This window comes from Rheinheimera baltica, from assembly GCF_030731985.1.
GTDB classification, from domain to species: domain Bacteria; phylum Pseudomonadota; class Gammaproteobacteria; order Enterobacterales; family Alteromonadaceae; genus Alishewanella; species Alishewanella baltica.
The window spans coordinates 114369-172039 of record NZ_JAPJDY010000009.1 but is presented as its reverse complement, the minus strand read 5'-3'; the positions used below and the strand labels follow the sequence as shown (position 1 = coordinate 172039).

Genomic DNA, 57671 nt, shown 5'->3' with positions numbered 1-57671 from the left:
CGAAGTGCGGCTACCAACCGGTATTGCCAATAATAACAAGCAGGTTCCACATTTAACGCTGGCAGGTAAGTCTACCCTGTTGCACTACGAAGCCAGTAAAGATCAGTCTACCTTGCAGGTGTTTCGTAATTACCAACAGGCGCTTAAGGATGCTGGCTTTAACATTTTATTTAGCTGTGAGCACCAAAGCTGTGGCGATGAACAACGTAAATTATTGTGGCAAGGCAGCCCCGATTGGAATCGTTTTAAAAGTTATTTAAGTAATAGTAACGATAAAGATGATGACTACCGCATGCTAACAGCCCATAAAACAGTAAACAAACAAGACATCTACCTGTCGATATATGTACTAAAAGCGAGTGGCTCAACCAATGTGAATATCGCACACGATATTGTTGAGCTAAGCAGCATGCAAACTAACCGCGTCAGTATTGACACCGCCTACCTGCAAAACGAGCTAAGCCGCAGCGGTAAAGTGGTATTGCATGGCTTACATTTTGCCACCGACAGCGCCAGCTTGTTGGCAGAATCGGATACTGCTTTAGCAGTTATTACCGACTACCTGAAAACCCATCCATCGCAGCAGTTTTATGTGGTGGGCCATACTGATAACAGCGGTAGCCATAGCCACAATATACAACTGTCTAAAGCACGCGCTAACAGCGTGTTGCAGGCTCTAATTAAACAAGGCATTAGTACCGAGCGTTTATTAGCAGAAGGTGTTGGCGCCATGTCACCACAGCAGCACAATGCCAATACCGAGGGTAAAGCAGCTAACCGCCGGGTAGAGCTGGTTTTACGTTAAACGGTACTGTGCCGCTTGGGGCGAAAGTAATCCTGATTACTATAAAATTGCGGCTGCTGGTTGGCCGCATACCATAGCGGCACACCTAACAACGGCAAAGGTGTTAACTGTGATGTATTTAACAAATCATCTTGGGTTATTTGTCTTACTAACTGCTCATCCACATACGCATAAGCCTGGGGTAATGGCCATTGGCAAAAACCGCTTGGTACTTCAACAAACAATGCTTTTGCCGTTAAGCCAATAAAAGGGGCTGTCGCCATTTCATATAGTGCATGGCCAAAAATCATTGGCCGTATGCCTTGCCACCAGTCGTGACGTTTATTAATAAAACTGTGCTGCCATTGATGTTCTCGAAGCAGATTAGCATGTTCATAAGTACTGGGTTGCAAACAAATGACTAAGCCGCATTCATCAAACAACGTGAGCTTATTACGTAACTTGCTACGTTGCTTTAATCCGTGTTCAGTTATTTCGTTGATATGCAGCTTATTGAGTAAACTTTTGGTCTTTGGAAACAAACTCCAGATTAAAGCACCAAAAAAGTCATGCCAATTTTGCCGCCGGGTTGGCACCCGCTTAGTTGCATAAATATATTCTTCATAATAGCGACCATCTGCACTGAGCTCATCGTTATCAACAAAGGTAACAGCGGTATGTTGCGCGCATTGGTTCAACCAGTTTAGATCTGGCCAGTGCTTGAGCTGGCAAACATTAAAACACTGACACAGGTCGTTAAAGATGCTGTTGCTATTTAACACAGTGGCATCCCAGTGCAGTGGTGGCATAAAACGGTTTTTTACATCAGTTTTTTGCATAAGCAGTATTTTCTGTTGCTGTGGCTGAAAGTTCTCAGCATGAATTACTTACAAAAAGCGCGAAAAAGCGCTTGCAATTTTACCATGGCATGGCACATTCAAGGGGTGCGTTTAGACGTACATACTGCCAAATTACCCGCGTAGGTTGAAATCTATAGGGTACAAAATGTGTTTACACTAAATTAATTAATAGAGGTTATCATGTGTTCGATATTCGGGGTGCTTGACATCAAAACTGATGTTAAAGCCTTGCGCCAACAAGCGCTACAGTTATCCAAGTTATTACGTCACCGCGGGCCAGATTGGTCTGGCGTGTGGAATAACGACAATGCCATTTTAGTGCACGAGCGCCTGGCAATTGTAGATACTGAAAATGGAGCCCAACCCCTTATCAATGATAATCGAAATCACATTCTGGCAGTGAATGGTGAAATCTACAATCATAAGGCGCTGGAAAAACAACTTGGCGAGCCTTATCCATTCAAAACAAAGTCAGATTGTGAAGTGATATTACCACTGTATTTGGAGCATGGCGTCGAGTTTATTGACATGCTACAAGGGATGTTTGCATTTATTCTGTATGACGCAGAGCAAAACCGATACCTGATAGCACGCGACCATATTGGTATAATTCCACTGTATTATGGCTATGATGAACATGGTCAATTGTTTGTCGCCTCGGAGCTAAAAGCATTAGTACCGGTTTGTAAACAAATTAAAGAATTCCCGCCAGGCCACTACTTTGATAGTAAAGTTGGTGAGCTACGCAAGTATTATCAACGTGACTGGCAAAGCTTTGATGCAGTAAAAGACAACCCTGCCAGCCTGGAAGAGCTTAAAGCGGCGTTGGAGAATAGCGTAAAAACGCATTTGATGTCAGACGTACCTTACGGGGTATTACTGTCGGGGGGCTTAGACTCGTCGTTAACGTCAGTTATTGCCCAGCAATACGCCAAACGCCGGGTAGAAGATGACGACCAAAGCGAAGCCTGGTGGCCACGGTTACACTCGTTTGCTGTTGGCCTTGCCGGATCACCGGATTTAATTGCCGCGCAAAAAGTCGCTGATGCCATTGGCACAGTGCACCATACGGTGCATTTTACTGTGCAAGAAGGCTTAGATTCATTACGCGATGTGATTTACTTCCTGGAAACTTACGATGTAACCACCATTCGCGCCTCTACCCCTATGTACTTAATGGCGCGTAAAATTAAAGCCATGGGCATTAAAATGGTATTGTCGGGTGAAGGCTCAGACGAACTATTTGGTGGTTATTTGTACTTCCATAAGGCGCCGAATGCGAAAGAGTTTCATGAAGAAACGCTGCGCAAACTTGACCGGCTACATATGTTCGACTGCAACCGTGCTAACAAAGCGATGTCGGCTTGGGGTATTGAAGCCCGGGTACCATTTTTAGACAAAGAATTTATGGACGTGGCCATGCGCTTAAACCCACAAGCCAAAATGTGTGGTGGCGGCAAAATGGAGAAACACTTTTTACGCCAGGCGTTTGATGGTGTGTTGCCTGACGAAATACTGTGGCGGCAAAAAGAGCAGTTTTCAGACGGTGTAGGTTACAGCTGGATTGATAGCTTAAAAGCCCATGCTGAAAAAGAAGTGTCGGATCAGCAAATGGCTACTGCCAGCTTCCGTTTCCCCATCAATACCCCAGATAGCAAAGAAGCTTATTACTATCGGGTCATTTTTGAAGAGCACTTCCCACATGCGGGCGCTATTGCCTGTGTACCTGGCGGTAAGTCAGTAGCCTGCTCTACGCCAGAAGCCTTAGCGTGGGATGAAAAAATGGCACAAATGACCGATCCATCAGGTCGTGCAGTGCGGGACGTTCACACTCAAGCTTACTAAAGCTTAACCTTATACAAAATCAAAGGCCACGCTATTGCGTGGCCTTTTTGCTTTAGATTTTTTAATTACTCAATTTGAGCAGAGCCTAATCGGGTATCTTGTTTTTGCTCTTTGCTACGAAACAGGTTTTTCACATCTTCTAGTATTACGTACAGCGCCGGTATTAGCACTAAGGTAATTACAGTCGCAAACAAAATACCAAAGGCCAGGGATACTGCCATCGGCACCACTATTTTAGCTTGCAAGCTACGCTCTAACACAATGGGTGCCAAACCTACAAAGGTAGTCAGCGATGTCAGTAAGATGGCTCTAAAGCGCTGCGAGCCGGCTTGAGACACTGCATCACGCACTGATAACCCCTCTTCCCTCGCTCGGTTAACAAAATCCACCATAACCAAAGAATCGTTCACGACAACGCCAGCGAGGGCAACTAAGCCAAACACTGACATAATACTCATGCTCAACCCCAGTACCATATGGCCAATTACCGCTCCCACCAAACCAAATGGAATGACACTCATTATTATCAGCGGTTGGCTGTATGATTTTAACGGAATAGCCATTAACCCGTAGATACAAAACAGTGCAAAGATACCCGCTTTAATTAAGTCGGCTTGCGCATCCATTTCATCCTGACTTGCACCGTCTAGCTCACCGGTTACCCCTTCATATTTGTCACTAATTTGCGGAATAAAGTCGCGTTGCATCTCGCCAATAACTTTACCCGGTTCAACTGTCGCCTTGTCTACAGCCGCGGTTACGGTAACAGCACGTTCACCATTAACACGATTTATTGCGCTATAGCTTGGCTGCAAGGTGTAACTGGCAACCTGAGCAAACGGAATTTCACCACCCCCGGCAGTACGGATACGCATATTTTCCAAACTGCCAATAGAGCTTCGCTCATTGCGTGGATAACGCACCATCACTTTTACTTCTTCGCCATCGCGCTGCATACGCTGTGCTTCAGCACCATAAAAACCATATCGAACCTGACGTGCAACATCAGCTAGTGTTAAACCCAACAAATGCGCTTCCGGTTTAAGCTCTAATACAATTTCGTCGTTGCCGCCAAGCAAATTATCTTCAATGTCATACACACCGGCATATTCCGCTAACTTTGCTTTTAGCTCTTCCGTTGCCAGTTTAAGGTTATCCAGGTTTGAACCTCGTAGCTGCAATGCTACATCACTGCCACCACCGCCACCGGTTGCCGCATCAATTTTAAATGCTTTTAAACCCGGAATTTCTGGCATTTCTTCGCGCCAGCGATTGGCAATTTCAAAACCGTCGATTTCACGACCTTCGCTTTTCTCCAGCTCCACCACCATTTGACCGGCCGTGTCACCATTTAAGAAAACTAAACGGTGCTTAACAATATCTTCATCAAACTCAGCATTGAGCTTTTCGTTAGCCCGCATAAGCGCAGCTTCAGCTTCACGCATGGCATTTACGGTTGCCGCATTTGAAGACCCGTCCTGCATCGTCAAGTTTGCATTGATAAAGTCACTTGGGATATTGGGGAAAAACACCCAGCGTACAAAGCCGCCACCCAGTACACCAAACATTAAGATCAACATGGCAAAAAAAGCGGCCATCGTGACATAGCGATAACGAATGCAGCGTTCAACAAACGGCTGGTAGGTATTGTAAATAAAACGATTCATCACATTTGAAACTGATAGGCGAACGCGTTTTAAGCCATTGCTGCAGGCACGGCCCATGCTGTAAAACAGGCCTTTGCGATCCGGATCCCACGGTTTAGTGTCCATATTGACAATGTGTGATGGTAGAATCATTTTTGACTCTACCAATGAGAAAATTAAACACAGCACAACGACCCAGGCAATGGAACCCCAAATAGGCGCCTGTGCCCCACCGACCATAAGCATTGGTGTAAAGGCTGCAATAGTGGTGAGTACACCAAAAGTGGCGGGCATAGCGACCTTTTTCGCACCGGCTATTACGGCCTCAGCTGACTTACCACGTTTTTCAATTTCACTGTAGGCACTTTCCCCGATAATAATGGCATCATCCACCACTATCCCCAACACCAGGATGAAACCAAATAAACTGATCATATTGATAGAAACATTAAACAACGGCAGGGGTAACATCGCCATTGCCCCGAGGAAACACACTGGGATCCCAACCATTACCCAAAAAGCAATACGAAATTCGAGGAATAACGTTAATGCAAGCAATACCAAAAACGCTCCCATTAACAAGTTATTGCTCATCAAGTCTAACCGGCCTTGAAGGTAATAACTTGCATCGCCCCAGTGCGCTATGGACACTGACGATGGCAGGTCTTTTTGCTTTTTCTCGACATACTGTTTAACTTGTTCGGCAATTTTAAGGGTATTGTCATCACCGACAGCGTCAACACGAATAGATATCGAGTTTTTACCATCAAAGGTTGATAAATCTTCGCGCTCTATAAAGCCATCGTTAATCACGGCAATGTCGTTTAACGACAAGCGCGTACCATCAGCAAAGGTCAGCAGCACAATGTTTTCAAAGTCTTGGGCAAAATATGCCTGACCTTTAGTACGCAGTAAAATATTACCACTTTCTGCTTTTATTGAACCGCCTGGCAAATCGACCGAGCTACCACGAATGGCCGTTACCACCTGGTCAAAAGTTAAGCCATACTCTTTAAGCTTGGCTTCAGAAAGTTCAATAGACACTTCATAATCGCGCGCGCCAATAACATCTACTTTGCTTACGCCGGGAAGCTTTTTCACTTCATCACGTACGTCTTTTGCTAACTCTTTTAACGTGCGCTCGCTGGCATCACCATATAGCGATAACCACATAACATTACTTTGAAAACGAACCCGATAAACTACCGGCTTTTCGGTTTGCTCTGGCAAAGAAGAAATGGCTGAAACTTGCGTTTTAATCTCATCCATAACCTCTTGCACGTTATAGTTACTGGCAATTTCAGCCCGAACCGTTGCTAAACCTTCTACAGCAGTAGAACGAATTCGCTTGATACCATTAACCCCACGTAAACTCTCTTCTATTTTATCAATAACACCCGTTTCAACCTCTTGCGGTGCAGCCCCTAAGTAAGGCACACGGATGTTAACTTGCTCCAGCACAATTTCAGGGAAAATTTGTTTTTTAATAGTAAATAAAGATGCTACACCAGCGACCAAAATAATCGCCATTAACAGGTTGGCTGCGACGCTATTGCGCGCGAACCACGCGATAATGCCTTTGTTAGTATCCATACCTTACTCCTTTACCTGAGTGGTAAGCGCTGTGGCCTCCTCTGAAGCGGCGTCGTTGGCAACCTGTTCATCCGTGTCGCCCGAAACACGCACCACAGTTCCAGCCAGTGGGTTAGCAATAGCAGACACGGCTAAGCGGTCACCGTCTAAAAAACCACTGCGTACATAGGCATGACGTTCGTCACTGCGCTCTAAAACAACAGGCCGGAACTGCAGTTGACTATCTTTATCAACCACCAAAACCTGTTGCTGTGCTAATAACAAATAGCGCGGCACTACAATAACATTGGTTGTGGCATCACCCAGAATCTCTGCCTGAACAAAGCGGCCAAAGCGAAGCGGTGTTTTGACTGGCGAATTACGCTGATACGGGTCTTGCACTTGCGCTACCGCATAGATAACGCGGCTGCGTTCATCTAAAACACCCTCTGTACGCACTAATTTCGCAGGCCACTGCACCACTTCACCAGAAACCGTAGCGGTAAGTGTGACATCAGGCTTAACTGAATCGTCTGCAAAATCGGGTAGCTGAATAAAACCTGCATCATTGTCCGTTAATGGTAAGCGAATTTCGGCTACATCAGTGCCATAAATGGTGCCGACACTGCTACCACGGGTAATGAACTGTCCCAGGTTTGCATTTCGGCTTTTCACCAAACCTGCGTATGGGGCTCTGATTTCGGTGCGGGCCAAATCACGGTTTGCACGCTCTAACTCTGCCTCAGCAGAACGAACGGTTGCTAGTGCACTGGCTAATTGCGGGCGGCGTAATCCTAATTCTGGCGCCGTTCCATCAGTAAATGAACGCCATTCTTCTTCTGCTACACGACCACGGGCTTTTTCTTCCTCTAAAGCCGCTTGCGCATTAGCTAAACTCGCCTGTGCTGCCTTTACATTGGTTAAATAGTCAGATTGCTCTACCCGAACCAGTAAATCGCCTTCGTTAAAAAAACCGCCCTCGATAAAATTGTCCGCCACCTCAACAATGCGTCCATTAACCTCAGAACTTAAATTAGTTTCTAAACGCGGTTTTACGGTACCTTGCGACTGAATTTTATAGACCAAATCTTCGGTTTGGATAGTCTCAGCATTAACCAGAACAGACTGACGCTGCTCCTCTTTTTTCTCAGGTGGTTTACGCATACTTATTAGGGCGCTTGATGCCACCACAGCCAACACAATGATGACGACTGGAACTGCAATTTTGATAACTTTTGATGCCATGACAATTTCCATGATGCTATTTACTTTGCGTTATACTAAAACGCTTACCTATTAAAGTAACCTACTGAATGTTACGCTTTGTATCTGTAGAGTTTAGGTTAGGCTGGCAAACCCGGACAGTTGATGCATAAGATCATTGCAGGTTGGCATCATCACCCCCAGTGTTTTCAAGCTTTGAACACAACAAAAAGACAAAAACCGTCTGCATCCCCATCCTGCTGAAAACACATTTAAGTAATATCTTGTTACAACTGCACTTAATAAGTTTCGCTTTATGTATCATTAAAATCAGTTATATCGTTCACTCAAACTATTATTTGCACTGGATAAGAAAATTCCCTATGGTATTTCAACCAGCGGCATGTTCATATTTTCACCATAATAAAACCGCATAATTTCAAAGACACTGACAGACGTATTGAATTTTAACCATTATGTTTAGGGAATAATTATGAGTATTAATAAGCAATATCTAAAAACCAAACCGCTGTGCAAAGTCACTTTTACCCTACCTGCACAGAGGCTGGAGAAAATAGAGAACGTCGCTTTGCTAGGAGAGTTTAACGACTGGGATCCGCAAGCATTACCGATGAAAAAAAGTAAATCGGGTGACTTTACTGCAACGTTAAATTTGGAAAAAAACAAAGAATACCAGTTTCGATACCTGGTCAATGGCGGTACCTGGCTAAATGATGAAGCGGCTGACAGTTACCAACCCTCGCCGGTATCTTACGATAACAACTCTGTCGTTCGACTTTAGATGCTAACGCAATAGAAAAAGGGCGCCGCAGCGCCCTTTTGTTTATCTGCGACCTGTTAGCACTTTTGTAATACTAAACACCCCACTGAATATCCGGCACCAAACGAACATAAAATGGCAAAATCGTCCGCGTTGAGCCCTTGTTTATTTTTATGAAATGCAATAATTGAACCTGCCGAAGCTGTATTAGCATACGTGTCCAAAACCAGTGGCGCCTCTTCGGGCAAAGGATCTCGGCCCAGTATCTTTTTCGCCGCAAAAATATTCATATTGATATTGGCTTGATGCAACCACAATCGTTTTAATTGCTCAGGGGCAACGTGTTGCGCGGCCATCTCACCAAGAATAACATCGGCTACGATTGGCAGTAGCTCTTTGAACACTTTTCGGCCTTGTTGTTTAAAAAAAGGCACCATCGGATCTGCGGGCAAACAATGCTCGGTATAACCCACATCGCATCGTATGTTGTTGGAAAACTCTGTTTTTAATCGCATACCGTTAATTCGCCACGCATTGTCACTGCTGCAGGTGTCTTCGCCTTCAATAATGGTCGCAGTACACACATCGCCAAAGATAAAATGACTGTCGCGGCTACGATAGTTCACCTGAGGTGAAGCAAATTCAGGGTTAACCACCAATACCACTTTGGCGGTACCACCTCGAATGGCATTTACGGCATTACTAATAGCAAACGTTGCAGACGAACAGGCCACATTCATATCGAATGCATAGCCTGCAGCACCCAGTTGTTGTTGTAATTCAATAGATAACGCAGGATACGGCCGTTGTATGTTGGACGCGGCACAAATAATTAAATCGATATCAGCTGCTGTTTTGTTTGCTTGAGCCATGGCTTCATGCGCGGCAACCAACGCCATTTCAACCATTTCTGGCAGTTGATCTTCATTACGTCGTTCAAACACCGGACGCATAATAGCGGGGTCAAGAATACCGTCTTTGTACAACACGTGGCGGGATTTAATGCCAGAGGCTTTTTCAATAAATTCGCAGCTGGAATGCTCCAAGCTTGTGACGTCACCTTTAGCAATCGCGTTGACATTTTCCTGATTAAACTGATCAACATACTGATTGTAGCTGGACACCAGCTCCTCATTTGTAATCGTCTGCGCTGGTGTATATAAGCCAGAACCGCTAATAACCACATTCTTCATCTCTAGGGCCTTGTTCTTGACAGCATTTGTTACCATCTTACATGTGTGGGCAGTATAACTGAATTTAGGTGACGATATAAAACGCTGAAATAACAACTCCAGTATTCAGTACCCGTTTATGCAAGCTGGTATACAGTAACGCCATGTCTGAGCCATAATAGGCTCGCTTTTGCTTTTTTCATGATTTTCAGGACAACACTCTTCTTATGTCGATGACCCGCTTGCTCAATAGTACGTTGCTGCTAACCATGTTAACAGTAAGCGGTATGGCTATTGCACAGGCTAAGTTAACACTGCAAATAAAAGGCGTTAAGGGCCCGTTAAAAGCGAATGTAGACATTTATTTGCAAAAATTTCGTGACACCGAATTTAGCGCCGGAATGCGCTTTTATACTGAACTGGAACAAGAGTCCCGAACAGCGTTAGAAGCATTGGGGTATTACCATAGTAAAATTAGCATAGATGCCTCTCCCGAATCACCACATGCTTTAACAGTAAATATTGAAGCCGGAGAACCCGTTCGTATTGCACAGGCTGATATTCAGTTACTTGGCGAGGCGTCCACCGATGCTGATTTTATACAACTTCTGCAACAACAAGGCCCTGCCAAAGGTCAAGTTTTACATCATGGTCAATACGAGGGTTTTAAGCGTGCCTTGCAAAATCTGGCACTGCGAAAAGGCTATTTTGACGCACAGTTTCGCCTAACCCGAATTGACGTTGCTGCAGAGCTTAATCAGGCATTTGTGCATGTACATTTTGATGCCGGCAGCCGTTATCAATTTGGTGAAGTGCGTTTTGAAGGCAACCAAATTGAAACGGCACGCTTGCAGTCTATGCTTCCATTTTCCACTGGAGACAAGTACCAAGCCAGTAAATTAGGTGAATTAAATCAAGCACTCGCTGCAAGCGCCTGGTTTTCCTCTATTTTGGTTGAGGGAGAAACAGATAATATGACGCAGTTTGCTTTACCTATTAAAGTTACACTGGAACCTGAGCGTCGAAATATCATTGAAACCGGTATTGGCTACTCGACTAATGACGGACCACGATTAAAGTTAAACTGGTTAAAGCCCTGGCTAAATAAGGCAGGACATAGCCTACGTTCGGACTTGTCCGTGTCTGAAAAAGAGCAAAGCATTGAGGCCGGATACAAGTTGCCTCTGGCGTCGGTAGCCACCGATTTTTATCAATTGCAACTCGGGTTTCGACATCGTGATCGTGATGACACTGAAAGTCAGGAATTGAATATGTTGCTTGAGCGTTACTGGTTAATCAGTGATGACTGGTATCGTACAGCATCCATCCGCTGGCTTTATGAAGACTTTATACAAGCTGATCAGCGCGACAACATCAGCCTGATTATGCCTGGGATCAGCTATAGCCGCAGCAGGCGAAAAGGCGGCGCTTTGCCCTACTCAGCTGACAGACTGTCTTTGCGGGTTGAAGTATCGAATGAAGCATGGGGATCTGATGCCAGTTTTGTCCGGCTTCGTGGCCGCGCAGGTTGGATAGGCAATGCGGGTGACAATCATCGCTTTGTCACCCGACTCGATGGTGGTGCCATTTTAATGGAGACGCTGTTAAACCTACCGCCTTCATTGCGCTTTTTTGCCGGCGGAGATAATAGTATCAGAGGCTATGGCTATGAGTCGGTTGCGCCGCGAAATGAAGCAGGCGAACTTACCGGTGGCCGTTACATGTTAACTGGTACGGTAGAATATCAATACCGGTTAACAGGCAATTGGTGGCTTGCCGCGTTTACTGATTATGGTAGCGCCTGGGATGATACACCCGACTGGGTGCGCGGTTTGGGTGCAGGTGTGCTCTGGGCCTCCCCTATTGGCCCGGTTAGACTGGATTTTGGCTTTGGTCTTGATAAACCCAACGGCGAAAGCGCATTTCAACTGCATTTTTCGCTAGGGCCTGAAATATGAGTTGGCAACGCACTACACATCTCACTAGACGCAGCCTGAAATGGATGCACTGGACAGTGGTCCTGCCTATTCTACTGTTGCTTCTGCTAGTTGCCTCATTATTGTTTAGTGCACCGGGCTTGCGACTAAATCTATGGCTGGCCGAGCACCTGGTTGAAGGATTTACCGTAGAAAGTAGCAGCGGAAGTTTGCTTGGCGGGCATGTACTACACAATATACGTTTCCAACAAAATAATATTGAGTTTACCTTGCAGCGCTCTGCATTGCAGATTAACAGCCGCTGTTTGCTTAGCTTGTCTGCTTGTGTAGAAAGGCTATCGCTATCAGGCTTAACATTGACGGTCTTAGCTAATGACAGTACCACTAACGACGGTACCTTCAAAGAGGAAGCCCCAAGCACAGCAGCAACTATCCCCTCGTTATGGTTACCCTTCCCACTCACTATCACACAATTTACGGTTGACGATGCCATCGTTACGACCCCGTCAATGCAGTTAACATGGCAGGGCTTTAATACGGGGCTCGCCGCATGGGGGGATAAAATTCAGCTTAGCCGGCCAACCTTTGAGCAAGTCCGACTAACCTTACCTGAGCAACCAAAAACGCCTGACACTGTGCCATTTCGTTATCAGCCACTGGTGTTACCCGAACTTACTATGCCAATGCGGCTATTTATCGACCACTTTACGGTGCGCGATGCGACATTGGTCCAACAAGGTCGTAAACAACACCTCACGGAACTAAACCTATCGTTACAATGGCAACAACAACAACTACAAATACTGCAACTGGATGCCATTCATACCGACGCAACATTACATGCCAACGCCGCAGTAACGACAACAGGGCCGTATTCACTGCAAGCCGATGTTAGGTTGTTACTGACCAACGCTGATCTCAACGACCAACAGCTTTCACTAACTGCAAACGGTGATCTGGCAACGCTCAATCTTAGCGCCCGTTCCACCGGGCCTGTTGCTGCAACGCTTGATGCAACACTTAACTTATTGCAACCCGACCTACCACATCAATTAAAGGTGTATAGCGAGAAAGTACAATGGCCCATTGTGTCTTCACAGCCAGATATTGTATTGCAAGGCACTGAGTTTGCATTACACGGTGACTTGCAGCGTAGCCTTTTTAGTGGTCATACTGATGCAATTGCTAATAGTGCGCCTAATGTTAACGCTGAATTTGCCGGCACGGCTGGGCTTAATGGTGTTGAAATTGAACAACTGCTTTTAAAGACATTAGACGGGCAAATTACCACCACCGCACATCTTGATTGGCAAAACGGTATTCAATGGCAGGGGCAGGCCACAGTAAAACAGGTAAAACCCGGCGCTTACTGGCCAGAATATTCCGGCTTACTCAATGGCTCGATGCATTTTACCGGCCAGCTCACCGCCGACAATAGTTGGCAAATAGCGTTAAACCAATTGAAGTTAGATGGCACCTTACGTGACTATATATTTAACCTGGATGGCACTTTTTATGCCGAAGATAGCAGCGGCACGGGAGATTATCAGTTCAGCACCCCGGGTTTAACACTGCGACATGCTGACAATGCCGTATCCGTACAGGGGCGCTTGCAACAAGACTGGCAACTGCAAATTAATGTCGATATTCCTGATTTAAAACAGTCACTTAATGCAGTAGGCGGAGCAGTAGATGGTCAATTTACACTCAGTGGGCCACGTGCACAGCCAAAGTTTAATGGCGCAATAAACATTGACAACCTGCTGTGGCAAGACCTTAGCATTACGCAATTAAGCCTAACGTCTGACATATGGCTGGATAATGCCAGAAAATACAATGCAATCATTAGCATTGACGCCAGTGATGCAAAATACCAACACCAATTACTGCAGCAATTTAGTCTAACTCTAAACGGAAATGAGCAGCAGCATCAGCTTAATATGGCGTTGATAAGTCAGGAACATCAAGCTGAACTTGCGCTAGCTGGCTCGCTGTCTTCTGACCAACAGCATTGGCAAGGTGAATTGCTACAGGCAAAAATAAACAGTTTACTGGGTGCCTGGCAGCTACAGAAAACAGCGCCGATGCAGTTTTCGCTGCAGCAGCAACGCTTTGAACTTGCAGCACATTGCTGGCAACAGCAAGATAGTAATATCTGCCTAACCAAGCCCCTAAGTATCAGTGAATCTAAGTTTGATTTAGCACTTCACATTACGGAGTTTGATTTAGACACACTCGCTGAATTAATGCCTTACGGTACTGCCCTTAACGGCGATATAAATGCGCAGTTAACCGCGAACTGGCAAAAGAATTCACTTCCCAAGGCTACGCTAAACCTGACCGGTAAAGCAGGAGGTTTTAGTCAGCAGCTGGATAAACCGTTAAGGTTAGACTGGCGCCAACTCACGCTCTCCAGCGCTTTGGCTAACGATAACATTAACAATACACTACATATCAATTTTAACGACGAATCGACACTGAATAGTGATGTGAAAATTAGCGGACTGCAACAAGGTAGCCGGCAATTGCAAGGCGAGTTGAAGTTACGCCAGTTCACCCTACAGTTTTTACGACCTCTGTTGGGGGAGTTAACAGAACTCAGCGGTGTGCTATCAAGCGATATAAAGTTGGCAGGAAACGTGGATACACCAGAAGTTACCGGTGATATCAACCTTAGCCAGGGACGAATTAAAGGCAAGCTAGCACCGGCTGATATCGACAATGCCGAGATTGCATTAACCTTTGCTGGCCAGGAAGCAAAAATGGCAGGCCTACTCGACACGCCCAGTGGCCGAATCGACATTACTGGTAGCGCAAGCTGGCAGCAACTATCGGATTGGCAGGCATCGGTTAATATTAAGGGTGATACGCTTAAATTGCAGGTTCCGCAAGCCAGATTACAACTAGCGCCCGACTTAACTCTGCACGCCAGCCCGCAGCGAACACGTCTAACAGGCACGGTAAATATTCCGGTAGCGACGATTAATATCGATAGCTTGCCAAAAGAGGCGATTGAATTGTCTGACGACGTGGTATTAGTGGATAGGCAATTACAGCCTCTGCCGCAACAGGCTAAATCGACTTTTATGTTCGAAACAGATATCAATGTGTTGCTTGGAAACAACGTCAAGCTATCCGCTTTTGGTTTAAAAACGTTGTTAAACGGTAACCTTCGTGTGCGCCAGCAAGCACAACAACCGCTGTTGGTACTTGGTGATGTCAATTTACGCAACGGTACGTTCCGCGCCTATGGCCAAGATTTGCTGATCCGCAAAGGTAAAATGACTTTCAATGGACCATCTGATCAACCCTTCTTGAACATTGAAGCCATACGCAATCCAGAAAATATGGAAGACGATGTTATTGCCGGTATCCGGGTTAATGGTTCGGTGGATGATCTTAGCGTTGCAATATTTTCAGAACCGGCAAAAGCACAGGCTAATGCACTGTCGTATTTATTGTTGGGACGAGATATGGAAAGCGGCTCAGGTAGCTCAGGCAATGCAATAACCACTAGCCTGATCGGTATGACACTCGCATCAAGTAGCAAGGTTGTAGGTGAAATAGGTGAGGCATTTGGCTTACAGGATCTCACGTTAGACACCGCCGGCGCGGGCGATGATTCTAAGGTGACAGTCAGTGGCTATCTATCCCGCGATTTACAGGTTAAATACGGCTACGGCATTTTTAATGCCGTAGGAGAGTTTACTCTGCGTTATCGTGTAATGCGGCGATTATATCTGGAAGCCGTTTCAGGCTTGGATGAGGCTGTAGACTTACTCTACAAATTTGAGTTTGATTAGTCAGACTGCAACAAAAAATGCTGATAACGCCCCAAAGACGCATAGGGTTCAGTGCGGTTATACTGCAGTTCCAGTGCCAGTAGTTGGTCAAAATGACTTTGCTGCTGTGCTGGCTCGCGCAGGTAATCATGAAAACAACGTACCCCGGTTTTGCTCATTAGGGTAAAACCGGCCTGTCGACACCAACTTAATACATCAGCAGGAGATAACGGATGCTGAGGGTTTAAACTAACTTTCTTTTTAACTTTAAAATCGGCAGCCACATAATCAAAGTTACCATAGACAATATTGGCAAATCGCTTGGCTTCTTTGTTATAAAACATCAGTGACAATATACCGCCAGGCTGCAGTAATTTTTTTAGCTGGGCAATAGCGGTTTCTGGCTCAGCTAACCACTCCAGCATAGCATGACACAAGATAAGTGAATATTGCTGTGTTTGGCTTGATGCTAATGCCGCCAAACCAATATGTTCAAAACTCACCTGATTTATCTGCTGTGCTGTTGCAGCTTGCTGTGCTATCTGCAACATCTCTATAGAAATGTCTGTCAAATGCACATGATGGCCCTGTGCAGCCAGCGCCAATGCAATCTGTCCCTGCCCCGCCCCCACATCCAAAATACGTGTAGGTTGTTGTAACACGTTAAGATCAGCTAAATCACGCAGCAGTACCTGCTGGCGCAGCAATCCTTTGGTATTAGCATAAATGTTATGCTGAAACTTAGTCGCTATACCGTCAAAACTACGATCAGTTTTTATTGTCATGCCGGGTTATCGATATCAATAAATTGCACATCTAGACCAAATTGCCCGGCGATACATTCTCCCAAAGCTTTGATACCATAACGCTCAGTCGCATGATGGCCGGCAGCAATAAAATGGATCCCCAGTTCACGAGACAAATGTATGGTTTGTTCTGATACCTCACCAGTGATAAAGAGTTGGGCCCCTGCTGCTGCAGCCTGTTCAATATACCCCTGGCCGCCTCCTGTGCACCACGCCACTATTTTTACACTTCCAATACCGGCGTCATGCACCAGTACTTGTCTGTTTAAACCGCTTTCAAGTGACTTGGCTATGGTATCCAACGCCGTTTCAGCAGTTAATTCACCCTGCATTAGTACACCGTTCGGTTCAACGTCATTCACCGCGCAAACATTTGTTGCATGCAGCAATAGCCCCAACTGGGCGTTATTGCCAAGCACAGGATGTACATCGAGCGGTAAATGATATGCCAACAGATTAATATCCTGGTTTAACAAGGTTTGCAGCCGTTTTTTCTTAATACCAATAACCGGATAAGCTTCATTTTTCCAAAAATAACCGTGGTGCACCAATATAGCATCTGCGTTAACGGCTACTGCGGCATCCAACAGCGCCTGACTCGCTGTCACCCCTGTAACCACGCGGTTGATTTGCGCTTTACCTTCAACCTGCAAGCCATTAGGGCAATAATCACGTATCTTATTAACTTGCAGTTCGTCGTTTAACCATTTCACTAAGATGTTGCGCTCAACCATGTCTCGGTTCCCCGCTATTAAAATGGCGCTATTGTACTGCAATCAATAAAAAAAACAGGCACATTTGTCTTAACAGGGCAAAATGTTGTATAAATACCGAGCTACATGCATAAAATAATATCTGTTAAGGATCCGTATGACTAAATTGGATAAAGATCTGGTTGTTGCCGAATTTACAGCAGCCTATAAAGCCGCATTTGGTAAAGCACCACAGCTGGAGCAAAAGCCAGGTTGGTTCAGCGTAGACGGCGGTAAAAATATTCGTCTGGCAGAGCTTGCCGAACTGGGCGCAAGTTACACGCCAACCAAAAAAGCATCACCGGTAGCTGCAAAGCAAGCTACTGCACCAAAAGCTGCCCCTAAACCGGCTAAAGCAGTAAAAGTGAAATCTACTGGCAACGGTCAGTCTGCTGCTGCAATGTGGGCGCAACGTAATGGCAGTGCACAGCGAGCACCCAGAGGATGCCGTTAAAACGTTTAAGTCTGGTTGCTTAATGCGGCCAGGCGCGTTTTTGTTTCTATCCACTGCCCCATAAACTTAGTACTGCGATAAGCATGATGGCGTAGCATTAAGCCGGTAAAGTTTCTCTGACGATGCATCTCTATCTGCTGAAGTGTCTGTATCAACTCATACCATATTCTTTGTTCATGCTGCTTTAGACTAAATTTGCTCTGTACAGTGTCAAAGCCATGCTTTTGAGCAAGTTGCCATAAGTCGACATGCTGGTACAACGTCACTGCTGCCTCAGCTAAAGCAATATCATCATTAGCAATGATACCGGCCCACTGGTTGTCTAATAACATACCTTCAGCACCAATATCCGTTGTAACACTGGGGGTACCGCAGCGCATGGCATCTAAGAGTTTGCCTTTTAACCCAGCACCAAAGGCTAACGGCGCCAAACAAACCCGGGCTTGCTGCAGTACACTAACCGCATCGTCAGCCCAACCTTTGATCAGAAAACCTTGCTTAGCATTATGCAATGCTGTGGCTTTGGGCGGCGGATAAGCACCATAAATATGTAATTCGGCTTGCGGTAACTGCTTACGGATCAGCGGCCAGATACTTTGCTGTAACCACAGCACAGACTGCCAGTTTGGCGCATGGCGAAAATTGCCTATCGCGACGAAATGCTGTCGCTGATTAAAGTCAGGTACATTTGATAACGAGGTGTTGTCCATTAAAAACGGGCAGTAACACAACTGGCTTGCTGGCACAGCATAGTGCTGCTGAAGTAGCTGCATCTCAAACTCAGATATAACCAAGGTAAGATCACAACGATAAATCGCTGCAACTTCACGCAGCGCTAACTCAGAATTTAGTGCTTGCGCGTTCACAGGATTGCCGCTTTTAAAGCACTGATGCCTCGCATCCCTAAGCGCATGACAGTCTTCCATGTCTAAGATGCGCATAGCGTCTGGACAAGCTTGCTCTACACGCCAGCCAAATTGTTCTTCCAACATAAAGCGGTCAAACATCACAGCCTGCGGAGCTTGCTCCGCTATCCAGTTATCGAAACTACTATCGTTCAAACTGATGCAGTGCTCCGCAACGCCAAGCTCAGCCAATGCAAATCGGTGCGGGCTAAGTTCTGCCGCACTGGCAAAAATTACCCGCCAATTTTTGGCCAGAAATAATTGAATTAAGCTAAGCATCCGATAGCCCGCAGCGGAAGACTTCGGCTCTGGCCAAACATAGCCAACGATAATCAACAATGGCGTCGTTGCAGACATGGCACCTCCAAATAAAGCATGCATTCTACCTGCAAAACTGCGCCAGCGACACCGATTGACGTGCTAACATGGCTAACTCGAAGAATTGGGACGTGTTATGACAACAACCTATTACTCTCCAATTGAAGAACGGTTCCACGCTATTACTCATGGTATTGGTGCCATTTTGGGCGTACTTGCCCTGATAGTAATGCTTAAACTGTCATTACAAACAGGTGACCACTGGCATCTGGCCAGCAGTGTTATTTATGGAACAAGCATTATTTTGCTCTATAGCAGCTCAACACTGTATCACTGCGTCCAACAAACCGACTTTAAACGCAAACTACGTCAACTTGATCACGCAGCGATTTTTGTACTTATTGCCGGCACCTACACCCCTTTCACACTGCTAAATTTGCGTGACAACTGGGGTTTACCCCTATTTGCATTAATTTGGACTGTGGCAATTGCAGGTGTCATTATTGAGCTTGCAACAGGATTAAAATACAAAAAATTATCCTTATCACTCTATCTCGGTATGGGTTGGTTGGTGGTGATTGCTATTCAACCCATGTTAAACAATGTTGAAACTGGCGGTTTGCTGCTATTGCTTGCTGGGGGGGTAATTTACTCGCTTGGCGTCATTTTTTATGCCTGGAAACGCTTATTTATGCATCATGTGATCTGGCATATCTTTGTTTTGGTTGGCAGCATCCTGCATTTTTTCGCGGTATATTATTTTGCGCTAAACATGTAAAAAAGGCCGGAAAATCCGGCCTTTTGGGTATTGCTAGTATTGGTACGTAAACGTCACACCACTAAACGCGGTATAACCACGTATGCCGACATGCCAAGTGCCTGCCTGCGGATTGTTAATCGTGCACACTTCATTATTACCATTTAGATAAGGCCGACAAGTATATGACGTTGTTGTTGGTTGACTGCCATAACGCATGTATAAATCAGCATCACCTGTGCCTCCTGAAATTTGGAAGGTCAAAGTTGATACGCCAGCCGGAATTTGATAACTGCCTCTTAACCACTGACCACTGGTACCCGACAAGTTAGGGAATGATGCGCCACCGCCTGGAGGTGTACCATCACCACCGCCATCACCCGAACCGTCACAGCCATTATTGGTTAAATAATCATGAGCAGCTTTCGCTTTAACAATACCCCAACCATAAGACGTGTCACGACCCGATGAACCACGGTCTTCTGCTGTCGCATTTAAGGCACTACGGATTTGTGCTGCTGAACATTGTGGATGATTACTCCATACCAGAGCGGCCACACCTGCAACATGAGGCGATGCCATTGAAGTACCGCTAATACTGTTATAACCACCATTGTTCCAGGTAGAACTTACACCAACACCTGGTCCGGCAATTTCAACCTGCGAGTTACGCTGTGAGAAACTGGCAAGAGCACCACTTGAGCTCACTGCTGCAACGGAAACAACCGCATCATAGGACGCAGGATATGATAAGCTGGTATTACCGCCATTACCTGCTGCCGCAACCAATAACATGCCGCTATTATAAAAACTGTTCATTGCTGCATTTTCAGTCTGGTTGGATGAACCACCACCCAGACTCATGTTGACCACTTTAGCGCCTGCATTCTGACAAGACTGAATACCATCAATCAGATCCGATGCGAAAGTCCAGTTACCTGAATCATTAAATATTTTTACAATGTGTACACCGGCCTGACCAGATCCAATCACACCGACAACACCACTGTTGTTGTCCAACGCTACCATCGTGCCCGCAACGTGGGTACCATGGCCGTTACCATCCGAATACCAGTTGCCATGACCCGAAAAAGCAAAACCGGTTACACCAGAGCTCTGCAAATCTTCATGGCCAGAAGTGTATCCAGTATCAATAACACACACTTTAGTATTACCAGCGCTGCTGTCACTCACCTGGTTCGCTTGCACCATGGTGATACCATAAGGGGTAGATTGTGCAAATGGAGTAATAACATCCATTAAGTAGCGCTTAGCATCAACTTCAACGTATTCAACGTTTGGATCACTTTGCAACATCTTAAGTTGTTTAGGTGAAAGTTTAGCGACTGACGCATTAACCGCGGAAAGATGTTTCAATGCGGAGACGTTGGCTTTTTGCAGCGTCTGCTGCGCACGCAGAGCTGAAAACTCGGCAACATTCGCTGCGGTGCCGTCAGTACTCATCAGCTCCTGTGCGGCTGGGTTTTTGAACTTAATAATGTAACGGTCAGACGTTTCTTCTAATAGCGCTGGCAAAGTAATTGCTTGTTCGGCGATATTTAGGCCTTCAGCGACGGCAACAGAGGTAAAGCTCAGGGTAAAACAGCTGGCAGACGCAAGTGCCAGTAAAGTAGTCATTTTGTTCATCATAGTGCCCTTGGTAGGTTTTATAAGGTCCATGTTGTACGTTTCGCATCCTGCTGCTCAAAACCTAACCAACTATCACCCAGACATCCATTACAAACACATTATAAATTCTTTACAAATGTATGAGATAAACCTTTTTCAGAAAATTAATATAACTATCAGAAACAAAATGATTTATTTAGGAACAAGTACGTCTATTACATGATCATCATTACGAGTGTTAACGAAAAACTAAGGTTTAGGACCATTACCTATGCGCTGCAATGTAAACCAAAAAATAGAACCTTGATCTTTAACTGAGTGAAAGCCGATATTGCCATAGTGATTTTCAATAATTTTTTTGCAGATAGCTAAACCTAAACCTGAACCTTCTTTTGCCCGGCTATCTGAACTGTCAGCTTGAGAGAACTTCTCAAATATTCGTTGTTGAAACATCTCGGGTATACCACTTCCACAGTCTTCAACTTCCAACTTAACGTTATGCTCAGTCGCACTTAATCTAACAACGACTGTCCCTTGCTTTGGCGAAAATTTAATGGCATTCGACGTCAGATTATCAATAACCTGCCGCAGTCGCAGTGCATCAGCATTAACGATAAATGTATCATCTCCATTAACTTTTAACGTAAGTTCTACGTCATAACGTTTTGCATAAGGTAACATCGCTTGAACCGCTTGCGACGCCAAGACAGCTAAATCTATGTGTGCAACATCTAACGTAAAATTCCCCGCCGCAAACTTTTGTAAATCGAGTAAGTCATTAATCAAATGGGCTAACCGCTCACTATTGGCTTGAGCAGTTTGCAACATACTTTGATAGGCAGGATGATCAGGCGTTAATACATTTTGCGCGATAAGACCTACTGCCCCTCGAATTGCTGTAAGCGGAGTCCGCAGCTCGTGGCTTACGGTAGCGATAAACTCATCTTTTAGTTTATCAAGCCGCTTTAATTCCAAATTCGTTTTCGCTTGCTCTTCCAAGCTTCGCTCTAACTGTTTGGTTCGCAGCGATAAAGTAATAGAGCTTTCCTCTAACGCACTTGTTCGCTCAGTAACTCGGGTTTCAAGTACGACTTGGGCCCGGGCTTTATCATCTACGGCTGACTGTAACAACCGGTTAATTTGCCTGATATGGCGCATGCGATAAAGATGTAGCAACCAAAGTATTAACGCAACGCATAACATTGCAGAGTAAATAACCCAGCGTTGCTGCCACCAGTGCGGTAAAACCTGTAACGTAGCGACAATTTCAGCAGCGCTAAACACACCATGGTTATTTGATACTTTAAGCCACAGGGGATAAGTGCCGACAGGTAAATTCGCGTAGAAAGCGCTATTATTGGTACCCGCCATAACCCAATCTTGATTAATTCCAGCCAGTTTGTATTGAAATTGATTCCGCTGCGGATCCTGATAGTCTAAGGCACTGAATTCAAAGCTCATGGTATGACTGTCAGGCGCAAGTCTGATTAACGGCCACGGCTTGCCATGCGGTTTTATTTGCACAATATGATGATCGATAACAAAAGATGATAATACTGGCTGAGGCACAGCGTTATTGCCAGTAAGCAGTGAGGGTTTAACTGAAATCAACCCCGCTATTGCACCAAAATAAAGTGTATCGTTTTCGGCAAACATCGCGTTGGTGTTTAGCTCCGAACTAACCAAACCATCATGGCTGGTGTAATGTAAGAACCGTTGCCCTGATGTTGGTCGGTATCCTAAACCTTTTGCGGTCATAACCCACAATTGTTTACCCTGTTGCAATACACCTAGAACATTATTAGAGGGTAAACCCTGTTTAGTTGTGATGAGCTGTTGCTCACCACTTATTTGGTTAACTACCACCAAACCTTCACGACTGCATATTACCAACAGCGCAGCATGCTCGCTAACGCATTGCACATTATTGTGTACTAGTTTTATTTTAGAGTCTGGTAAAGCACTAAACTGCTGCATCTCGCCAGTAGCCAGATTAATTTGGTATACGCCACTGTATCGGGTGGCAACCCACAGCTGGTTATTTTCACCAACAAAGAGTTGCTGTACAGCATTGCCGACCGATGTTTCAGATAATTGCGTCAGCCAATGCTGTACTGCATGCAGTTCTGGTTGCCAGGCAATAACACCCTCGCCCCACATACCTAAATACAACCTGCCTGAATCATCAATTTTTAAATCGCGAACATTCCGATTAGCAACACCGGCCAAGTCGAAAGGCTCACTTAGGTTTTTAATACCGGTATCCGGATGATAAAGTAGTAATCCGTTGTCGGTTGCCACATAAATTTGGTTAAGTGCACCTGCGACTACCGCATTTACACGACTGCCGACATTATATTGAGTAAATTGACCGTCATCTAACGTTATCTGATATAAGGTTTCTGCACCACCAAGCCACATTTGACCGTTATGTTTTAAAATTGCAGTAACTGAAAAGCCATCTTGTTGCGCTAAACTAGCAGATATACTACTAATGTCTGTAAAAGCGTTACTCGAAACAATATTCCGGTATAACCCTCCCTCCCGTGAGCCTAACCACAACACGCCAGAGCGATCCGTTAAAATGCTGCGAATATTAACGTGGCTCAGTGACTGAGTCACAAGTGGAGTTTCACCGTCTAAATTAATACGAAACAGGCCATTGTAGCTTCCAATCAGCAAGGTATTTTGGGCATCTCCACCGGTAATAACGTTTAGTACGGGCTCTGACAATCCTGCTGCCATCAGGGGTAAAGCGACAAACCGTTGCTGCTCTGTCTCGTAGCGGAATAAGCCTATACGACTTCCCACCCAAAGCTGATTGTTAATATTTTTTATTACTCTGATTTCATTGCTTCGGCTTAAATTGTCAGCACCGGGCACTAATTCAATAACGGGGCTAAGCCCCACATCGTCATGCCAGCGATGCAAACCAGCAGAGGTGCCAATCCAGATAGCGCCATCAGTTGTTTTTGTCAGGCTCCAAATTCTTTGGTCTGCCAGTACTGGATACAGTGGGTCACGACCTATATGACTGATACTATCATCTGTTTCAATCCGGCTTAAACCGGCAGTTGTTCCTACCCACACCCGCCCAGAATTATCTTTAAGCAACGCTTGAATCTGATTGCCAGCCAGTCCTTTTGCTTCAGTAAAACGCGACAGCTTTGACGTTTTAGCATCAAGTCGCGACAAGCCCATGCCCCAAGTACCGGCCCAAATAGCGTCATCATCATCGATTAAGACTACACCCACATCAGGTGTTTGATGGTTAACAAGTTCTTCATTAGTGAGCAGAGGAAACTCGACAAAACGATAGCCGTCATAGCGCAGCAAGCCTGAATTAGTAGAGCCCAGCCAAAGATAGCCGGTTTTATCCTGCTGCACGCTATAAATGGTTGCATTAGGTAAACCATCATCGACACCTAATCGACTAAAACGCTCTGCCCATGCCTTACTATGTGGCGTCAAAATCAACAAAGCAGACAAGGTAACGAAGAAAACTATCTTTATTATTTGATAAAGCAATACCACCTCTGTTATCGATAAACAGTATACATTTAAGGTAAAAAATAAGACTAAAAACACAAAAATAGCTGCCTAACGATAGCACAACATAAATGGCTTTACAGTGCTGATTTGATTAAATCTATAGTGCCACTTTCGCTTAGGCTTGCATTCTTTTAGAATCGTCGCCATAACCCGCTTTTATGCTTTTGCTTTCGGAGAAACACATGTCTGATGTTAAACACAGTCGCCTGCTTATTCTTGGTTCAGGTCCGGCTGGCTATACCGCTGCAGTTTATGCAGCACGCGCTAATTTGAATCCTGTTTTAATTACTGGCATGCAGCAAGGTGGGCAGTTGACGACCACCACTGAAGTAGAGAACTGGCCAGGCGACGCGCATGGCTTAACCGGCCCTGCGCTGATGGATCGTATGCGTGAGCATGCAGAAACGTTTAATACAGAAATCGTTTTTGACCATATCCATACAGTTGACCTATTGCAACGTCCTTTTACCCTAACAGGTGACAATGCCGTTTATACCTGCGACGCGTTAATTATTTGCACTGGCGCTTCAGCCAAATATTTAGGCTTACCATCAGAGCAAGCTTTTAGTGGCCGTGGTGTTTCTGCCTGTGCTACCTGTGATGGTTTTTTCTATAAAAATCAAAAAGTCGCCGTCGTGGGTGGTGGTAATACCGCGGTAGAAGAAGCACTTTACCTGTCAAACATTGCTGCAGAAGTGCATTTAGTTCATCGTCGCGACAGTTTTAAAGCAGAGAAAATTCTGGTTGACCGCTTAATGGCTAAAGTTAACAGCGGCAATATTATTCTACACACCCATCGTGAACTTGACGAAGTGCTGGGTGATGAGATGGGCGTTACCGGTGTAAGATTAAAATCAACCCAAGGTAAAGCTGATGAGCAGCTTGACTTGCAAGGTGTTTTTATTGCCATTGGTCACAAACCCAATACGGATATTTTTCAAGATCAGCTAGCAATGAAAGGCGGCTATTTAACTGTTCATAGTGGCAGCGAAGGCAATGCCACTCAAACTAGCATTGAAGGCGTGTTTGCCGCAGGCGACGTGTCAGACCATATTTATCGCCAAGCCATAACTTCTGCTGGCACTGGCTGTATGGCTGCGCTAGATGCCGAACGTTACCTGGACGCTTTGAACAAGTAATCCAGGACTATACGTGGCGATATATCTGCCAGAACTCTCAGCGCATGATGTCAGCTTTCCCAAGCTGGATCGTGCGCTAACAGAACCCGATGGATTGCTTGCCATGGGTGGCGATTTATCCCCACAACGGTTAATCAGTGCTTACTCTCAAGCTATATTCCCCTGGTTTAGTGAAGGTGACCCTATACTCTGGTGGAGTCCTTCTGTTCGTGCTGTATTCGCACCGGATACATTGCAGTTAAACCGGACGTTAAAAAAACAGATTAACCGTTACCAACTCAGATGCAGTATAAACTTTGCGTTTAATGACGTGATAAAGTGCTGCGCTGCACCTCGAGCTAAACAACCTGGTACTTGGATTTTGCCTGAGATGCAACACGCCTATCGCCAGCTACACAACTTAGGTTATGCTCACAGTATTGAAGTGTGGCAGCAAGATAAACTCGTCGGAGGATTATACGGCGTGTTGATTGGTAAGCTATTTTGCGGTGAATCTATGTTTAACCTGGTACCAAACATGGCGAAACTGGCATTAGTTGCTCTACAACATCAGCTACAACAATTGGGTGCTGGCTGGATAGACTGCCAAATGCCTAATCCATTTTTACAACAACAAGGCGCTCAAGCAATATCACGCAACGACTACGTTCGTTTATTGTATCAATATGGTCAGACCACTACTGCAGCAGATGATTGGCAACCACAGTATCTTGAATTGGTCGCCAATAATGCCTGAACTAAAATTTGGTCTCACTGCACCGTTACCCTGTAGCTATTTACCTAACGAAGATGAACAGCTGGTATTTTTGCTACCTGATCAACCGTTATCGCCAAAGCTATACCAACAGCTATTGGCACTTAATTTCCGGCGCAGTGGCGAGCAGGTATATACACCGCACTGCCCCGACTGCAGCGCTTGCCAGTCTGTAAGAATAAACCCTATCGACTTTTCACCCAGCCGCAGTCAACGCAGGTTGTTAAACAAAGCCCAACGCAATGAGTTGACACATAAATTTGTTGATAAACCCAGTGCCGACTATTTTCCGCTGTTTGCTGACTACATAACCTATAAACATGCCGATGGCAGTATGTTTCCACCCTCACGTGAGCAACTTAACACTATGCTTAACTGCTCATGGATGAAATTACATTTTCTGGAACAATACCGACAACAGCAGTTGGTTGCCGTGACCATTGTTGATACAACATCAGATGCGTATTCTGCGGTATACAGTTTTTTTCATCCATCGGTAAGCGCATTGTCACCGGGTATTTTGGCAGTACTCTATTTATTGCAGTGTGCGCAGCAAAATCAGAAACAGTGGCTGTATCTTGGATATCAAATTAATGAATGCCAAAAAATGGCTTATAAGGCTGTTTTTCGTCCACAACAGCGTTTTATTCAGGGACAATGGCATTCATTTGGTTAAAAAAGCGCTTGCTGCTTTACTTATGCCGATGATTTCGGCACAATCTGCGCAGTTTTTTTATGGTTCACCCAATTTTAAGAGGCAAGTACGCTGAATGGCGAAGGAAGACGTAATTGAAATGCAAGGTACCATTTTGGATACCCTGCCAAATACCATGTTCAAAGTTGAACTGGAAAACGGCCATGTCGTTATCGCTCATATTTCAGGTAAAATGCGTAAAAACTATATCCGTATTTTAACCGGCGATAAGGTAACCGTAGAGTTGACACCTTATGACTTAACTAAAGGTCGTATCGTGTTCCGTCAGCGTTAAGCTGGCTCCTTACTTTATATCCGCTAACACAAACCCGGCCATGGCCGGGTTTGTTGTTAATATCAGCTACCTCTGTAATATACTATTCAGTAAGTGCAGCCTCTTGTTCAGTTTGATATTCAAAGCTTAGTTTATCGTCAACCAGCCCTACCCTGACATCACCACCGTGCAATAAGCGGCCAAACAGTATTTCGTTGGCTAGCGGTTTTTTCAACTGTTCCTGAATAACCCGTGCCATCGGTCTGGCTCCCATAGAAGGGTCGTAGCCTTTATCTGCCAACCATTGTCTGGCTGCAGCGCTCAGTTCCAACGATACTTGCTTTCTATCCAGCTGCACTTGCAAATCACAAATAAACTTATCAACAATTTGCAATATAATATCCAGGGCCAAATGTTTAAACCAGATAATACCGTCCAGCCTGTTTCTAAATTCAGGGCTAAATGTACGGTTAATCTCAGCCAGGGCATCGTGGCTATTATCTTGCTGCTGAAAACCTATCGACTTACGCACAGTTTCTTGCACGCCCGCATTGGTTGTCATCACTAACACAACATTGCGAAAATCGATTTTTCGGCCATTGTTATCCGTTAAGGTGCCGTGATCCATTACCTGCAATAAAATATTGTAGATATCGCTATGCGCCTTCTCTATCTCGTCCAACAACACAACAGAATAAGGTTGCTTCGATACAGCATCCGTCAACAAACCGCCTTGCTCAAAACCCACATAGCCTGGTGGCGCACCAATTAACCGACTGATAGCATGCCTTTCCATATATTCAGACATGTCAAAACGTAACAGTTCAACCCCAAGCACTTTAGCCAGTTGCTTGGTCACTTCGGTCTTACCTACCCCAGTCGGGCCGGCGAACAAAAAATTACCTATAGGTTTTTCTTCACTACCTAGCCCAGAGCGCGACAGTCTAATAGCCGCTGTAAGCACCTCAATGGGCTCATCCTGGCCAAACACCACCATTTTAAGGTTGCGGTCCAGGTTCGCCAGCACATCCTTGTCAGACGCTGATACGGACTTCTCAGGGATACGCGCCATCTTAGCGATAACATGTTCTATTTCAGGAACATTAATTACTTTACGCCGTTTAGAGGATGGTAATAACCGCTGACTGGCACCAGCTTCGTCAATAACGTCAATCGCCTTGTCGGGTAAATGCCGCTCGTTTATGTATTTTGCCGACAATTCCGCCGCTGCACGAATCGCTTTTTGTGTATAGCGTACATTATGGTGCTGCTCGTACCGTTCTTTTAAACCAAATAAAATTCGAGTGGTATCTTCAATACTGGGTTCAACCACATCAATTTTTTGAAACCGCCGAACTAACGCCGTGTCTTTTTCAAAGATACTCTTAAATTCCTGATACGTAGTGGAGCCCATACAACGCAATCGCCCACTTGATAATAATGGCTTTATTAGATTGCTGGCATCCATCACACCACCCGATGCGGCACCGGCGCCAATGACAGTATGAATTTCATCAATAAATAAAATGGCGTCCTTTTCACGCTCAATCTCTTTTAGCAATGATTTCAAACGTTTTTCAAAATCGCCACGGTATTTAGTCCCTGCAAGCAAGGCGCCCATATCTAACGAATAAATTGTTGCATTGGCAATAACTTCAGGCACTTCGTTATGCACAATACGGTATGCCAGCCCTTCCGCAATAGCTGTTTTTCCAACGCCGGCCTCACCAACCAACAAGGGGTTATTTTTCTTCCGACGGCAAAGTACTTGTATTGCACGCTCGACTTCATGTTCCCGACCAATCAGCGGATCTATTTGGCCGTTTTTTGCCTGCACATTTAAGTTTGCCGTAAAATTTTCTAAATATTTACTATCATCCGCTGTCGCTTCAGCACCTTCTTCAGACGAATGCTCATCATGCTGTTCAAGTTTTTCGGTTTTGGTTACACCATGAGAAATAAAATTAACGACATCCAGGCGGCTAATATCAATTTTTTTCAATAAGTAAACCGCTTGCGACTCTTGTTCGCTGAAAATAGCCACCAGCACATTAGCACCGGTAACCTCTGTCTTACCGGATGACTGCACATGAAAAACCGCCCGTTGTAACACGCGCTGAAAGCCTAATGTAGGCTGTGTATCACGCTCGGTTTCACCATCGGGTAGGACCGGCGTAGTGGAATCGATAAAACTGGCCAGTTCTTGACGCAGTTTTTCAATGTTAGTGCCACAAGAACGCAAGGCGTCTCCTGCAGCAGGGTTATCTAGCAATGCGAGCAGTAAGTGCTCAACTGTCATATATTCATGACGGCGCTCACGCGCGAACCTGAAAGCCAAATTCAGAGTTAACTCAAGATCTTTATTTAACATACACCACTCCTAATCCACCTGAGTAACGACACCAGAATCATGCAAAGGCCTACCTTATGCGCGCTCCATGGTACAAAGCAACGGGTGTTGATGCTCTTTTGCGTATTGCATCACCTGCTGCACTTTTGTTTCCGCTATTTCTGCTGTAAAAACCCCACATTTACCTTTGCCCTCGTAATGTACTTTTAACATCACTTCGGTCGCCTGCTCATACTGCATGTTGAAAAACCGACTAAGAACATCAATGACAAAATCCATCGGTGTGTAATCATCATTATGCAGTAAAACTGTATACATTGGCGGAGGAGCCACTCGTTGCCGTGTTAACTCTTCCAATCCGCCTTGTTGTTCGTTGCCTTGATTAATGCCGCTCATAAACTATAGCCATGCCTGTGTATTCCATCAAAGGAGCTTTAAGTTAATTGTTAGTTAAATATTAGTTTAATTTTGCAAATAACTTGACTGTGTGCTCAAATTATCTACATTAGTTGTTGGGATTACAAACAATCCCACTGTCGATACTAGAATACAGAATTTAGCTAACTTAGAGAAGGAAGTAAGTTGTATGGCTACCGGTAAAGTAAAATGGTTCAATAATGCCAAAGGTTTTGGATTTATCCGCGAAGATGGCCGTGACGAGGATATCTTTGCCCATTATTCAACTATTAGCATGGACGGCTACCGCACGCTAAAAGCTGGACAAGACGTAGAGTTTGACTTGTCTGAGGGTCCTAAAGGCCTTCACGCTGTAAATATTAAAGTGCCCGGTGATCTGTCAGAGTAAACTATTTGTTTAGTGCTACGCACAACGACAAAAAAAGCAGGCTTAACGCCTGCTTTTACTTTATACATAAATACGGTTACGTGTTGGCCAATGCCTGATTAAAGGTATTGCTTGGACGCATTGCTTTAGCAATCAAAGCGGGATTTGGCCGGTAATAACCACCAATCTCCACTGCCTTGCCCTGAGCGCCATTCAGCTCTGCAACAATTGCAGCTTCATTTTGTTGTAATGTCGCCGCCAATTTAGCAAATCGAGCTTGTAGTTCTGCATCCGTACTTTGTGACGCTAACGCTTCAGCCCAGTACATGGCAAGATAAAAATGGCTGCCACGATTATCCAATTCACCCAGTTTACGTCTTGGTGATTTATCATTATCCAAAAACTTTGCCGTCGCAGTATCTAAAGCATCGGCCAGCACTTTGGCTTTTGCATTACCAGTTACCTGGCTAAGGTGCTCTAAAGAGGCGGCCAACGCTAAGAATTCACCAAGCGAATCCCAACGTAAGTAATCTTCTTCAATAAACTGTTCAACATGTTTAGGTGCTGAACCACCAGCGCCAGTCTCAAATAAACCGCCGCCATTCATCAAAGGCACAACAGACAACATTTTTGCGCTGGTGCCCAGCTCTAAAATGGGGAACAAGTCAGTTAAATAGTCACGTAACACGTTGCCGGTAACAGAGATAGTATCTAAACCTTCATTTATGCGCTTAAGTGATAAACGGGTCGCCTCAACAGGCGCCAGAATTTGTATATCAAGGCCGCTGGTGTCATGATCTTTCAGGTAAGTCTGCACTTTAGTTATTAGCTGCGCATCATGCGCGCGCGCGCTATCTAACCAAAACACAGCTGGTGTATTGCTTAACCGGGCACGATTTACTGCTAATTTAACCCAGTCACGTATTGGAGCATCTTTAACCTGACACATGCGCCAGATATCACCTTGCTCAACAGCGTGCTCAAATACTACATCACCTTTACTGTTAAGTACCTGAACTTTACCAGCAGCCGTCATTTCAAAGGTTTTGTCATGTGAACCGTATTCTTCGGCTTTTTGAGCCATCAAGCCTACATTGGGGACTGATCCCATGGTGCGCGGATCAAAGGCACCATTTTTCTTACAGAATTCGATAGTTTCTTGGTATACACCGGCATAGCAGCGATCAGGGATCATCGCTTTGGTATCTTTTAATTTACCATCAGGTCCCCACATCTTACCTGAGCTTCTTATCATTGCCGGCATTGACGCATCGATAATCACGTCGCTTGGCACATGCAGATTAGTAATCCCTTTGTCAGAGTTAACCATGGCCAATTCGGGTTGCGCGGCATAACACGCTTTAATGGCTGCAAGCACTTCATCCTGCTTTGCCTGTGGCAGCGTTGCTATTTTAACAAACATATCACCGGCGCCGTTATTTACATCCACACCCAGCTCTGTAAACAACGCGGCATATTTTTCAAACACAGGTTTAAAAAACACTGTCACAGCATGACCAAACATAATAGGGTCTGACACTTTCATCATGGTGGCTTTTAGATGCAACGACAACAGCACATCTTGCTGTTTTGCCGCAGCGATTTCCTGCTGGTAAAATTCGCGTAATGCACTATTACTCATCGTGGCGGCATCAATCACTTCACCGGCCAATACCGCTACTTTTTCTTTTAACACCACTACAGAGCCATCATGGCTCACGTGTTGAATTTTCAAGCTGTCAGCTGAAGCAAACGTAGTTGACTGCTCGCTGCCATAAAAATCACCCTGCTTCATATGTGCAACATGAGATTTAGTGTCTGATGCCCAGGCTCCCATGCTATGTGGATTTTTCTTGGCATATTGCTTTACTGATGCCGGCGCGCGACGATCAGAGTTACCTTCACGCAGTACCGGGTTTACTGCACTACCTTTAATCTTGTCATAACGCGATTTTACATCACGCTCTTGTTCGGTTTTCGGCTCCGATGGATACTCAGGCAAAGCATAACCCTGCTGCTGAAGCTCTTTTATCGCCGCTTTCAACTGTGGAATTGATGCGCTAATATTTGGCAACTTGATGATGTTCGCTTCTGGCTGATTAGCCAATTCACCCAGTTCGGCTAGCGCATCCGCAATACGCTGCTCAGGCGCTAAGAATTCGGAAAAGTTAGCAATAATACGACCAGACAAAGAGATATCACGCGTTTCAACCGAGATACCTGCCGCTGCAGAAAATGCCTGAACAATAGGCAATAACGAATAGGTAGCCAGCGCTGGCGCTTCATCTGTTTCAGTATAGATAATTTTTGCAATTTCTTTTGACATGTTAGTTCCTGTAATGTGTCTGCGATCAGCTGGCTTTTATACCAGTTCGCCACTTCATTCTGGCGATGTTGATGTTTTAAACGCATTTGTTGCAAAGCGGCGGTAGTATAGCAGCATGACATTCAATAAAATAGGCAGCTGCCCGCAGCGATACTGTGTGGCTGTTCAGCAGCATGAACACCAAAGCAAGCCCGGTGTTAACTATTACTGACAGCGTTATAATGAAACCCAATGCTATGAATATTAGAGACAAAACAACAGTGAAAACGGCTAAAACCCGACAGAACCTGCAAAATAATCCATATACGAAAAAACGCAATACGACAAAGGTCGACAATCCGGTTTTGGTTTTACTGAATAAACCTTTTGATGTCTTGTGTCAGTTCACTGACAACAGCACACCAACGCGAAAGACGCTGGCTGACTTTATCACTTTACCCGGAGTTTATGCGGCTGGCCGTTTGGATCGGGATAGTGAAGGCCTGTTGCTATTAACGAATTGCGGTAAAACCCAGCATCTTATCAGCGACCCAAAACATAAAATGGCCAAAACATATTGGGTTCAGGTAGAAGGCAATATTACCGATGCGGTGTTGCACCAGCTAAGTAGCGGCGTACAGTTAAATGATGGGTTGACTTCACCCGCTATAGCGCAGCACTTAAACGCACCAGATATCTGGCAACGTCAGCCCCCCATTCGTGAACGAGCAAATATCCCCACCAGTTGGCTTAGCCTTACCATTACCGAAGGGCGCAACCGACAAGTTCGGCGGATGACGGCCGCAGTGGGCTTTCCTACGTTGCGACTCATTCGTAGTCAAATAGGCGATTGGACATTAGGTGATTTAGCACCCGGGCAGTATAACGTTATTTCGTTGTAATTTAAGGAGATTAAGCACGTTATGAGTAGAGAGCAGCTTCACCTTACCGTTGCCGCCATCGTGCATTACAAGCTGCAATTTTTATTTGTCGAAGAAATTGATAAGCAAAGCGGCAAAAGAGTATTAAACCAGCCTGCAGGACATGTCGAGCAAGATGAAGATCTTGTTAGTGCGGTAAAGCGTGAGTTATTGGAAGAAACGGGGCTAAACCTCGAACCTACGGCATGGCTGGGTATATCTCAGTTAACTGCAGCAAACGGTCATCGTTATGTGCGGTTAAATTTTCTGTTTGAACCCGCAGAACTGCCAAGCCACTTTCAACCACAAGACTGTGATATTTTAGCCTTGCACTGGTTTAGCGCTTTAGAGCTCACGCAAGCAGAGCTGCCTGTTCGTAGTCGACTCGTCACAGATGCTATTGAGGTATTCAAACAAGGGGTTCGATTACCACTGACGTTAATTCAACCGCCGCGATAATATGCGCAAGCGATAAAATTGTTGTATAATCCGCGCCTTGATTTTTTGCTCTTCAAAAGTACAGGTGCCATGCCAGATAGTCGCTCAACTAATAGCTCAGCCAATAGTATGAAGAAAGTCATCGTCGGTATGTCCGGCGGCGTAGATTCATCAGTATCAGCCTATTTGTTATTACAACAAGGGTATCAGGTTGAAGGCCTGTTTATGAAAAACTGGGAAGAAGACGATAATGATGAATATTGTGCCGCAGCTGAAGATATGCGCGACGCGCAGGCGGTTTGCGACAAACTTGGCATTGTGTTGCATAAAGTGAATTTTGCTGCTGAATATTGGGATAATGTGTTCGAATACTTCCTCGCAGAATACAAAGCCGGACGCACACCTAACCCAGATATTATGTGCAATAAAGAAATTAAGTTTAAAGCCTTTCTTGAATTTGCTGCTGAAGCATTAGGCGCAGACTACATTGCCACTGGCCACTATGTGCGTCGTCGTAATCAAAACGGACATTGGCAGTTGCTTCGAGGCCTGGATACCAACAAAGATCAAAGTTATTTTCTTTACACCATTGGTGAAGAACACGTTGCGCAAACCTTGTTCCCTGTTGGCGAGCTGGAAAAACCAGCCGTACGTGCCATTGCAGAGCAACAAGGGCTGATTACCCACGACAAAAAAGACAGCACAGGTATTTGTTTTATTGGTGAGCGTAAATTTAAAGACTTTTTACAGCAGTATTTACCCGCTCAGCCAGGAAAGATTGTAACAGTTGATGGCGACGTTATCGGTAACCATGAAGGGCTGATGTATCACACCCTTGGACAACGCAAAGGTTTGGGTATTGGTGGCCTGCGTGATGGCGGCGACGATCCTTGGTATGTCGTAAGTAAAAATCTAGATACGAATGAATTAATTGTGGCTCAGGGTCATGACCATCCCAGCTTGCTTTCAAAAGGGTTACTGGCCAATCAACTACACTGGACAGACAGAACCGGCCCGCAACAACCCATTCGCTGTACAGTAAAAACCCGTTATCGCCAAACTGATATCCCCTGCTTGTTAACACCACAAGAAAATGGCTGCGTTGAAGTAATATTTGATACACCGCAAAAAGCCGTCACTCCCGGGCAATCAGCTGTTTTTTATCTTGATGACATTTGCCTTGGTGGCGGCATTATTGATGTGGCAATGAACTGATATGGAATATTCTTTTTCAACCCAAGTTATTGCGCTGGCAGGCCTGTGTCAGGCGGTCAAATTAGTACAGGATGTTGCTCGCAATACCGAGCACGACAAGTCGGCCTTGGCCATAATGCTAAATAGTGTTGCGGTTGTTAACGCCAATGACTCTATTGAAGTTTATGGCAATTCAGCGTCCAACCTGCGTACCGGATTACAGTTGCTGGTTGACCAACTTGGTGAAAAACCACAAAAAGACATGGAATTAACCCGCTACATTGTTGGTGTACTGGCGTTGGAACGCCGGTTAAATAAATCGTCAGCTAATCTAGCTAAATTAGGTAACAAACTGCAGCGTTTGGAGCAACAGTTACAGCACTTTAGTATTACTGATGACACCATGCTGGCCAGTCTAGCCGATACCTACTCTGAGTGTATTAGTAGTCTGGGTGGGCGTATTCAAATTTACGGCCAGCCTGAATTGCTTAAGCAAGCTGCCGTGCAACACAAATTACGCGCCTTATTATTAGCCGCTATCCGCTCAGCCGTATTGTGGCGCCAAGCGGGTGGTAGCCGTCTTAATTTTCTTTTTAAACGTCGCAAGTTGGTAGCGCAAGCAAAGCAAATGCTGGCTCAACTACCCCCATCAAGCTTATAGGAGCCTGTATGCAACTGAACGCCCTTACCGCCATCTCCCCCGTTGACGGGCGCTATGGCAGCAAAACTACTGATTTACGTAACTATTTTAGTGAGTTTGGCTTAATTAAATACCGGGTAACGGTTGAAGTACGTTGGTTACAGCACCTTGCTGCTACCGCCGGCATTGCAGAAGTACCAGCATTGTCTGCTGACGCCAACCAGCTGCTCAATGATATTGTCGACAATTTTGCCCTAAGTGATGCCGAGCGCGTAAAAGAGATCGAGCGCACCACTAACCATGATGTCAAAGCTGTTGAATATTTATTAAAAGAAAAGGTTGCTGCTAATACCGAATTAGCGGCAATGAGTGAGTTTATTCATTTTGCCTGTACCTCTGAAGATATTAATAACCTGTCACACGGCTTAATGTTAACCGAAGCACGTGCACAAGTATTGCTTCCGCAATGTGATGCGTTATTAGACGCGATTAAGCAATTGGCCAATGAACACAAAACGGTGCCAATGATGGCGCGTACTCACGGCCAGCCTGCCTCTCCTACCACGCTAGGTAAAGAGATGGCTAACGTGTACATGCGATTAAAGCGTCAACGTGACCAAATTGCTAGCGTAGAAATTTTAGGTAAACTTAATGGTGCGGTTGGTAATTACAACGCCCACTTATCTGCTTATCCTGAACTTAACTGGCATCAACTATCAGAGCAGTTTGTCACCAGTTTGGGGCTAAGTTGGAATGCTTTTACTACTCAAATTGAACCGCATGATTATATTGCCGAACTGTTCGATGCTGTTGCCCGTTTTAACACAATTTTGCTCGACTTTGACCGTGATGTATGGGGTTACATCGCCCTGGGGCACTTCAAGCAACGTACTATTGCCGGTGAAATTGGCTCATCTACTATGCCGCACAAAGTTAACCCTATCGATTTCGAAAACTCTGAGGGTAACCTCGGCATTGCTAATGCCTTATTTAACCACTTATCGGCCAAATTACCCGTGTCTCGCTGGCAACGTGATCTCACAGACTCAACGGTGCTGCGTAATTTAGGTATGGGTTTCGGATATACCCTAATAGCCTATCAGGCAACGTTAAAAGGCATCAGCAAACTAGAAGTTAACGAAGCCAACCTGCGCGCAGAATTAGATGCAAACTGGGAATTACTGGCAGAGCCAGTGCAAACTGTTATGCGCAAGTACGCTATTGAACAACCTTATGAGAAGCTAAAAGAGCTGACACGCGGCAAGCGTATCACTCAAGCCGATTTGCATGTCTTTATAGATAAACTTGAACTACCTGCAGAGGTAAAAGTACAGCTAAAACAACTGACACCGGCCAATTATATTGGCGCAGCGGTTGAAATCACCAACACGTTGTAAACACAAAATAGTAAACAAGGCGCTGAATTCAGCGCCTTTTTTCTCAGGAATAGGTTATGTATCAATTACATCTGGGTGAGATATCCGTTACAGAGTTTCTTCAAGAATACTGGCAGAAAAAACCTTTGCTTATCAAGGGCGGCTTTAAAGGCTTCACAGATCCGTTGTCGGCTGACGAGCTGGCAGGCCTGGCAATGGAAGAAGATATTGAGTCTCGTATCGTCAGCTGTATTAATCAGCAGTGGGACATGCACACAGGCCCGTTTGAAGATTTTAATCAATTTGGTGAACAAGACTGGACCTTATTAGTCCAGGCGGTGGACCACTGGCACCCCGATGCGGCGAAACTGGTAGACCCATTTCGTTTTATTCCGAACTGGCGTATAGATGACTTGATGGTGAGTTTTTCTGCGCCTGGCGGTGGTGTTGGGCCACATTTAGACCAATATGATGTCTTTATCATTCAAGGACAAGGCAAGCGTCACTGGCGCATAGGTATGCCCGATAACAGCTTGCAACAGATTTGTCCGCATCCTCGTTTATTGCAAGTTACTCCCTTTACTGCCTGTATTGACGTTATAACTGAACCGGGTGACATTTTATATATACCTCCGGGCTGTCCACATGATGGCATCAGTATTGAAAATAGCCTTAATTATTCGGTGGGGTTTCGAGCTCCGGCGCAGAAAGATTTATTAACCGGCCTGACCGACCATTTAATAGACCATGACATTAGCGGTGTACGTTTTAGCGACGAAGGACGTGAAGCGTCTACATCAATTGGTGCAATAACAGATAGCGATCTGTCGCAGGTGCAAAAATTGCTACAACAACTGGTTAGTGACAACGCGATACTACCAAGTTGGTTTGGCTGTTTGATTACACGCGCTAAGCATGAACTAGACACCAATGAACCAGATCCACATTACGGCGCAGAGGAAATTGAAGAGTACATCTCTGAAGGCTCTGTCCTTAGCCGCACAGGTGGGTTACGGTGTTGTTATTATCAACATACTAGCAGCACAGACATTTTGCTATTTATAAACGGTGATCAAATTACATTACCTGCAACGGAGTTGGAAACAGCGCAGTTACTCTGTAATTTTACGGAGCTAACATCAGAACAAAACAAGCACTTTAATCAAAGTTCCGAGCGTTTAATGCTATTAACTAGTTTTATCAATCAAGGTTACTGGTATTTTACTGAGTAGTATTTAGCGTATATCGGTCTAACATAAATAAGCCGCAGTCAATGCGGCTTATTTGATTTTGTAAACAAATAAATACAATTAATTGACTGGTGCAGACTGCCACAATTCATCTTTTTCAAACATCTCGTATAACGCTTGCGCCCGATGGACCAGTATCTGTGCAAATTCGGTTTGGGTTTTATCAGTAGTGCCCGAATCCATAATCTGTTGTGCTTTTAATTGCCAGTGTAACGAAAACGCTCTAACGGCTTCTCTGGCGTTGGCCGCGGCAGAGAATGCGATATGATCAGTTGGTAAATCACCACTAACCACCCAATAAGCATGTTTATCTTTGGTATTTAATTTCCATATAGCAAAGTAAGGGGGTAAATAACGGCTCTCAGTGACCGCAACATTATCAGATACAATACCTTTACTGGCTAAGTATTCATTTGCTTTTTGAAACTGTATGCGTACCCACTCTGCACGCTCTTGCTCTGCTTGTGCAAGTTGTTCCTGAGTTAACTGCTCACTCATGTCATAATATCCTACATTTATGTTTGCGATACTTTAAGTGACTGAGTAACGACAATCAAGCGTTGTCATTAATTGTCGACAATCCGCTGGACAGACCAGAGTATATTTTTTACATCGTCTGGTGTAACTGATAGTGAAATGCTACATTTCGCGGCGCAAAAATACGGTATTTACAGCATAAAATTAGATTCATAGTCTGCCCTCAACATTGAGGCTACTAATAACGGAGTAATCAGTCGTGGCGGTATTTAATCATTCTGAATTCGATAATCATGAGCAAGTGGTATTCTGCGCTGATGCAGAAACCGGCTTAAGAGCCATTATTGCAGTGCACAGCACTGCCCTGGGGCCTGCGGTAGGTGGTTGTCGTTTATGGGACTATGCCTCAGATGAAGTAGCATTAGATGATGTACTCCGTTTGTCACGTGGCATGACATATAAAAATGCAATGGCAGGTTTGCCACTAGGCGGCGGTAAATCGGTGATTATAGGCAATGCAAAGACAATAAAGTCTGAAGCACTATTTCGTGCTTTTGGCCGCATGTTGCATCGTCTATCGGGCAGCTATTACAGCGCAGAAGACGTCAATATTACCACCGGCGACATTATGATAGTAAATAAAGAAACGCCTTACGTTGCTGGCCTTGAAGGTAAAAGTGGTAACCCGGCACCATTTACGGCACTTGGCACTTATCGCGGTATTAAAGCTGCAGCCAAACATCAGTTTGGTACAGACGATTTGACAGGTAAAACTGTCGCAGTGCAAGGCCTTGGCAGCGTAGGCTTTTACCTTTGTGAGCACTTACACAAAGACGGTGCAAAATTAATTGTTACAGATATTAATCAAGACTCAGTACAACGCGCTGTCAGTCAATTTGGTGCTGTTGCAGTTGGGTTAGACGCAATTTATGCGGTTGAAGCAGATATCTACGCCCCCTGTGCGTTAGGTGCAACCCTTAACGACACGACCATCCCACAGTTAAAAGCCCGCGTGGTTGCAGGATGTGCTAATAATCAGCTAAAAGAAGCGCGTCATGGCGATGTGCTACGTCAACAAGGTATTTTGTACGCCCCAGATTACGTTATCAACGCTGGCGGCATTATTAATGTAGCAAGTGAAATGCGGCCACAAGGCTACTCTGCACAAGAGTCTACGGATAAAGTTATGGCAATCTATGACACGCTATTAAATATTTTCCAACGTGCCGACGCAGAAAAACAGTCGACTAGTACCGTTGCTGATTTAATGGCGCAAGAAATTATTGCTCGCGGAAAAGCATAAAACATACCTGATTAGAACAGCCACTATTATCTGTAGCTGTTCTAATCAGCGTCAAAGAACTCTGCTAACTTTAACGGCACTATAGTACTTGCGGTATTATAGCCGGTATCAAATAAACTCTGCTTTTGCTTTAGGCTAAGCGCGAAATCTACTGATGATACACTGCCTGTATTTACGACTACAGTATTGTGCCAGTGCTGGGCGTGCACATATTCTCTCGATACTGCGCTCATAAAAGTGCGTATAAGCATGTAAATGTAGGATACAAGCGGAAAATATTGACGGGTAGCCACAGGCTTGTTTTCAATATCGCTTTTTAACCTGAAACAAATTAATGGCAAACCTGCGCCAGACCAATCATGATGTAACGCGTCCTCTGACAAAATAACACCGTCGGTCATAATATGATTATCAAACGCTTGAAAAGAAAAAAAAAGTGGTATGGACATCGAAAACCTAACAGCTTTTGATACTTTAAAATGAGGTGTCAGTACACGATTAAACACCACGGGGCCGCCACCATTAATATCTGTCGCCAATACATGCAGATCATAATTCAAACTGGCAAATGTCGCCCCCTGCAACTGTAAATCCAGCCACGCCTCTAACTTATTACCGCTACATAAACCACCCGTTCGAAGCAATGACGTAATAGAAAAGCTCCAGAACTGCTTAAAATCGGTTTTCAAAGCCAAAGCTTTAATATCGTCTAATGCCCAACCCGCAGCATACAATGCAGCAACAATGCTGCCCCCCGACACGCCAACCAGATGTTGAAAACCAAAGCCCATATCTTTTAAAGCCTGCAAAATACCGATATAACAACTCAAGCGCGTGCCACCACCAGAAAAAATAGGGACTATTTCAACATCACTTTTAATCTGCATATCAATCCGGCTCCCAAATTTATGTCAGCCTTGTCACTTATACTTCAGTATGGGGCACTTTCAGCAAGATGTCAGACTCTGGGGCAGCAATTTACTTCGACATAGGCTAAGATAATAAAAAAACACAATGACTTAGTTTCTACTTAATATTTACTTAATACTGGTAACTGTTGCGTATCTTCAAGTCTTAAGAACGCATTATTGGCATACTACAAAATAGTGACTAAGTATATTGTTACTACCTTTACACCGAGGCTTCCATTACACTAAACAACATGTAGTGAGAGTTAAACAAGGATCGTTAAATGAAGACTGTATTAGTCATTGAAGATGATATTGGCATTCAGAAACAACTTAAATGGAGTTTGACAGATTATGAGCTAGTGTTTGCTCAAGATAGATCCTCAGCGTTAACTCAGTTGCGACGCTATGAACCTGACGTTGTCACCTTAGATTTAGGTTTGCCGCCTGATCCTGCAAATGCCAGTGAAGGCTTAGCGTGCTTAAATGATATATTGTCACTACAACCTGAATGCAAAGTCATTGTAATTACGGGCAATACCGACAATGAACATGCGCTAAAAGCTATTGCGCTTGGCGCATACGACTACTATCAAAAGCCTGTTGATGCCGATGTACTTAATATCATTATTGCGCGTGCGTTTAAGATAAGTGACCTGGAAGCCGAGAATAGAGCGCTAAAAAGTGCAAATGTGGGTAATACAGATATTATTGGTAACAGTGAGTCTATTTTAAAAGCATGCCGTACAGTAGAAAAAATAGCCCCTACTGAAATAACCACGTTGTTATTAGGTGAAAGTGGCACCGGTAAAGAGGTATTTGCGCGCGCTATACACCGCCAAAGTCCAAGAGTTAATAAACCCTTCGTGGCGATTAACTGTGCATCGATACCAGAGAACTTGTTAGAAAGCGAACTGTTCGGCTATGAAAAAGGTGCCTTCACCGGTGCTAACAAAACTACTCTGGGTAAGATTGAATGTGCCAATGGCGGCACCTTATTATTAGATGAAATTGGCGATATGCCACTAAGTTTACAAGCAAAGATGTTACGCTTTTTACAAGAGCGGGTCATCGAACGGGTTGGCGGGCGTCAAGAGTTAGAAGTTGATGTAAGGGTAATTTGTGCAACTCACCGTAACTTAGCTGAAATGGTTGCTGAGCAAAGCTTCCGCGAAGATCTTTATTACCGCATCAGTGAAATCACTCTGAACATCCCCTCTTTACGCCAACGAGGCCATGACATTATTATTATCGGTAAAGCCTTACTGCATAAATTTAACCAAGAGTTTAATACTCAGGTTCAGGGGTTTACTGATAGTGCGATGCAGTCAATGTTACATTATGACTGGCCAGGAAATATTCGCGAGCTGCAAAACAAGCTTAAATCGGCAGTTATATTGTCAGACAGTAAATACATTACTGAAGAGGATCTTGGCTTATCTCCACGTAATGCAAAGGTTGATACGCTTCGAAAAGTACGTGAGGTAGCAGAAACGCATGCCATCAGGCATGCCTATACGTTAGCCACAGGCAACTTATCTAAAACAGCTGATAGCTTGGGCATTACGCGGCCAACACTTTATGCCCTGATTGATAAATACCGACTCCATGATTTACGAAATACTGAAACAGAAAACTAGAACAAAAAAAACCCCACTAACGTGGGGTTTTTTATTACAGGCTAATACCCTTTTGCTTGGCTTTATCTTTAATGTACGACTCCCAGCTACGCACTTGACGTGACATTGCAGGATCTTTTTTCGCATTCATTAAAGCAGCATAAGCTTCTTTGTATTTCTTCTGATTGAAGTAAGCATCTACTAAACTCATATAAACACCTGACGCCTTATCAACATTCATTGAAAGGGCTTTATCAAATGCTGATATCGCATCGTTATAACGCTGTACAGACAAATAAGCAGAGCCTTGACGACGATATGCATCAGCATCGTTCGTCAATTTAGCTAACTCACCGTAGTAATCTGCCGCTTTAGCAAATTCACGCGCAGACTGATAGTTTGACGCTATAAAACTTAGGTTGTTTTTGTCTTTTTTGACCAACCCACTCTTCATATGCTTTTCCATCGTCACCGCAGCTTTATAAGGAATGTTATTATTCGCATACATCTGCGCTAACATTCTTACTTCACTGTCTTTCTCAAGGTAACCCTGAGAATAAGCCAGCTGCAACGTTGACAATGACTTAGAGTACTCTTCAGTTAAAGTGTAGAAATTTCCTAAATAAATCCAAAATTGTTTATTCTCAGGAAATAATTGCACCATCGTCTCAACCACAGCAACGAGCTCTTTATACTTTTTAAGCTCATAAAGCGCTGCCATTTTAAGCTGATAAGGACCTTCAGCTGGTTTTGGAGCAAATCTAATAGCATCATCTGCCGGCGTTACAACCTTGTCATACTGATTCATCAGATAGTAAGCATTAGCGATACGCATATACGCATCTGAATTTTGTTCACCAGTGAACAAAATCCAGTCTTCGTAAGCTTTAATCGCTTTTGGATACTGCTTATCCTGCAACAGCATGTCAGCCAATAACTTCATCGTCAATGACTGGTCGTTAAATGTCAAAACATCCGGCTTAACCGCCAATGTCAGATACTTAATCGCCTGCTTCTCATCTTTGGTAGCGTACAAATTACCCAAGAATCTATTTAACGTCGCAGAGTCAAAATCGTTGTTTGAACTAATTTCTTTCAGAACAACAATCGCTTCGTCCAGCTTTTCCTCGTTGTACAAGTCGAAAGCTTTAACCAACGATTTACCAACACGCTCACCCACTATCTGAGTTTTGCGTGCTTTGCGTTCTTCCACTTTAGCCAAATTTGGCTGCACAGCAGCATTTACTGATGTCGCGGTTACACCTAACGCCGTCAGAATTACCAGTGCTGAGGTAAGTTTTTTAAACTTGTTCATCTTAACCTCCGGCCATATCTAAAGTGAAATCAAGTTGGACTTGCTGTCCGGTTTGTTTCATTGGTTTACCGTCAACCACTTTCGGACTGTACTTCCAGCGGCGCAGCGCACGAATTGCTTCGCGGTCAAACACCCGGCGTGGTTCAGCTTCGATAACTTCTACTTCATCAACACTACCATCTTCCATAATGCTGAAACGTAGTTTTACCCAACCTTGTAAACCATCACGAGCAGCTTGCACTGGATAGCGAGGTTCAATCCTAACGATTGGCGTTGCATCACCATCACGCATCATACTTGATGGATCGCCCAACCCTGCTCCACTAGAGCCTAAGCTCAAGCCTGGCATATTGAAACCGATAGCACCTGCTGCACTACTGGTATCTGGTTCTGGCTGAGGCGCTTTTGGCGGCTGAGCCGGTGGCGGTGGTGGTGGTGGCGGTGGTGGCCGCCGGGTCTGTGTTTCTGAGTCTGGCGGCGTAGTGTTAATTTCAATAACAATACGCTCTTGCTCAGCCACTTTACGATCGCCACTTGACTGAAGCAAAGTGGCCATCATTAAGAACAACAGAAACGTTACCACCCCACCGATAATTAACGATGTCAGGAAACGTACCATAATTACTTAGTCTCCCCGGCTATACTAATCACCAGTGACGGATCAGCAGTTTTAATCTGATCCATAACTTCCATTACTATACCGTGCTTAGCTTCTTTATCAGCCTGTACAATAATGGTATCGGTTGGTGACTCTGCTCTTAACCGTTCAATGTTTGCTGAAACACGCTCAACATCAACTGCGCGTTTATCCATCCAAATCTCACCGTTTGCACGAATGGCGATAAAGATAGTCGCACTTGGTTTGCTGATAGCTTTAGTAGCTTCAGGTTTATTTACATCGATACCTGCCTCTTTTACAAAAGACGTGGTTACGATAAAGAAGATAAGCATGATGAATACGATATCCATCATCGGCGTGATATCAATCTCCGCCTGTTCAGCTTCGCGAATACGTTTGCGGGCCATAAAAAACTCTCTTTAATGATGCGGTAAGCTATCGGCTAAACTGGCTTTTTCCCGTTTAACCTGAACGTCTAACCGCGCACTGAAAAATACACCTGATATCGCTGCAACCAAACCAGACATCGTCGGAATAGTCGCCATAGAGATACCTGTTGCCATAGTTCTTGGGTTACCTGTTCCCTGCGTTGCCATAATGTCAAACACAGCAATCATACCGGTAACCGTTCCCAACAAACCAACCAGCGGGCACAGTGCAACCAAGGTTTTAATGAGCAGCATACGCTGTTCTAATTTTTCTGAAGCCTCGGAAATCCAGCAATCACGGATCTTATGCGCATACCATGATGTGGTATCAGCTCTGGCATCCCAACGGGCAACAATATCCTTTTTCAATTTTGGATATTCCGCTTTAAGGAACCAGAACCGCTCTATCATCAATACCCACATGACGAAGAGTACCAGGGCGACAATGTATAATACATTGCCACCGGTATGGATAAAATCCTGCACAGATTCCCACAGCTTTACTAGCTGGAGTATCATTAGGCTTTCTCCTGCTCCGCATGCGCAGCAATAATGCCTGCAGCCTGTTCATCTAAAACGTGTAAGATTGACTTCGCTTTTGATGAAACGATTGAGTGAACAAACAGTAATGGAATAGCCGCGATCAAACCCTGAGCTGTAGTAACAAGTGCCAGAGAGATTGAACCTGCCATCAGTTTTGGATCGCCTGTTCCGTACAAAGTAATTTGTTGGAAGGTCATTATCATACCAATAACAGTACCTAACAGACCCAATAACGGCGCAACAGCGGAGAACAGTTTAATTAAACCAACACCACGCTCAACTTTCGGCGTTTCACGCAGAATAGCTTCGTCCAGTTTAAGTTCCAGGTTCTCTACGTCAGCAGATTTGTTTTCATGGTAAACGCGCAAAATACGACCCAGTGGGTTTTTATCTGACGGGTTAGCCAGGTTTTTAAGCTGCGCACGAATCTTGCCACCAACCAGAGTCAGGACAATGATACGCTCAAGTGCGATTAACATACCAATAACTAAAACCGCGGTAATAATATAACCAACTTCTTCACCAGCCAGATAGTATTCAAACAAGGTTGAACGTTGCTGGTTTAAGCGCAGTAAGCTATTGCCTTTAGTTGGATCCAGGTATAACCCGGTGATCTCGCCGCGGCTAGCATTGTGGTAATCAGCAACTGAATTGTGAATTTTAGACTGTGGCTGACGACCCAGTGGCTGGATTTGGTCAGTTGTGCTGTTCAGAATCAAGTATTCTGAATCAGTCGTCAGGTGGAAAGTACCAAAACGTGTAACGCGTTTAGTTTCAACACCACCGTCAAGTTTTACAACTTCAGCATCGAAGTCTGCAACTTTACCTGACTCAGTCATTTCTGTCAGTAACGCCATCCACAGATCTTCCATCTCAGCCAGAGTTGGTAATTCTGTGGCAGAAGCTACAGTGCGCAATGGCACGTCGCGACCAGGATATTGCGCACTAACGATAGAGCCAGAAATAGTACCGATAGATTTGTTTGCTGATTGACGTACAACGCCGAACAACTCACCCATAGTACCTAAAGCACTTTCTAGTTCCTGTTGCTTTTGGCCAATTAGAATATCGTTGTCAGCGTATTCTTTTTGTAAACGCTTACCACGATTTTCTTCGTCGCTATATTGTTTCTTTGCAGTGTTTAATAACGACTGCTTATCTGAACGCTCTGATAAAAATGCCCGCTCACGCTCTTGGTTAGCACGACCTTCAACAGTACGTTCTTTCTTCAATTGTTCTAAAAGCTGATCCAACTTTTCAGTGTTGGCGGCTGCGTTAAAAGCAACACCAGCGGACAGAGTCACCGCTGCGGCGATTAACATTGACTTAAATGCTTGTTTCATTTGTTCTTACTCCGCTGCGATAAGTGGTACGCGATCCATCTCAAGCGTGGATTCACGACGTGCCATCTTGATAAACTGGGCTACCGATGTCAGGTACGAACCCGGCAACGCTTCCCAGCCAGCAGTATCTTTGTTCCACACCCATCCGGTTTTACCGTCAAGCGATAACGCCATCAGCGATAAACGACCAACATGCACGAAGTCGACAGTTATTTCCTGACCATTCAACGGCAAAATGCCCTGGAATGCGTCTACCACTGAACCGTAGTCTACTTCAATACTGTAGGCTTCCAGGATCTGACGATACTGTTCTGATAATTGTACGTCTGAACGCGTCATTACTTCGCGTAAACGTGCAACACGCTCTAAACGACGCTCAGTACGCAGCGGGATATCGGCTTCAACAAATTGTTCTAATGCATCAATCATACGCATCATTAAAGGTACAGTACCTTTACGCGTATCTTCCAAAGTATCAATCTGACGTTGAATTGAATTAATCTGACGCTTTTGATCGGCAACTAGAGTGGCTAAGAAATCATTATAAACTTTTAAGTTCTCAGTCTGGTCAACTACCTGACGGTACTCACCCAGCAGTTCCTGAGACTGTTCATAAATAGTGTTAATTTTTTCTTGAGACTGCACTGCTGCGCGTTGGATCTGACTACCTTCTTGGTGCAAAGCTTTTAAATCTGTTGCCAAGGCACTCGCCGAAAGGGCGAAAGTACCGGCCAGAGCTGTTGCAACAAGACTCTTGCGAATTTTATTGTTAAACATAGTTCCCAACCAATTATTGCTGATTAACGTAACCTGAAGTTGTAAGAGCCCTTCTGTTCTTACTGACAGGAAAGGCCCTCGGTTAGAGGGTAAACCGTCCGCATCATTACAGGTAAAAACGCCCTTGTCAAGACAACTCAGGCGTCCAGAGGTCTGCTCAGATACGACTATTTATACGGTTTATCACCCAATTTATGCACCATTAAACAAATGAAAATTAATTTATTATAATTTATTAATTTTTTTGTTTATTTTATATTCGGCGTCAACTTTCCTGCCGTATACAGTGCCACCATATCATCCAACGATATGGCTTTTATTTTGCTACCTTGTCCGGCAGCATTAAAGGCTTCATAACGGGCAATACAAATGTCTGTCATTGCTTTTACAGAAGCCTGTAAATATTTACGGGGATCAAACTCTGCCGGGTGCTCTGTCATATAGCGACGAATCGCACCGGTAGAGGCTAAACGTAAGTCTGTATCAATATTGATTTTACGTACACCATATTTGATACCCTGTTGAATTTGCTCCACAGGCACGCCGTAAGTCTCAGGAATTTTCCCACCATTGTCATTGATGATTTTTAGCCAATCTTGCGGCACTGACGAGGAACCATGCATAACCAAATGGGTATCAGGAATACGCTGATGAATGGCTTTTATACGGTCAATCGCCAAAATATCATCTGTTGGCGGCCGGCTAAATTTATAGGCACCGTGCGATGTACCACAAGCAATAGCCAAAGCATCAACCTGTGTCTCTCTGACAAATTGTGCAGCTTCTTCCGGGTCAGTCAACATTTGATCGTGGCTCAAAATACAATCTGCACCGATACCGTCTTCCTCACCGGCAGCACCCGTTTCGAGTGAACCAAGACAACCTAACTCGCCCTCCACCGACACACCACAGGCATGCGCTATTTCAACAACTTTGCGCGTTATGTTGGCGTTATAGGTATAGTCCATTGGCGTTTTACCATCTTCGCCCAGTGAACCGTCCATCATCACCGAAGAAAACCCCAACTGAATCGAACGCTGACAAATGCCCAAAGACGTACCGTGGTCCTGGTGCATTACCACCGGAATATGAGGGAACTCTTCTACGGCCGCCAAAATTAAGTGGCGTAAAAAAGGTGCTCCGGCATATTTACGCGCGCCAGCTGAAGCCTGAACAATCACCGGACTATCGGTTTTGTCCGCCGCGAGCATAATCGCGCGCATTTGCTCAAGGTTGTTTACGTTAAAGGCAGGTATGCCGTAGCCGAACTCGGCTGCATGATCCAGCATTTGACGTAATGAAATAAGGGCCATGAAATCCTCTCTTAATCGTTTAGGGTACAGTAGTAATATTAAATTTTTATTATAATGTTTTTGCGCGTTGTTCCAGTATAGCTACAGCTGGCAATGTTTTACCTTCTAAAAACTCTAAAAAGGCGCCGCCACCGGTAGAAACATAGGAGACGTTATCTGCAATATTGTATTTATCTATTGCCGCAAGGGTGTCGCCACCACCCGCAATAGAGAATGCGTCACTGTCAGCAATGGCTTGTGCCAATGCTTTAGTGCCATCGGCAAACTGTTCAAACTCAAATACACCGACCGGACCATTCCAGACGATGGTGCCTGCTGATTTTAAAATATCCACCAAAGCTGCACTGGTTTGCGGGCCAATGTCGAAAATCATGTCGGTATCCGACACGTCTGCTACCGCCTTTAACGTTGCGGGTGTCGTTTCGCTAAATGCCTGGCCTACCACAACATCAGTAGGTACCGGAATATTGCCGCCACGGGCCTTTGCTTGCGCCATCAAACGCTGAGCTTCGGGAATTAAATCAGCTTCGTACAGCGATTTACCCACATTGTTACCATTGGCAGCAATAAAGGTGTTCGCAATACCACCACCAACTATAAGCTGATCAACAATGCCTGATAACGACTCAAGTACGGTCAATTTAGTTGAGACTTTCGAACCACCCACAATTGCAACCAACGGCCGTTTCGGGTTTTTAAGTGCTGCTGCAAGGGCGTCAAGCTCCCCTACTAACAAGGGTCCAGCACAGGCGATAGGCGCATATTTAGCTACGCCGTGGGTAGAGGCTTGTGCGCGATGCGCTGTGCCAAAGGCGTCCATTACAAACACATCGCACAATGCAGCAAGTTTCTGGGCAAGAACATCGTCATTCTTGCCTTCACCTTTATTGAAGCGAACGTTCTCAAAAACAACCACTTCTCCTTCAGCAATCGTCACCCCTTCCAAGTACTCTGATGCAAGCCGAACCGGAGCAGACAGCGCTGTTGTAAGATAATCCACCACTGGCTGCAAAGATGAGTCTGCGTCAAACACGCCCTCCTCTGGCCTGCCTAAATGAGACATTACCATCACTTTCGCCCCCTTTTGCAGTGCCAATTCAATGGTTGGAATTGCTGCTTTTAAGCGGGCGTCTGAGGTTACTTTGCCGTTTTTAACCGGTACATTTAAATCTTCGCGGATCAGTACGCGTTTGCCGTTAAGATCCAAATCGCTCATGCGAATAACAGACATGTCTAGCTCCTAGTTATAAATTCGATTGCATCATTGCCCTGGCTGTATCGAGCATACGGTTAGCAAAACCCCATTCGTTGTCACACCATACCAGGCATTTAACCAACCGCTTATGGCTAACCCGTGTTTGCGAACCATCAACAATACAAGAATGGGGATCATGGTTAAAATCTACCGATACCAGCGGCTCTTCGGTGTAATCAAGAATACCGGCTAACGTGCCATTACAGGCCTTGGCTAGCGCGGCATTAACCAACTTAATACTAACGTCCTGATGCAAAGTAACACTTAAATCCATTGCGGTAACGTTAACCGTAGGTACCCTTACTGCAATAGCCTCAAACCGGCCAGCAAATTTAGGCAGTATACGTTCAATTCCCAATGCTAACTTTGTATCAACCGGAATAATAGACTGACTGGCCGCCCGAGTGCGGCGTAAATCGGGATGATACGCATCAATAACCTGTTGGTCATGCATAGAGGCATGTATCGTGGTAATGGTGCCACTTTCAACGCCAAAATGCTGATCCAATACCTGTATAACCGGCACAATGCAGTTAGTGGTGCATGAACCTGCAGACACCACTGTCATAGTGTCAGTTAAGGTTTGTTGGTTAATACCATAGATAATAGTGGCGTCGATATCCGCATCCGCCGGGTGGGAAAATAACACCTTTTTAGCCCCTGCACTGAGGTGCCAGTTTGCATGTTCGCGGCTATGAAACACGCCGGTACACTCTAACACCACATCTATGTTCTGTTCTTTCCAGGGTAAGGCAAGTGGATCAGCCTCGGCAAACAAAGCAATATTGTCACCATTTACGCTAATACCGCCGGCAAAGGATCCCACTTTGTAACCAAAACGCCCGTGCGAGGTATCATACTTCAATAAATGCGCTACGCCCTTTGCATCGGCCAGTTCATTAATTGCAACCACTTGCAGCTCATGCTGCAAGCCTTTTTCATAGATAGCACGTAATATGTTGCGCCCTATGCGACCGAAGCCGTTAATTGCCAGTCTTATTGCCATAACACCACATAGAAAAATGGGACCATAATTGATCCCATTATATTGAAAATTAAGCTAATAGTTGCTCAGCGGCTTCTAACACTTTTTCAGTAGTAATACCAAAATGTGCAAATAACTGCTCAGCAGGTGCCGACTCACCAAAGCTGGTCATGCCGATAATTTTGCCGTTTAAGCCTACGTATTTGTACCAGCAATCCGTTATACCTGCCTCTACGGCAATACGTTTGGTTACTGCCGCTGGCAACACTGCTTCACGGTACGCTGCATCTTGTTGCTCAAAGGCATCGGTTGAGGGCATAGATACCACTCGCACGGCTTTACCTTGCTCGGTTAACTTAGCCGAGGCTTGCATCGCCAGCTCAACTTCTGAGCCCGTCGCAATAATAATCAACTCTGGCGTACCAGCACAGTCGCTTAATACATAACCACCACGTTTGATATCTGCTAACTGTGTTGCCGATCGTTGCTGTTGTTGCAGGTTTTGCCGGGTAAATATAAGTGTTGTTGGGCCTTCAGTGCGCTCAATCGCGGCCTGCCACGCAACAGCAGACTCCACTTGATCACAGGGCCGCCAGTTAATCAGGTTTGGTGTTGCGCGTAATGCGGCTAATTGCTCTACCGGCTGGTGTGTTGGACCATCTTCACCTAAACCGATAGAATCGTGGGTATAAACAAAGATCACCCGCTGTTGCATTAACGCTGCCATACGCACGGCATTACGGGCATATTCCATAAACATGAGGAAAGTCGCACCATAGGGAACAAAACCGCCATGCAATGCAATGCCATTCATAATAGCTGACATGCCAAACTCACGAACACCGTAGTAAATGTAGTTGCCACTGGCATCAGTTGCAGTAAGAGGCTTGCTACCAGACCAAATGGTCAGGTTTGAACCGGCTAAATCTGCCGAACCGCCCATAAACTCAGGCAACAATGGGCCGAATACATTTAAGGCATTTTGTGAGGCTTTTCGACTGGCAATATTGGCAGGGTTAGCTTGTAATTTCTCAATATAGGCTTGCGACTGGGCAGCCCAGGTTGATGGCAAATCACCAGATACACGACGACTAAACTCACTGGCTAATTCTGGAAACGCGGCACTGTAGCGGGCAAATAATTGCTGCCAGTTTTGCTGTTCAGTTGAGCCTTTGGCTTTGGCATCCCAATCGGCATAAATATCGGCCGGTATTTCAAACGGTGCATGTGGCCAATGTAAAAATTCGCGGGCAGCAGCAATTTCAACATCACCCAGTGGTGCACCGTGACAGTCATGGCTACCACCTTTATTAGGTGCGCCGTAGCCTATTACTGTGCGACAACAAATTAATGTTGGTTTGCTGGTGTCAGCTTTAGCCTGCACAATCGCCGCCTCAATGGCAGCAGCATCATGGCCGTCTACATTACTAATAACCTGCCAACCGTAAGCTTCAAATCGCGCAGGCGTATTGTCGGTAAACCAACCCTCAACATGGCCGTCGATAGAAATGCCATTGTCATCCCAAAACGCAACCAGCTTACCCAGGCCTAAAGTCCCTGCTAATGAACAAGCTTCATGCGAGATCCCTTCCATTAAACAACCATCACCTAAAAAGGTATAGGTATGATGGTCAACAATGTCATAACCAGGTTGATTAAACTGCGCAGCTAAGGCTTTTTCTGCAATAGCCATACCTACTGCGTTAGTAATACCCTGCCCCAACGGGCCTGTCGTAGTTTCAACGCCGGGTGCATAACCATATTCAGGGTGACCTGGCGTTTTAGAATGCAACTGACGGAATTGCTTTAAATCTTCAATGCTCAACTCGTAACCAGATAAATGCAGCAATGAATACAACAACATTGAGCCATGACCATTGGACAAAATAAAACGGTCACGGTTTGGCCACTGCGGGTCTTGCGGGTTATGTTTGAGAAAATCGCGCCATAACACTTCGGCAATATCCGCCATTCCCATAGGGGCGCCCGGATGACCTGATTTAGCTTTTTGCACCGCATCCATGCTAAGCGCACGGATCGCATTGGCGAGTTGTTTACGAGATGGCATGTTCACTCCTGACATTGCGCGGCTTCTTTATCGTAGAAGCTGATTATTATAAAGCTGAAATGTTTAAGCGGTATGTGGCGCTATTTTCCCAGAGCCCCCGCCAGATGGCAAATATAAATCAGATAGTGGAAAAAAATTCCCCTCCTGCCAATCCAATTGTCCACCGGTACGTAATTAGGCAGTAAAATAGCATTAAAGACGTCTGGGCGGCAGATTTTTCTGGCAAAGACTACGTACTTTCTCTAAAATAACCGCCTATTTTTTGAGTTCGCTCTGGTACACGCGTCCAGTTTGAACTTAACTGCATTAACCTTATTTTGGAATTCAACCGATGGCACAACACATTTTCACTTCTGAATCAGTATCTGAAGGACATCCGGATAAAATAGCTGACCAAATTTCCGACGCTGTATTGGATGCAATCCTGGAACAAGATCCGAAAGCGCGTGTTGCATGCGAAACCTTTGTTAAAACCGGCATGGTATTGGTTGGTGGTGAAATCACCACCACGGCATGGGTTGATATCGAAGAGTTAACGCGTAAAACCGTGCGTGAAATTGGCTATACCCACTCAGATATGGGTTTTGATGCCGACTCTTGTGCTGTATTAAATGCTATTGGTAAACAGTCTCCGGACATTAACCAGGGTGTAGATCGGGCCGACCCGAAAGAACAAGGCGCCGGTGACCAAGGTTTAATGTTTGGTTACGCCAGCAACGAAACTGACGTATTAATGCCTGCACCTATTACGTATTCTCACCGTTTGGTGCAGCGTCAGGCTGAAGTGCGTAAAAATGGCACTCTGCCTTGGTTACGTCCTGATGCAAAATCACAACTGAGCTTTATCTACGAAGATGGTAAGCCAGTAGGTATTGATGCTGTTGTGTTATCAACCCAACATTGCGATACCGTAAGCACAGCTGACTTACGTGAAGCTGTAATGGAAACCATTATTAAACCTGTGTTACCAGCAGAGTGGTTAACCAGCAGCACTAAATTCTTTATAAACCCAACTGGTCGTTTTGTTATTGGCGGCCCAATGGGCGACTGTGGCTTAACTGGTCGTAAAATTATCGTTGATACCTACGGCGGTATGGCACGTCACGGCGGCGGTGCCTTCTCTGGTAAAGATCCATCAAAAGTAGACCGTTCAGCCGCGTACGCGGCACGCTATGTGGCAAAAAATATCGTGGCAGCAGGCTTAGCGGCCCGTTGTGAACTTCAGGTGTCTTACGCTATTGGTGTTGCAGAGCCAACCTCAATTAGTCTGGAAACCTTTGGCACCAGTAAATTAAGCGAAGACGAATTGATTAAACTGGTACGCCAGCACTTCGATTTACGCCCACATGGCCTTATCGAAATGTTGCAACTGGAGCGCCCAATTTATCGAGCTACTGCCGCTTATGGCCACTTCGGCCGTAATGAGTTTCCGTGGGAGCAAACAGATAAAGCCGAGTTACTGCGCCAGTACGCAAAATAATTGCTTTAGCAATATCTTGAAAGGAGAGCATAGCTCTCCTTTTTTTCAACCAGACTTTATTAAAGTCGCCAGACACTTTGGCCTTATCATCCCTCACTTTTTGTGTATTATAAGCCGTTGTGTTGTACCCAGGGTCCTCTGCCAACGAGCAGGGTGAAACAAAACTATAAGAAAGGAACTTGTTATGTCTGAACAAACTGCCCCTGCTGTAAAAAGCGGTTGGCTTAACCGTGCGCTCAATGCCATAGAGGTGGTCGGGAATAAACTCCCCGACCCTGCCGTATTATTTGCTTTGCTAATGGTCGTCGTCTGGGTAGTATCCTGGGCTCTGGCTGGCGTCAGCTTTAATGAAGTTGACCCTCGTACCGGTGCGGCTATTCAGGTTAATAACCTGTTGGCAGCCGAATCGTTAACTGCGTTCATGTCTAAAATGGTTAATACCTTTGTAACCTTTGCGCCATTGGGTGTTGTACTGGTCGCCATGTTAGGTTTAGGCGTTGCCGAACATACCGGTTTTATTAACGCTGGCTTACGTTCTGTTTTGTCGGTTACCCCAAAAATGCTGCTAACACCGGTATTGGTTGCAGTAGGTGTTGCCAGCCATATGGCCGTAGATGCCGGTTACGTATTAGTAATTCCACTTGGCGCAGTTATTTTCTATGCCGCGGGCCGTCATCCATTGGCCGGTATTGCTGCGGCATTCGCTGGCGTATCAGGTGGTTTTTCTGCCACCATTTTACCTTCCAGCCTTGACCCGCTGCTTTCAGGCCTTACACAAGCATCTGCACGCTTATCATCAGATCCAGCAGCAGCCGAGCTGTTTGTCAGCCCGATGAACAACTACTATTTCACCACCGCCTCTACGTTTTTAGTGGTTATTGTGGGTTGGGTATTAACAGACAAATTTATTGAGCCACGACTGAAATCTACCGTAGTCGATGGTGATCCGGCCGATATGCCAAAAATGGATGATTTAAAACCCAATGAACGCAAAGGCTTACGTTGGGCCAGTTTCTCCATGCTGTTAAGTATAGTGCTGTTAATTGTATCTGCGTTGCCAGAAACATCAGCCTGGCGAGCGCCAGCTGGTACAGTACTGGCTGAAGGACAAAGCAGCCTGTTGGTTTTCTCTGCCCCACTGATGCAGTCTATTGTTAGTATTATTTTTGTGTTCTTCTTAGTACCGGGTGTTGTGTATGGCTATGTATCCGGCACGGCTAAAGATCATCGCGATATTATCAAAGGCATGAGCAAAGCCATGAGTGGCATGGGCTACTACATTGTTATGGCGTTTTTCTGTGCTCAGTTTATTTATGCGTTTGGCCAATCTAACCTGGGTGCGCTGCTTGCTATTAAAGGCGCAAACTGGTTACAAGAAATGGCCTTCCCTATGGGCTTTACCTTAATTGGTATCGTGTTTTTATCTGGTTTTGTTAACCTGCTAGTAGGTTCAGCTTCAGCTAAATGGGCGCTTATAGGTGCCATTATGGTGCCTATGCTAATGGAACTTGGCGTATCACCAGATTTAACCCAGGCTGCTTACCGCGTAGGTGACTCATCAACCAATATCATTACGCCACTGCTGCCGTACTTTCCTTTAATTGTGGTGTTTTGCCAGAAGTATGTTAAATCAACCGGTATTGGTACCCTTATCGCACTAATGCTGCCTTACTCCATTGCGATGTTAGTGTTATGGACCGCATTTTTACTTGGTTTCTGGGCGCTGGATATTCCACTGGGTGTGGGCTCAAGCTATACCTACCCTGCAGTAAATTAATTTCATTTATTGTTTAACACCCCTGCTGCTGCAGGGGTTGTTTTTTCTGTTGCTTCTCTCAATCGCCTGCTAACATAACCGCATTTATCAGCTAGCGAAATTTCTATGCGTATTCCACGAATTTACCACAGCGGCGAGATCACACTTAAGCAAGACTTTGCATTGGACGACGATGCCGCCAATCATGTTGGCCGGGTACTTAGAATGCCAGTGGGCAGTGAACTTATCTTGTTTAATGGTGATGGTTTTAATTATTCAGCCCGTATCAGTAGCTGTGAAAAAAAACGTGTTAGCGTGCAGGTATCTGAGCAGGAGAAGAACCCTGTAGAGTCGCCGCTCAAAATCCATCTGGGTCAGGGTATTTCACGCGGTGATAGAATGGATTTTGCCATTCAAAAAGCCGTTGAACTTGGCGTAACTGAAATTACGCCATTGTTTACCGAGCGTTGTGGCGTGAAACTAGACGGCGAGCGATTGACTAAACGCAATGAACAGTGGCAAAAAATTGCTATTAGCGCCTGCGAGCAAAGCGGTCGCAGTATAGTGCCAATAGTGCACCCTGCCATACCACTGCAAAACTGGCTGGCG

The 57671-nt window shown here is 45.0% G+C and carries 47 protein-coding genes (2 of these 47 cut by a window edge); 23 read left to right on the top strand and 24 right to left on the bottom strand.

Going from position 1 to position 57671, the window contains the following annotated elements; all coding sequences use genetic code 11:
* Positions 1-805 carry the 3' portion of an OmpA family protein gene (locus ORJ00_RS15695; RefSeq protein ID WP_027671319.1) on the top strand. 695 nt of this gene lie to the left of the window's left edge, so 805 of the gene's 1500 nt are visible here — the last part of the coding sequence; the start codon falls outside the window, past its left edge; it ends in the stop codon at positions 803-805.
* On the opposite strand, the gene ORJ00_RS15690 is transcribed toward ORJ00_RS15695, so the two are convergent.
* Positions 802-1623 carry a DUF3025 domain-containing protein gene (locus ORJ00_RS15690; RefSeq protein WP_306140306.1) on the bottom strand — a complete coding sequence of 274 codons (822 nt, stop codon included), beginning with the start codon at positions 1621-1623 and terminating at the stop codon, positions 802-804. The genes ORJ00_RS15695 and ORJ00_RS15690 overlap by 4 nt on opposite strands.
* Positions 1624-1824: 201 nt before the next feature.
* Here ORJ00_RS15690 and asnB point away from each other — a divergent pair, with 201 nt between their 5' ends.
* Positions 1825-3489, top strand: a complete 1665-nt coding sequence (gene asnB, locus ORJ00_RS15685; protein ID WP_027671317.1) for an asparagine synthase B — start codon at positions 1825-1827, stop codon at positions 3487-3489.
* 65 nt (positions 3490-3554) lie between these two features.
* On the opposite strand, the gene ORJ00_RS15680 is transcribed toward asnB, so the two are convergent.
* Together ORJ00_RS15680 and ORJ00_RS15675 are read right to left on the bottom strand one after the other, a co-directional pair.
* Positions 3555-6728, bottom strand: coding sequence for an efflux RND transporter permease subunit (locus ORJ00_RS15680; RefSeq protein ID WP_027671316.1), 3174 nt, complete (start codon positions 6726-6728; stop codon positions 3555-3557).
* Between the two features lie 3 nt (positions 6729-6731).
* Positions 6732-7952 (bottom strand): efflux RND transporter periplasmic adaptor subunit, encoded by a 1221-nt coding sequence (locus ORJ00_RS15675; RefSeq protein WP_306140305.1) that lies wholly within the window; start codon positions 7950-7952, stop codon positions 6732-6734.
* Between the two features lie 451 nt (positions 7953-8403).
* Here ORJ00_RS15675 and ORJ00_RS15670 point away from each other — a divergent pair, with 451 nt between their 5' ends.
* Entirely contained in the window at positions 8404-8712 is a 309-nt protein-coding gene (locus ORJ00_RS15670; protein WP_027671314.1) for an isoamylase early set domain-containing protein, read from the top strand.
* A 56-nt stretch (positions 8713-8768) separates the two neighbouring features.
* On the opposite strand, the gene ORJ00_RS15665 is transcribed toward ORJ00_RS15670, so the two are convergent.
* Positions 8769-9884 (bottom strand): beta-ketoacyl-ACP synthase III, encoded by a 1116-nt coding sequence (locus ORJ00_RS15665; protein ID WP_305975702.1) that lies wholly within the window; start codon positions 9882-9884, stop codon positions 8769-8771.
* A 206-nt stretch (positions 9885-10090) separates the two neighbouring features.
* Here ORJ00_RS15665 and tamA point away from each other — a divergent pair, with 206 nt between their 5' ends.
* Positions 10091-11821, top strand: coding sequence for an autotransporter assembly complex protein TamA (tamA, locus tag ORJ00_RS15660; RefSeq protein ID WP_306140304.1), 1731 nt, complete (start codon positions 10091-10093; stop codon positions 11819-11821).
* Positions 11818-15603 carry an autotransporter assembly complex protein TamB gene (gene tamB, locus ORJ00_RS15655; protein ID WP_306140303.1) on the top strand — a complete coding sequence of 1262 codons (3786 nt, stop codon included), beginning with the start codon at positions 11818-11820 and terminating at the stop codon, positions 15601-15603. The genes tamA and tamB overlap by 4 nt, the downstream gene beginning before the upstream one ends.
* Here tamB and ORJ00_RS15650 read toward each other — a convergent pair.
* Entirely contained in the window at positions 15600-16367 is a 768-nt protein-coding gene (locus ORJ00_RS15650; RefSeq protein ID WP_027672411.1) for a methyltransferase domain-containing protein, read from the bottom strand. The two genes, tamB and ORJ00_RS15650, sit on opposite strands and share 4 nt — an antisense overlap.
* Positions 16364-17122 carry a Nif3-like dinuclear metal center hexameric protein gene (locus ORJ00_RS15645; protein WP_305975697.1) on the bottom strand — a complete coding sequence of 253 codons (759 nt, stop codon included), beginning with the start codon at positions 17120-17122 and terminating at the stop codon, positions 16364-16366. The genes ORJ00_RS15650 and ORJ00_RS15645 overlap by 4 nt, the downstream gene beginning before the upstream one ends.
* Before the next feature lie 136 nt (positions 17123-17258).
* On the opposite strand from ORJ00_RS15645, the gene ORJ00_RS15640 reads away from it, so the two are divergent.
* Entirely contained in the window at positions 17259-17594 is a 336-nt protein-coding gene (locus tag ORJ00_RS15640) for a hypothetical protein (RefSeq protein WP_305975695.1), read from the top strand.
* 5 nt (positions 17595-17599) lie between these two features.
* Here ORJ00_RS15640 and ORJ00_RS15635 read toward each other — a convergent pair whose 3' ends face one another.
* The gene (locus ORJ00_RS15635; RefSeq protein WP_306140302.1) at positions 17600-18856 is read right to left on the bottom strand and encodes a glycosyltransferase; all 1257 of its coding nucleotides are present in this window, start codon (positions 18854-18856) and stop codon (positions 17600-17602) included.
* A gap of 97 nt (positions 18857-18953) precedes the next feature.
* On the opposite strand from ORJ00_RS15635, the gene trhA reads away from it, so the two are divergent.
* Complete coding sequence (gene trhA / locus ORJ00_RS15630) at positions 18954-19595, top strand: PAQR family membrane homeostasis protein TrhA (RefSeq protein ID WP_306138355.1); 642 nt, start codon at positions 18954-18956, stop codon at positions 19593-19595.
* A 33-nt stretch (positions 19596-19628) separates the two neighbouring features.
* Here the strand turns inward: trhA and ORJ00_RS15625 are convergent, their stop codons facing one another.
* Both ORJ00_RS15625 and ORJ00_RS15620 read right to left on the bottom strand, forming a co-directional pair.
* A complete protein-coding gene (locus ORJ00_RS15625) occupies positions 19629-21254 on the bottom strand; it encodes a S8 family serine peptidase (protein ID WP_240474933.1) in 1626 nt (541 codons plus the stop codon).
* 198 nt (positions 21255-21452) lie between these two features.
* Positions 21453-24731, bottom strand: a complete 3279-nt coding sequence (locus ORJ00_RS15620; protein WP_306140301.1) for a sensor histidine kinase — start codon at positions 24729-24731, stop codon at positions 21453-21455.
* 206 nt (positions 24732-24937) lie between these two features.
* Here ORJ00_RS15620 and trxB point away from each other — a divergent pair, with 206 nt between their 5' ends.
* From trxB to infA, 4 genes are all read left to right on the top strand, one after another.
* Positions 24938-25894 carry a thioredoxin-disulfide reductase gene (gene trxB, locus ORJ00_RS15615; protein WP_027672418.1) on the top strand — a complete coding sequence of 319 codons (957 nt, stop codon included), beginning with the start codon at positions 24938-24940 and terminating at the stop codon, positions 25892-25894.
* 13 nt (positions 25895-25907) lie between these two features.
* The gene (aat, locus tag ORJ00_RS15610) at positions 25908-26630 is read left to right on the top strand and encodes a leucyl/phenylalanyl-tRNA--protein transferase (protein ID WP_306125478.1); all 723 of its coding nucleotides are present in this window, start codon (positions 25908-25910) and stop codon (positions 26628-26630) included.
* On the top strand, positions 26623-27324 hold the full coding sequence (locus ORJ00_RS15605; protein WP_027672420.1) for an arginyltransferase: 702 nt from the start codon (positions 26623-26625) through the stop codon (positions 27322-27324). Before aat ends, ORJ00_RS15605 begins: the two co-directional genes overlap by 8 nt.
* Before the next feature lie 94 nt (positions 27325-27418).
* On the top strand, positions 27419-27637 hold the full coding sequence (gene infA / locus ORJ00_RS15600; protein ID WP_008610216.1) for a translation initiation factor IF-1: 219 nt from the start codon (positions 27419-27421) through the stop codon (positions 27635-27637).
* 82 nt (positions 27638-27719) lie between these two features.
* Here the strand turns inward: infA and clpA are convergent, their stop codons facing one another.
* Both clpA and clpS read right to left on the bottom strand, forming a co-directional pair.
* A complete protein-coding gene (clpA, locus tag ORJ00_RS15595; protein ID WP_027672421.1) occupies positions 27720-29987 on the bottom strand; it encodes an ATP-dependent Clp protease ATP-binding subunit ClpA in 2268 nt (755 codons plus the stop codon).
* Between the two features lie 54 nt (positions 29988-30041).
* A complete protein-coding gene (clpS, locus tag ORJ00_RS15590; RefSeq protein ID WP_306140300.1) occupies positions 30042-30362 on the bottom strand; it encodes an ATP-dependent Clp protease adapter ClpS in 321 nt (106 codons plus the stop codon).
* 190 nt (positions 30363-30552) lie between these two features.
* On the opposite strand from clpS, the gene cspD reads away from it, so the two are divergent.
* Positions 30553-30771, top strand: a complete 219-nt coding sequence (gene cspD, locus ORJ00_RS15585; RefSeq protein WP_027672423.1) for a cold shock domain-containing protein CspD — start codon at positions 30553-30555, stop codon at positions 30769-30771.
* A gap of 76 nt (positions 30772-30847) precedes the next feature.
* On the opposite strand, the gene ORJ00_RS15580 is transcribed toward cspD, so the two are convergent.
* Positions 30848-33076 (bottom strand): NADP-dependent isocitrate dehydrogenase, encoded by a 2229-nt coding sequence (locus ORJ00_RS15580; protein WP_306140299.1) that lies wholly within the window; start codon positions 33074-33076, stop codon positions 30848-30850.
* Between the two features lie 344 nt (positions 33077-33420).
* Here ORJ00_RS15580 and ORJ00_RS15575 point away from each other — a divergent pair, with 344 nt between their 5' ends.
* The 6 genes from ORJ00_RS15575 to ORJ00_RS15550 all read left to right on the top strand — a co-directional run bounded on the left by ORJ00_RS15575 (position 33421) and on the right by ORJ00_RS15550 (position 38855).
* Positions 33421-33957: a pseudouridine synthase gene (locus ORJ00_RS15575; RefSeq protein ID WP_027671748.1), complete on the top strand. Its 537-nt coding sequence runs from the start codon at positions 33421-33423 to the stop codon at positions 33955-33957.
* A 21-nt stretch (positions 33958-33978) separates the two neighbouring features.
* Positions 33979-34434 carry an NUDIX domain-containing protein gene (locus ORJ00_RS15570; protein ID WP_306125476.1) on the top strand — a complete coding sequence of 152 codons (456 nt, stop codon included), beginning with the start codon at positions 33979-33981 and terminating at the stop codon, positions 34432-34434.
* A gap of 69 nt (positions 34435-34503) precedes the next feature.
* Entirely contained in the window at positions 34504-35628 is a 1125-nt protein-coding gene (gene mnmA / locus ORJ00_RS15565; RefSeq protein ID WP_027671750.1) for a tRNA 2-thiouridine(34) synthase MnmA, read from the top strand.
* A gap of 1 nt (position 35629) precedes the next feature.
* Positions 35630-36268 carry a high frequency lysogenization protein HflD gene (hflD, locus tag ORJ00_RS15560; protein WP_027671751.1) on the top strand — a complete coding sequence of 213 codons (639 nt, stop codon included), beginning with the start codon at positions 35630-35632 and terminating at the stop codon, positions 36266-36268.
* 8 nt (positions 36269-36276) lie between these two features.
* A complete protein-coding gene (purB, locus tag ORJ00_RS15555) occupies positions 36277-37644 on the top strand; it encodes an adenylosuccinate lyase (RefSeq protein WP_306140298.1) in 1368 nt (455 codons plus the stop codon).
* A gap of 56 nt (positions 37645-37700) precedes the next feature.
* Positions 37701-38855, top strand: a complete 1155-nt coding sequence (locus ORJ00_RS15550) for a ribosomal protein uL16 3-hydroxylase (RefSeq protein ID WP_306125475.1) — start codon at positions 37701-37703, stop codon at positions 38853-38855.
* A 78-nt stretch (positions 38856-38933) separates the two neighbouring features.
* On the opposite strand, the gene ORJ00_RS15545 is transcribed toward ORJ00_RS15550, so the two are convergent.
* Positions 38934-39371, bottom strand: coding sequence for a DUF4826 family protein (locus ORJ00_RS15545; protein WP_027671754.1), 438 nt, complete (start codon positions 39369-39371; stop codon positions 38934-38936).
* A 238-nt stretch (positions 39372-39609) separates the two neighbouring features.
* Between ORJ00_RS15545 and ORJ00_RS15540 the strand changes: the two genes are divergently transcribed.
* Positions 39610-40653: a Leu/Phe/Val dehydrogenase gene (locus ORJ00_RS15540; RefSeq protein ID WP_027671755.1), complete on the top strand. Its 1044-nt coding sequence runs from the start codon at positions 39610-39612 to the stop codon at positions 40651-40653.
* 41 nt (positions 40654-40694) lie between these two features.
* Here the strand turns inward: ORJ00_RS15540 and ORJ00_RS15535 are convergent, their stop codons facing one another.
* Positions 40695-41540, bottom strand: a complete 846-nt coding sequence (locus tag ORJ00_RS15535) for a patatin-like phospholipase family protein (RefSeq protein ID WP_306140297.1) — start codon at positions 41538-41540, stop codon at positions 40695-40697.
* Between the two features lie 305 nt (positions 41541-41845).
* Here ORJ00_RS15535 and prsR point away from each other — a divergent pair, with 305 nt between their 5' ends.
* On the top strand, positions 41846-43201 hold the full coding sequence (gene prsR / locus ORJ00_RS15530; protein ID WP_306140296.1) for a PEP-CTERM-box response regulator transcription factor: 1356 nt from the start codon (positions 41846-41848) through the stop codon (positions 43199-43201).
* Positions 43202-43235: 34 nt separating this feature from the next.
* On the opposite strand, the gene ORJ00_RS15525 is transcribed toward prsR, so the two are convergent.
* The 10 genes from ORJ00_RS15525 to tkt all read right to left on the bottom strand — a co-directional run bounded on the left by ORJ00_RS15525 (position 43236) and on the right by tkt (position 53826).
* Entirely contained in the window at positions 43236-44495 is a 1260-nt protein-coding gene (locus ORJ00_RS15525; RefSeq protein WP_306140295.1) for a tetratricopeptide repeat protein, read from the bottom strand.
* 1 nt (position 44496) lies between these two features.
* A complete protein-coding gene (locus tag ORJ00_RS15520; protein ID WP_027671759.1) occupies positions 44497-45114 on the bottom strand; it encodes an energy transducer TonB in 618 nt (205 codons plus the stop codon).
* A 2-nt stretch (positions 45115-45116) separates the two neighbouring features.
* Positions 45117-45521 (bottom strand): ExbD/TolR family protein, encoded by a 405-nt coding sequence (locus tag ORJ00_RS15515; RefSeq protein WP_027671760.1) that lies wholly within the window; start codon positions 45519-45521, stop codon positions 45117-45119.
* 12 nt (positions 45522-45533) lie between these two features.
* A complete protein-coding gene (locus tag ORJ00_RS15510) occupies positions 45534-46061 on the bottom strand; it encodes a MotA/TolQ/ExbB proton channel family protein (RefSeq protein ID WP_240474904.1) in 528 nt (175 codons plus the stop codon).
* Positions 46061-47428: a MotA/TolQ/ExbB proton channel family protein gene (locus ORJ00_RS15505; protein WP_306137750.1), complete on the bottom strand. Its 1368-nt coding sequence runs from the start codon at positions 47426-47428 to the stop codon at positions 46061-46063. Before ORJ00_RS15505 ends, ORJ00_RS15510 begins: the two co-directional genes overlap by 1 nt.
* Before the next feature lie 6 nt (positions 47429-47434).
* On the bottom strand, positions 47435-48205 hold the full coding sequence (locus ORJ00_RS15500; protein WP_027671763.1) for a DUF3450 domain-containing protein: 771 nt from the start codon (positions 48203-48205) through the stop codon (positions 47435-47437).
* A 248-nt stretch (positions 48206-48453) separates the two neighbouring features.
* Positions 48454-49518: a class II fructose-bisphosphate aldolase gene (fba, locus tag ORJ00_RS15495; RefSeq protein ID WP_027671764.1), complete on the bottom strand. Its 1065-nt coding sequence runs from the start codon at positions 49516-49518 to the stop codon at positions 48454-48456.
* 49 nt (positions 49519-49567) lie between these two features.
* Entirely contained in the window at positions 49568-50749 is a 1182-nt protein-coding gene (locus tag ORJ00_RS15490; RefSeq protein WP_306140294.1) for a phosphoglycerate kinase, read from the bottom strand.
* 13 nt (positions 50750-50762) lie between these two features.
* The gene (epd, locus tag ORJ00_RS15485) at positions 50763-51779 is read right to left on the bottom strand and encodes an erythrose-4-phosphate dehydrogenase (protein WP_027671766.1); all 1017 of its coding nucleotides are present in this window, start codon (positions 51777-51779) and stop codon (positions 50763-50765) included.
* Between the two features lie 49 nt (positions 51780-51828).
* Positions 51829-53826 (bottom strand): transketolase, encoded by a 1998-nt coding sequence (tkt, locus tag ORJ00_RS15480; RefSeq protein ID WP_306140293.1) that lies wholly within the window; start codon positions 53824-53826, stop codon positions 51829-51831.
* Positions 53827-54157: 331 nt separating this feature from the next.
* On the opposite strand from tkt, the gene metK reads away from it, so the two are divergent.
* From metK to rsmE, 3 genes are all read left to right on the top strand, one after another.
* On the top strand, positions 54158-55306 hold the full coding sequence (gene metK, locus ORJ00_RS15475; RefSeq protein WP_027671768.1) for a methionine adenosyltransferase: 1149 nt from the start codon (positions 54158-54160) through the stop codon (positions 55304-55306).
* Between the two features lie 184 nt (positions 55307-55490).
* A complete protein-coding gene (locus tag ORJ00_RS15470) occupies positions 55491-57083 on the top strand; it encodes an AbgT family transporter (RefSeq protein ID WP_305976484.1) in 1593 nt (530 codons plus the stop codon).
* Positions 57084-57188: 105 nt separating this feature from the next.
* On the top strand, positions 57189-57671 hold the 5' portion of the coding sequence (gene rsmE / locus ORJ00_RS15465; RefSeq protein ID WP_306140292.1) for a 16S rRNA (uracil(1498)-N(3))-methyltransferase. The gene runs 246 nt beyond the window's last position; the window shows 483 of its 729 coding nt (coding positions 1-483); the start codon lies at positions 57189-57191; its stop codon lies beyond the right edge, outside the window.

Excerpts from the sequence above, each read along its gene's own strand:
- ORJ00_RS15690 (WP_306140306.1), bottom strand. The coding sequence starts at position 1,623 with ATGCAAAAAACTGATGTAAAAAACCGTTTTATGCCACCACTGCACTGG.
- asnB (WP_027671317.1), top strand. The coding sequence starts at position 1,825 with ATGTGTTCGATATTCGGGGTGCTTGACATCAAAACTGATGTTAAAGCC.
- ORJ00_RS15680 (WP_027671316.1), bottom strand. The coding sequence starts at position 6,728 with ATGGATACTAACAAAGGCATTATCGCGTGGTTCGCGCGCAATAGCGTC.
- ORJ00_RS15675 (WP_306140305.1), bottom strand. The coding sequence starts at position 7,952 with ATGGCATCAAAAGTTATCAAAATTGCAGTTCCAGTCGTCATCATTGTG.
- ORJ00_RS15670 (WP_027671314.1), top strand. The coding sequence starts at position 8,404 with ATGAGTATTAATAAGCAATATCTAAAAACCAAACCGCTGTGCAAAGTC.
- ORJ00_RS15665 (WP_305975702.1), bottom strand. The coding sequence starts at position 9,884 with ATGAAGAATGTGGTTATTAGCGGTTCTGGCTTATATACACCAGCGCAG.
- tamA (WP_306140304.1), top strand. The coding sequence starts at position 10,091 with ATGTCGATGACCCGCTTGCTCAATAGTACGTTGCTGCTAACCATGTTA.
- tamB (WP_306140303.1), top strand. The coding sequence starts at position 11,818 with ATGAGTTGGCAACGCACTACACATCTCACTAGACGCAGCCTGAAATGG.
- ORJ00_RS15650 (WP_027672411.1), bottom strand. The coding sequence starts at position 16,367 with ATGACAATAAAAACTGATCGTAGTTTTGACGGTATAGCGACTAAGTTT.
- ORJ00_RS15645 (WP_305975697.1), bottom strand. The coding sequence starts at position 17,122 with ATGGTTGAGCGCAACATCTTAGTGAAATGGTTAAACGACGAACTGCAA.
- ORJ00_RS15640 (WP_305975695.1), top strand. The coding sequence starts at position 17,259 with ATGACTAAATTGGATAAAGATCTGGTTGTTGCCGAATTTACAGCAGCC.
- ORJ00_RS15635 (WP_306140302.1), bottom strand. The coding sequence starts at position 18,856 with ATGTCTGCAACGACGCCATTGTTGATTATCGTTGGCTATGTTTGGCCA.
- trhA (WP_306138355.1), top strand. The coding sequence starts at position 18,954 with ATGACAACAACCTATTACTCTCCAATTGAAGAACGGTTCCACGCTATT.
- ORJ00_RS15625 (WP_240474933.1), bottom strand. The coding sequence starts at position 21,254 with ATGGACCTTATAAAACCTACCAAGGGCACTATGATGAACAAAATGACT.
- trxB (WP_027672418.1), top strand. The coding sequence starts at position 24,938 with ATGTCTGATGTTAAACACAGTCGCCTGCTTATTCTTGGTTCAGGTCCG.
- ORJ00_RS15605 (WP_027672420.1), top strand. The coding sequence starts at position 26,623 with ATGCCTGAACTAAAATTTGGTCTCACTGCACCGTTACCCTGTAGCTAT.
- infA (WP_008610216.1), top strand. The coding sequence starts at position 27,419 with ATGGCGAAGGAAGACGTAATTGAAATGCAAGGTACCATTTTGGATACC.
- clpA (WP_027672421.1), bottom strand. The coding sequence starts at position 29,987 with ATGTTAAATAAAGATCTTGAGTTAACTCTGAATTTGGCTTTCAGGTTC.
- clpS (WP_306140300.1), bottom strand. The coding sequence starts at position 30,362 with ATGAGCGGCATTAATCAAGGCAACGAACAACAAGGCGGATTGGAAGAG.
- cspD (WP_027672423.1), top strand. The coding sequence starts at position 30,553 with ATGGCTACCGGTAAAGTAAAATGGTTCAATAATGCCAAAGGTTTTGGA.
- ORJ00_RS15580 (WP_306140299.1), bottom strand. The coding sequence starts at position 33,076 with ATGTCAAAAGAAATTGCAAAAATTATCTATACTGAAACAGATGAAGCG.
- ORJ00_RS15570 (WP_306125476.1), top strand. The coding sequence starts at position 33,979 with ATGAGTAGAGAGCAGCTTCACCTTACCGTTGCCGCCATCGTGCATTAC.
- mnmA (WP_027671750.1), top strand. The coding sequence starts at position 34,504 with ATGCCAGATAGTCGCTCAACTAATAGCTCAGCCAATAGTATGAAGAAA.
- hflD (WP_027671751.1), top strand. The coding sequence starts at position 35,630 with ATGGAATATTCTTTTTCAACCCAAGTTATTGCGCTGGCAGGCCTGTGT.
- purB (WP_306140298.1), top strand. The coding sequence starts at position 36,277 with ATGCAACTGAACGCCCTTACCGCCATCTCCCCCGTTGACGGGCGCTAT.
- ORJ00_RS15550 (WP_306125475.1), top strand. The coding sequence starts at position 37,701 with ATGTATCAATTACATCTGGGTGAGATATCCGTTACAGAGTTTCTTCAA.
- ORJ00_RS15545 (WP_027671754.1), bottom strand. The coding sequence starts at position 39,371 with ATGAGTGAGCAGTTAACTCAGGAACAACTTGCACAAGCAGAGCAAGAG.
- ORJ00_RS15535 (WP_306140297.1), bottom strand. The coding sequence starts at position 41,540 with ATGCAGATTAAAAGTGATGTTGAAATAGTCCCTATTTTTTCTGGTGGT.
- prsR (WP_306140296.1), top strand. The coding sequence starts at position 41,846 with ATGAAGACTGTATTAGTCATTGAAGATGATATTGGCATTCAGAAACAA.
- ORJ00_RS15525 (WP_306140295.1), bottom strand. The coding sequence starts at position 44,495 with ATGAACAAGTTTAAAAAACTTACCTCAGCACTGGTAATTCTGACGGCG.
- ORJ00_RS15520 (WP_027671759.1), bottom strand. The coding sequence starts at position 45,114 with ATGGTACGTTTCCTGACATCGTTAATTATCGGTGGGGTGGTAACGTTT.
- ORJ00_RS15515 (WP_027671760.1), bottom strand. The coding sequence starts at position 45,521 with ATGGCCCGCAAACGTATTCGCGAAGCTGAACAGGCGGAGATTGATATC.
- ORJ00_RS15510 (WP_240474904.1), bottom strand. The coding sequence starts at position 46,061 with ATGATACTCCAGCTAGTAAAGCTGTGGGAATCTGTGCAGGATTTTATC.
- ORJ00_RS15505 (WP_306137750.1), bottom strand. The coding sequence starts at position 47,428 with ATGAAACAAGCATTTAAGTCAATGTTAATCGCCGCAGCGGTGACTCTG.
- ORJ00_RS15500 (WP_027671763.1), bottom strand. The coding sequence starts at position 48,205 with ATGTTTAACAATAAAATTCGCAAGAGTCTTGTTGCAACAGCTCTGGCC.
- fba (WP_027671764.1), bottom strand. The coding sequence starts at position 49,518 with ATGGCCCTTATTTCATTACGTCAAATGCTGGATCATGCAGCCGAGTTC.
- ORJ00_RS15490 (WP_306140294.1), bottom strand. The coding sequence starts at position 50,749 with ATGTCTGTTATTCGCATGAGCGATTTGGATCTTAACGGCAAACGCGTA.
- epd (WP_027671766.1), bottom strand. The coding sequence starts at position 51,779 with ATGGCAATAAGACTGGCAATTAACGGCTTCGGTCGCATAGGGCGCAAC.
- tkt (WP_306140293.1), bottom strand. The coding sequence starts at position 53,826 with ATGCCATCTCGTAAACAACTCGCCAATGCGATCCGTGCGCTTAGCATG.
- metK (WP_027671768.1), top strand. The coding sequence starts at position 54,158 with ATGGCACAACACATTTTCACTTCTGAATCAGTATCTGAAGGACATCCG.
- ORJ00_RS15470 (WP_305976484.1), top strand. The coding sequence starts at position 55,491 with ATGTCTGAACAAACTGCCCCTGCTGTAAAAAGCGGTTGGCTTAACCGT.